This window comes from Glaciimonas immobilis (genome assembly GCF_011947285.1).
GTDB classification, from domain to species: domain Bacteria; phylum Pseudomonadota; class Gammaproteobacteria; order Burkholderiales; family Burkholderiaceae_D; genus Glaciimonas; species Glaciimonas immobilis.
This window is the reverse complement of record NZ_JAAOZT010000009.1, coordinates 115,343-173,013: the sequence shown is the minus strand read 5'-3', so window position 1 is coordinate 173,013 and position 57,671 is coordinate 115,343. Positions and strand designations below refer to the sequence as shown.

General features: G+C 50.5%; 55 protein-coding genes and 1 pseudogene (1 of these 56 cut by a window edge). 13 read left to right on the top strand and 43 right to left on the bottom strand.

What is annotated here, in order from left to right; translation table 11 throughout:
• Positions 1 to 23: 23 nt before the first annotated feature.
• Together HAV38_RS15105 and HAV38_RS15100 are read left to right on the top strand one after the other, a co-directional pair.
• Complete coding sequence (locus HAV38_RS15105; RefSeq protein WP_245182386.1) at positions 24 to 1,052, top strand: ImmA/IrrE family metallo-endopeptidase; 1,029 nt, start codon at positions 24 to 26, stop codon at positions 1,050 to 1,052.
• On the top strand, positions 1,039 to 1,515 hold the full coding sequence (locus tag HAV38_RS15100; RefSeq protein WP_168056209.1) for a DUF4411 family protein: 477 nt from the start codon (positions 1,039 to 1,041) through the stop codon (positions 1,513 to 1,515). The genes HAV38_RS15105 and HAV38_RS15100 overlap by 14 nt, the downstream gene beginning before the upstream one ends.
• Before the next feature lie 315 nt (positions 1,516 to 1,830).
• On the opposite strand, the pseudogene HAV38_RS15095 reads toward HAV38_RS15100, so the two are convergent.
• Positions 1,831 to 2,235: pseudogene (locus tag HAV38_RS15095) on the bottom strand (tyrosine-type recombinase/integrase); the annotation flags it as partial.
• A 203-nt stretch (positions 2,236 to 2,438) separates the two neighbouring features.
• Here HAV38_RS15095 and HAV38_RS15090 point away from each other — a divergent pair.
• The gene (locus HAV38_RS15090; protein ID WP_168056208.1) at positions 2,439 to 2,843 is read left to right on the top strand and encodes an HNH endonuclease; all 405 of its coding nucleotides are present in this window, start codon (positions 2,439 to 2,441) and stop codon (positions 2,841 to 2,843) included.
• Positions 2,844 to 2,933: 90 nt separating this feature from the next.
• Positions 2,934 to 3,827, top strand: coding sequence for a hypothetical protein (locus HAV38_RS15085; protein WP_168056207.1), 894 nt, complete (start codon positions 2,934 to 2,936; stop codon positions 3,825 to 3,827).
• 566 nt (positions 3,828 to 4,393) lie between these two features.
• Here the strand turns inward: HAV38_RS15085 and gyrB are convergent.
• From gyrB to dnaA, 3 genes are all read right to left on the bottom strand, one after another.
• A complete protein-coding gene (gene gyrB / locus HAV38_RS15080) occupies positions 4,394 to 6,877 on the bottom strand; it encodes a DNA topoisomerase (ATP-hydrolyzing) subunit B (RefSeq protein WP_168056206.1) in 2,484 nt (827 codons plus the stop codon).
• Positions 6,878 to 7,148: 271 nt separating this feature from the next.
• A complete protein-coding gene (dnaN, locus tag HAV38_RS15075; RefSeq protein WP_168056205.1) occupies positions 7,149 to 8,255 on the bottom strand; it encodes a DNA polymerase III subunit beta in 1,107 nt (368 codons plus the stop codon).
• Positions 8,256 to 8,675: 420 nt separating this feature from the next.
• The gene (gene dnaA / locus HAV38_RS15070; protein WP_168056204.1) at positions 8,676 to 10,112 is read right to left on the bottom strand and encodes a chromosomal replication initiator protein DnaA; all 1,437 of its coding nucleotides are present in this window, start codon (positions 10,110 to 10,112) and stop codon (positions 8,676 to 8,678) included.
• Positions 10,113 to 10,741: 629 nt separating this feature from the next.
• Here dnaA and rpmH point away from each other — a divergent pair.
• The 5 genes from rpmH to mnmE all read left to right on the top strand — a co-directional run bounded on the left by rpmH (position 10,742) and on the right by mnmE (position 15,014).
• Positions 10,742 to 10,876: a 50S ribosomal protein L34 gene (gene rpmH / locus HAV38_RS15065; protein ID WP_061535510.1), complete on the top strand. Its 135-nt coding sequence runs from the start codon at positions 10,742 to 10,744 to the stop codon at positions 10,874 to 10,876.
• Between the two features lie 49 nt (positions 10,877 to 10,925).
• Positions 10,926 to 11,339, top strand: coding sequence for a ribonuclease P protein component (locus HAV38_RS15060; RefSeq protein WP_375791665.1), 414 nt, complete (start codon positions 10,926 to 10,928; stop codon positions 11,337 to 11,339).
• A gap of 133 nt (positions 11,340 to 11,472) precedes the next feature.
• Entirely contained in the window at positions 11,473 to 11,754 is a 282-nt protein-coding gene (gene yidD / locus HAV38_RS15055; protein ID WP_168056203.1) for a membrane protein insertion efficiency factor YidD, read from the top strand.
• Between the two features lie 27 nt (positions 11,755 to 11,781).
• Positions 11,782 to 13,485 (top strand): membrane protein insertase YidC, encoded by a 1,704-nt coding sequence (gene yidC, locus HAV38_RS15050; protein ID WP_168056202.1) that lies wholly within the window; start codon positions 11,782 to 11,784, stop codon positions 13,483 to 13,485.
• Positions 13,486 to 13,616: 131 nt separating this feature from the next.
• Positions 13,617 to 15,014, top strand: a complete 1,398-nt coding sequence (gene mnmE, locus HAV38_RS15045; protein WP_168056201.1) for a tRNA uridine-5-carboxymethylaminomethyl(34) synthesis GTPase MnmE — start codon at positions 13,617 to 13,619, stop codon at positions 15,012 to 15,014.
• Positions 15,015 to 15,054: 40 nt separating this feature from the next.
• On the opposite strand, the gene HAV38_RS15040 is transcribed toward mnmE, so the two are convergent.
• The 10 genes from HAV38_RS15040 to HAV38_RS14995 form a co-directional block, all read right to left on the bottom strand.
• Positions 15,055 to 15,597, bottom strand: a complete 543-nt coding sequence (locus tag HAV38_RS15040) for a HutD/Ves family protein (RefSeq protein ID WP_168056200.1) — start codon at positions 15,595 to 15,597, stop codon at positions 15,055 to 15,057.
• 131 nt (positions 15,598 to 15,728) lie between these two features.
• The gene (hutG, locus tag HAV38_RS15035) at positions 15,729 to 16,661 is read right to left on the bottom strand and encodes a formimidoylglutamase (protein ID WP_168056466.1); all 933 of its coding nucleotides are present in this window, start codon (positions 16,659 to 16,661) and stop codon (positions 15,729 to 15,731) included.
• A complete protein-coding gene (locus HAV38_RS15030) occupies positions 16,661 to 17,434 on the bottom strand; it encodes an amino acid ABC transporter ATP-binding protein (RefSeq protein ID WP_168056199.1) in 774 nt (257 codons plus the stop codon). The genes hutG and HAV38_RS15030 overlap by 1 nt, the downstream gene beginning before the upstream one ends.
• A complete protein-coding gene (locus tag HAV38_RS15025; RefSeq protein ID WP_168056198.1) occupies positions 17,434 to 18,099 on the bottom strand; it encodes an amino acid ABC transporter permease in 666 nt (221 codons plus the stop codon). Before HAV38_RS15025 ends, HAV38_RS15030 begins: the two co-directional genes overlap by 1 nt.
• A gap of 56 nt (positions 18,100 to 18,155) precedes the next feature.
• On the bottom strand, positions 18,156 to 18,905 hold the full coding sequence (locus HAV38_RS15020) for a transporter substrate-binding domain-containing protein (RefSeq protein ID WP_168056197.1): 750 nt from the start codon (positions 18,903 to 18,905) through the stop codon (positions 18,156 to 18,158).
• Positions 18,906 to 18,928: 23 nt separating this feature from the next.
• The gene (locus HAV38_RS15015; RefSeq protein WP_168056196.1) at positions 18,929 to 19,711 is read right to left on the bottom strand and encodes an IclR family transcriptional regulator; all 783 of its coding nucleotides are present in this window, start codon (positions 19,709 to 19,711) and stop codon (positions 18,929 to 18,931) included.
• A gap of 246 nt (positions 19,712 to 19,957) precedes the next feature.
• Complete coding sequence (locus tag HAV38_RS15010) at positions 19,958 to 20,395, bottom strand: hypothetical protein (RefSeq protein WP_168056195.1); 438 nt, start codon at positions 20,393 to 20,395, stop codon at positions 19,958 to 19,960.
• Positions 20,374 to 21,156: a spermidine synthase gene (locus tag HAV38_RS15005; protein ID WP_168056194.1), complete on the bottom strand. Its 783-nt coding sequence runs from the start codon at positions 21,154 to 21,156 to the stop codon at positions 20,374 to 20,376. Before HAV38_RS15005 ends, HAV38_RS15010 begins: the two co-directional genes overlap by 22 nt.
• A complete protein-coding gene (locus HAV38_RS15000; protein WP_168056193.1) occupies positions 21,144 to 21,458 on the bottom strand; it encodes a hypothetical protein in 315 nt (104 codons plus the stop codon). Before HAV38_RS15000 ends, HAV38_RS15005 begins: the two co-directional genes overlap by 13 nt.
• Positions 21,459 to 21,470: 12 nt before the next feature.
• Positions 21,471 to 21,659, bottom strand: a complete 189-nt coding sequence (locus tag HAV38_RS14995) for a hypothetical protein (RefSeq protein ID WP_168056192.1) — start codon at positions 21,657 to 21,659, stop codon at positions 21,471 to 21,473.
• Positions 21,660 to 22,061: 402 nt separating this feature from the next.
• Here HAV38_RS14995 and HAV38_RS14990 point away from each other — a divergent pair, with 402 nt between their 5' ends.
• On the top strand, positions 22,062 to 22,724 hold the full coding sequence (locus HAV38_RS14990) for a hypothetical protein (RefSeq protein ID WP_168056191.1): 663 nt from the start codon (positions 22,062 to 22,064) through the stop codon (positions 22,722 to 22,724).
• A 320-nt stretch (positions 22,725 to 23,044) separates the two neighbouring features.
• Here HAV38_RS14990 and HAV38_RS14985 read toward each other — a convergent pair whose 3' ends face one another.
• The 6 genes from HAV38_RS14985 to HAV38_RS14960 all read right to left on the bottom strand — a co-directional run bounded on the left by HAV38_RS14985 (position 23,045) and on the right by HAV38_RS14960 (position 31,502).
• Positions 23,045 to 23,404 (bottom strand): hypothetical protein, encoded by a 360-nt coding sequence (locus HAV38_RS14985; protein WP_168056190.1) that lies wholly within the window; start codon positions 23,402 to 23,404, stop codon positions 23,045 to 23,047.
• A 291-nt stretch (positions 23,405 to 23,695) separates the two neighbouring features.
• Positions 23,696 to 24,595, bottom strand: coding sequence for a class I SAM-dependent methyltransferase (locus tag HAV38_RS14980; protein WP_168056189.1), 900 nt, complete (start codon positions 24,593 to 24,595; stop codon positions 23,696 to 23,698).
• A 349-nt stretch (positions 24,596 to 24,944) separates the two neighbouring features.
• On the bottom strand, positions 24,945 to 25,613 hold the full coding sequence (locus tag HAV38_RS14975; RefSeq protein WP_168056188.1) for a LuxR C-terminal-related transcriptional regulator: 669 nt from the start codon (positions 25,611 to 25,613) through the stop codon (positions 24,945 to 24,947).
• Between the two features lie 436 nt (positions 25,614 to 26,049).
• Positions 26,050 to 28,089 carry a primosomal protein N' gene (locus HAV38_RS14970; RefSeq protein ID WP_168056187.1) on the bottom strand — a complete coding sequence of 680 codons (2,040 nt, stop codon included), beginning with the start codon at positions 28,087 to 28,089 and terminating at the stop codon, positions 26,050 to 26,052.
• Between the two features lie 864 nt (positions 28,090 to 28,953).
• Positions 28,954 to 30,030, bottom strand: a complete 1,077-nt coding sequence (gene hemE, locus HAV38_RS14965) for a uroporphyrinogen decarboxylase (protein WP_168056465.1) — start codon at positions 30,028 to 30,030, stop codon at positions 28,954 to 28,956.
• Positions 30,031 to 30,332: 302 nt separating this feature from the next.
• A complete protein-coding gene (locus HAV38_RS14960; protein WP_168056464.1) occupies positions 30,333 to 31,502 on the bottom strand; it encodes an MFS transporter in 1,170 nt (389 codons plus the stop codon).
• A gap of 503 nt (positions 31,503 to 32,005) precedes the next feature.
• Between HAV38_RS14960 and HAV38_RS14955 the strand changes: the two genes are divergently transcribed.
• The gene (locus tag HAV38_RS14955; protein WP_280730155.1) at positions 32,006 to 33,676 is read left to right on the top strand and encodes a carbamoyltransferase family protein; all 1,671 of its coding nucleotides are present in this window, start codon (positions 32,006 to 32,008) and stop codon (positions 33,674 to 33,676) included.
• A gap of 73 nt (positions 33,677 to 33,749) precedes the next feature.
• Entirely contained in the window at positions 33,750 to 34,343 is a 594-nt protein-coding gene (locus HAV38_RS14950; protein WP_168056186.1) for a LysE family translocator, read from the top strand.
• Positions 34,344 to 34,700: 357 nt separating this feature from the next.
• Here the strand turns inward: HAV38_RS14950 and gabD are convergent, their stop codons facing one another.
• The 7 genes from gabD to HAV38_RS14915 form a co-directional block, all read right to left on the bottom strand.
• Positions 34,701 to 36,155 carry an NADP-dependent succinate-semialdehyde dehydrogenase gene (gabD, locus tag HAV38_RS14945; protein WP_168056185.1) on the bottom strand — a complete coding sequence of 485 codons (1,455 nt, stop codon included), beginning with the start codon at positions 36,153 to 36,155 and terminating at the stop codon, positions 34,701 to 34,703.
• 1,015 nt (positions 36,156 to 37,170) lie between these two features.
• A complete protein-coding gene (locus HAV38_RS14940) occupies positions 37,171 to 38,118 on the bottom strand; it encodes a PfkB family carbohydrate kinase (RefSeq protein ID WP_168056184.1) in 948 nt (315 codons plus the stop codon).
• A 255-nt stretch (positions 38,119 to 38,373) separates the two neighbouring features.
• Positions 38,374 to 39,627 (bottom strand): ROK family transcriptional regulator, encoded by a 1,254-nt coding sequence (locus tag HAV38_RS14935; RefSeq protein WP_168056183.1) that lies wholly within the window; start codon positions 39,625 to 39,627, stop codon positions 38,374 to 38,376.
• Positions 39,628 to 40,040: 413 nt separating this feature from the next.
• Positions 40,041 to 40,481: an RbsD/FucU family protein gene (locus HAV38_RS14930; RefSeq protein WP_168056182.1), complete on the bottom strand. Its 441-nt coding sequence runs from the start codon at positions 40,479 to 40,481 to the stop codon at positions 40,041 to 40,043.
• On the bottom strand, positions 40,474 to 41,268 hold the full coding sequence (locus HAV38_RS14925) for an ATP-binding cassette domain-containing protein (protein WP_168056181.1): 795 nt from the start codon (positions 41,266 to 41,268) through the stop codon (positions 40,474 to 40,476). Before HAV38_RS14925 ends, HAV38_RS14930 begins: the two co-directional genes overlap by 8 nt.
• A gap of 2 nt (positions 41,269 to 41,270) precedes the next feature.
• Positions 41,271 to 42,227, bottom strand: coding sequence for an ABC transporter permease (locus HAV38_RS14920; protein ID WP_168056180.1), 957 nt, complete (start codon positions 42,225 to 42,227; stop codon positions 41,271 to 41,273).
• Positions 42,228 to 42,332: 105 nt separating this feature from the next.
• On the bottom strand, positions 42,333 to 43,283 hold the full coding sequence (locus HAV38_RS14915) for a sugar ABC transporter substrate-binding protein (RefSeq protein ID WP_245182398.1): 951 nt from the start codon (positions 43,281 to 43,283) through the stop codon (positions 42,333 to 42,335).
• Between the two features lie 463 nt (positions 43,284 to 43,746).
• On the opposite strand from HAV38_RS14915, the gene HAV38_RS14910 reads away from it, so the two are divergent.
• Complete coding sequence (locus tag HAV38_RS14910) at positions 43,747 to 44,544, top strand: transporter substrate-binding domain-containing protein (protein WP_168056178.1); 798 nt, start codon at positions 43,747 to 43,749, stop codon at positions 44,542 to 44,544.
• A 58-nt stretch (positions 44,545 to 44,602) separates the two neighbouring features.
• On the opposite strand, the gene HAV38_RS14905 is transcribed toward HAV38_RS14910, so the two are convergent.
• From HAV38_RS14905 to rsmG, 16 genes are all read right to left on the bottom strand, one after another.
• On the bottom strand, positions 44,603 to 45,409 hold the full coding sequence (locus tag HAV38_RS14905) for a PPK2 family polyphosphate kinase (RefSeq protein WP_168056177.1): 807 nt from the start codon (positions 45,407 to 45,409) through the stop codon (positions 44,603 to 44,605).
• A 171-nt stretch (positions 45,410 to 45,580) separates the two neighbouring features.
• Positions 45,581 to 46,018 carry a CoA-binding protein gene (locus HAV38_RS14900; protein ID WP_168056176.1) on the bottom strand — a complete coding sequence of 146 codons (438 nt, stop codon included), beginning with the start codon at positions 46,016 to 46,018 and terminating at the stop codon, positions 45,581 to 45,583.
• Positions 46,019 to 46,394: 376 nt separating this feature from the next.
• Positions 46,395 to 46,820 carry a F0F1 ATP synthase subunit epsilon gene (locus HAV38_RS14895; protein ID WP_168056175.1) on the bottom strand — a complete coding sequence of 142 codons (426 nt, stop codon included), beginning with the start codon at positions 46,818 to 46,820 and terminating at the stop codon, positions 46,395 to 46,397.
• A gap of 218 nt (positions 46,821 to 47,038) precedes the next feature.
• Positions 47,039 to 48,439, bottom strand: a complete 1,401-nt coding sequence (gene atpD / locus HAV38_RS14890; protein ID WP_168056174.1) for a F0F1 ATP synthase subunit beta — start codon at positions 48,437 to 48,439, stop codon at positions 47,039 to 47,041.
• Positions 48,440 to 48,656: 217 nt separating this feature from the next.
• A complete protein-coding gene (gene atpG, locus HAV38_RS14885; protein WP_168056173.1) occupies positions 48,657 to 49,529 on the bottom strand; it encodes a F0F1 ATP synthase subunit gamma in 873 nt (290 codons plus the stop codon).
• A gap of 29 nt (positions 49,530 to 49,558) precedes the next feature.
• Positions 49,559 to 51,100, bottom strand: coding sequence for a F0F1 ATP synthase subunit alpha (gene atpA, locus HAV38_RS14880; protein ID WP_168056172.1), 1,542 nt, complete (start codon positions 51,098 to 51,100; stop codon positions 49,559 to 49,561).
• 133 nt (positions 51,101 to 51,233) lie between these two features.
• Positions 51,234 to 51,767, bottom strand: a complete 534-nt coding sequence (locus HAV38_RS14875; protein ID WP_168056171.1) for a F0F1 ATP synthase subunit delta — start codon at positions 51,765 to 51,767, stop codon at positions 51,234 to 51,236.
• Between the two features lie 2 nt (positions 51,768 to 51,769).
• The gene (locus tag HAV38_RS14870; protein ID WP_168056170.1) at positions 51,770 to 52,240 is read right to left on the bottom strand and encodes a F0F1 ATP synthase subunit B; all 471 of its coding nucleotides are present in this window, start codon (positions 52,238 to 52,240) and stop codon (positions 51,770 to 51,772) included.
• 72 nt (positions 52,241 to 52,312) lie between these two features.
• Positions 52,313 to 52,558, bottom strand: coding sequence for a F0F1 ATP synthase subunit C (gene atpE / locus HAV38_RS14865; protein ID WP_038494309.1), 246 nt, complete (start codon positions 52,556 to 52,558; stop codon positions 52,313 to 52,315).
• 139 nt (positions 52,559 to 52,697) lie between these two features.
• Entirely contained in the window at positions 52,698 to 53,525 is an 828-nt protein-coding gene (gene atpB / locus HAV38_RS14860) for a F0F1 ATP synthase subunit A (protein WP_168056169.1), read from the bottom strand.
• Positions 53,522 to 53,866, bottom strand: coding sequence for an ATP synthase subunit I (locus tag HAV38_RS14855; RefSeq protein WP_168056463.1), 345 nt, complete (start codon positions 53,864 to 53,866; stop codon positions 53,522 to 53,524). The genes atpB and HAV38_RS14855 overlap by 4 nt, the downstream gene beginning before the upstream one ends.
• Before the next feature lie 366 nt (positions 53,867 to 54,232).
• A complete protein-coding gene (locus HAV38_RS14850; RefSeq protein ID WP_168056168.1) occupies positions 54,233 to 55,132 on the bottom strand; it encodes a ParB/RepB/Spo0J family partition protein in 900 nt (299 codons plus the stop codon).
• A 34-nt stretch (positions 55,133 to 55,166) separates the two neighbouring features.
• On the bottom strand, positions 55,167 to 55,937 hold the full coding sequence (locus HAV38_RS14845; protein WP_168056167.1) for a ParA family protein: 771 nt from the start codon (positions 55,935 to 55,937) through the stop codon (positions 55,167 to 55,169).
• 156 nt (positions 55,938 to 56,093) lie between these two features.
• Positions 56,094 to 56,762, bottom strand: coding sequence for a leucine efflux protein LeuE (gene leuE / locus HAV38_RS14840; protein ID WP_168056166.1), 669 nt, complete (start codon positions 56,760 to 56,762; stop codon positions 56,094 to 56,096).
• 7 nt (positions 56,763 to 56,769) lie between these two features.
• Positions 56,770 to 57,273, bottom strand: coding sequence for a lipocalin family protein (locus HAV38_RS14835; RefSeq protein WP_311734833.1), 504 nt, complete (start codon positions 57,271 to 57,273; stop codon positions 56,770 to 56,772).
• Positions 57,274 to 57,382: 109 nt separating this feature from the next.
• Positions 57,383 to 57,671 carry the 3' end of a 16S rRNA (guanine(527)-N(7))-methyltransferase RsmG gene (rsmG, locus tag HAV38_RS14830; protein WP_168056165.1) on the bottom strand. It continues 383 nt past the right edge of the window, so 289 of the gene's 672 nt are visible here — the last part of the coding sequence; its start codon lies off the right edge, out of view; the stop codon is at positions 57,383 to 57,385.

Below are 57,671 nucleotides of genomic sequence, written 5' to 3'. Positions count from 1 at the left end.
CTCCTGCCAGCCTGGAACACGCAATGGAAGGCAAGCCCGGAATAACTTTCAATCAGTTGGCAAAAGTAGCTGAGCACTTCGGTCGTGGCGTATTGTTCTTTCTGGAAAGTGAACCGGTGCAGCCGGAGCGCATCCACACACCTGCGTTCAGAACCTTGGCCAATCAGAAACCCGAATTGTCGATCAAAGTAAAAAGTTTGATTGAGCGGGTAGAGAAACAACGGACCGTTTATTTAGCACTGCGCGATGAACTTGAAAATCCGGATTTAACTGAATTTTCACCACCGGATTTACCGCAAAATGCTCCTCAGGCCGCTGCCGACATCGCTCGAGTATGGCTGGGACTGAATGACGTCAACGACTTTGAAACGTATAGAAGCGCGGTTGAGGCGCAAGGTATTCTGGTTTTTCGCAGCAACGGCTATAACGGCAAATGGCAGATCGCAAAAGAGAGTCCGATTCTTGGATTTACTTTGTATGCCGAGGATTGCCCTGTTATTGTTATAAAAAAACAACAATCGGAGGCAAGGCAGTCCTTTACTCTCATGCATGAACTCGGTCATTTACTGCTGCATAGAATCAGTTCGATTGATGACGAAAATGACATGCATTCGCGGCTAGGTTATGAGCGCGAGGCAAATGAATTCGCCGGTCTGATGTTGGTACCGGATACATTTCTTCAAAAAATTGACGATACTGCGCGTCCGCGTCATGTTGACCAATATGACGATTGGCTTAAAGGGTGTCGAAGGGATTGGGGAGTGAGTACAGAAGTCATTTTGCGACGATTACTGGACAGCGGTCGATTATCTCAACAACAATACGCGGCCTATCGAAGGTGGCATGCCGGACTTCAGGTGCCGCAACTCGATGGGGGATCGCGAGCATACAGGAGTCGTGAGCCTATCCATATCTTCGGAGATACGTTTGTTCGTGCGGTACTTGGCGCACTTAGTCGACGCCGTATTACACTTTCTAAGGCCAGCAATTACCTTGACGGCTTGAAGATCAATGATCTTCATCAGCTAGAAAAGCACTATGCTGGTCTTTGATGCGTCGTCTATCATTTATGCGTGGGATAACTATCCTGTCGAGCAATTTCCCGGACTATGGGATTGGATCGGCGATCAAATTGATCGTAATCTTATCCAGATACCGTCGGTTGCGTACACTGAAATTGCACACCCGTCTCCGGACTGCGCTGCGTGGCTTGAAACCAGAAGTCTGATCCGTATTGCAATGACCAACAACATTCTTTTAGATGCGCTTCGCATCAAAATACTACTCCATATTGTTGATGATAAATATGGCGCTGGCGTGGGTGAAAACGACTTGTTCATCATTGCCACTGCACGGGCGCATAGGGCCATTCTGGTGTCGGACGAGCGAATGCAACCTGACTTGCCGAAGCTGATGCCGAACTATAAAATCCCGGCTGTTTGCAAGATGGAAGGCGTCAATGTTGAATGCATCAATTTTCTGGAATTTATTAAACGGTCAGGGGCTGTATTCTGAGGGCTGAGGACGTTCTCGTGGAGCTCAATAACGAAGAACAAAGTATGCCGTTTGACTTGAACGAACTGTGTTCGTTGTCCGGTAAAGACTGGGTGCGGTCATTGGGCTTTGATGAGAGATCAGCCAGTTCTATGCAAATGCGTTTTTTATCTGGATTGGAACGAATGGCAGCTTAGGTAAGTGGAACGGCCGTTGACGGAGATTTTTTACGAATGGCCTGTTTGAAAGCATGGCAGGCTGGTCTTGACCCAAAGCGGACGATCAACGCGCCCCAAAGCGGACGGTAGGCCAACATGCGCATGCTACGTGAGATTTAATCCACCATCCGTATTGCCGCGTTGAAACATGGGGTGACTTTGCAAGGCGGCTCGGAAATAGGTAGTGATCCGGCCTAAGATTCGCTTTATCGATTCAGGCTAAGACTGCCTGTCTGGTTGGTTCCGTTAATTCGAATTGCACCGGGCGTTTGGTCTTGCGCTGCACGACGATCGTTCTGTTTAGCATTTGGTTGCCGTGCATAACATCCCGAACATATAAATTAACGAGATCGCAGCCCCGCAACTTGCTGTCAATGGCAAGGTTGAACATCGCCAAATCTCGAATGTGCTGGTTATTTTGAAGGTGGATTCGAATTGCCCAAATGTCCTTTGGTTTAAGTGGTGGCTTTTGTCCAATCAGTTTGCCTTTATTCCATGGCTCCCGAGGGTGAGTTGATCGCATGTCAGACTCCTTCGTGGTTGATCGAAGTCTGATTGTGCTACTTGCAGCATAGTCTTCCGCCCCTAGGGCGCAAACCGTTGGAGCGCCGCTTTCTGGATTTATACCGAATGTGTACAATCGGCCAGAAGCCGTCGTTCGCATTGTTTAACCTTTTTACCCTACGCGCTTAACAGTGCCGCTCACTCAAATATGGAACTAATGCATTGAAGTCTTCTGAAACATGCTATTTGTGCGAGAAGCTGTTCAACTCGATTGACGTCGTGAAGCACGAGGAACACATAATCCAAAACGCAATCGGCGGCAAGCTGCGTTCTGACTCCATACTGTGCGAGAAATGCGGCGAAACGCTCGGTGGAACCGTCGATGCGCCGTTCGTGAATGCAGTATCTTCTTTATCAGGAATTATTGCCGAGCTCGCGCGTGATCGGGGCGACCCGCAACCCGCGCTTGCCGAGCTGCAAACGAGCCAACGCCTATTGAACTGCTCCGGCGTCACGTTCCGGCTTAACAACAGCTTTGAACTCGTACCATCCAAGCCGATATATATTCAGGATGAGGCGAAAAAGGAAGCTACAGTATTCGCGGCAACCGGCAAGCTCGCTAAGTAGTTCTGCGCGAGCCAAAAGATTCGCGAGTTGCGAGAGGACGGATACTCCGTCGTCTCCAAAACGAATATTGCGGAACACGCCGAGAGGATCTTGCTGCGGATAGAGACCGAGACACCGGATCTGCTAAGGGGCATCCTTAAGATCGCGATTGAATACGCGATCAGCAAAGGGATCGCTCCTTCCCTGCTGAAGCCGCTGATGCCGCAAGGTACGGTCGTCGCTGTGCCTGAAACACTTCGCGCCCACGTCAAGCAATACTACCCGACCAGCGACGAAGAAAAGCTGTACGAAGCGTACAAGTTCGAGCACGAGAACGGATATCCGAACCACCAGCTCTACCTTTTCAATATCGGGTATAGCCTGTACTGTTACGCGGAACTTTTCGGAACGATCCAAAAGTACGTACTGTTGAGCTCCGATTATCGTGGCGAGCCCATTCGCGAGAAATACCTTCAAAGGTGCACCAGATGGAATTTCGACGAGAAGCAATGGATTTGCAGGTCGACAAGCGACCTCGCTGTCGTTGCAAGTGAACTGAACGTGGATGTTCGAGGGAAGATGGGGAATGTTATACAGAAGGAAATCTTAGATGCCGCGCGATCCAGGGACTACTTAATTGATCCCGATGAGCAAATCGAAAAAGTGAAAATGCTTGTGCTCAACCTAGCGCAATACAAGCTTGTGAAAATCAAGGGGTATCCGGCAGTTGATCAGATGATGAAAAAAGCGGAGGCGGCCAAACTTAATTTCACGTTCGAGCTCGCCGACAGGCTGCACGACAATCCCCTTAAAGCGCTCTCTTTGCTCCGCCACGACTTCAATGATTTTCGCATTACCAATGAGGGGAAAAGCTGCCCCGATGCTGCCGATGAAATTGCCGCTACCTCCAAGCAGGCGTACGCGTCGTACAAGCTGTTCGAGTTCCTCGTGGCACTGGACAAGCAGCACATTCTGGAATTCAAGGCCATCGAGGATGCCGTCTGACCGAGGGCAAGAAGGTTCTTCGCGACAACATCGCTCCCATCGGTTGTCCAGGCCTACCTCTCAAAAAAAGACCTGCAATAAACAGACCAGCTGCTTCTACGTTGAGGGTCCGCTTACAGGAAATTTGACAGACCGCTGTGGGTCGGCTGCGGTCTTACAGGGGGCGGAGACCAGCCGTTCAAAAAGCATTTTTGGGTAGCATCTTCTTAATTGGCGAATGGCTGTAATGCGCAGTTGAGCGGGCTCCCAAAATCCTATCAAAGGAAGCCGAATACAGGAGGCGACAATGACAGCCTCATTGATAGCCAATGGCTGCATCCGCTGCAAAGCCGCCGCCCAGTGCGCTTCGGCGAATCCGTAAATTAGGCCAGTCGGAAGTAAAAAAGCTCGCGCACCGCTAAGCGGATGCACGAGCTTTAAAAATAGTAGACGAAATATCGATCAACGCTTTTAGCCTACCAGACAGAGCGACAAATACCACCGACCGGGGTCGGGCGGTTTTCTCATACTAACTTTGCCAGTTTACCCTTCCCAAACTGCCAATTTATGGGTACGGCTGCACACCATCAAACATCAATATTCCCAGCCTGCAGCGCATTCAACTCAATAAACGCCCGACGTGGTTCGACGTCATCGCCCATCAACGTCATAAAAATCTGATCCGCAGCAATCGCGTCGTCGATCTGTACCTTCAACAGGCGGCGCACGGTTGGGTCCATTGTGGTTTCCCATAGTTGGCTTGGGTTCATCTCGCCCAGTCCTTTGTAGCGCTGTTTGCTGACGCCGCGTTCGGCTTCGTCGCGTAGCCATGCCATCGCTTGATGGAAGTCGGCGATGGCGAACTCTTTTATTTTTTCACCGGTGCCGCGACGGACCATTGCACCGGGGGCGATGAGGCCTTTGAAGGTGGCGGCAGCGTTGCACAGGACTTTGTAGTCTGAGCTGGCGGCGAAGTCGCTGTCGATGATGCTGGCTTTGACGTTGCCGTGATACATCCGCTGGATACGTAGCTGATGTTTGTCGGTGAGTTCGTCAGATTTGACGATGACGGTAACCGCAGGGTCGCCAATTTCTTTGGTGAGTGCCTTAGCCGAAATCTCGGCGTTTTCTGCATTGTCGAGTTGGAGCGTGACACCGGTCATGATAGCGGTCAACGCTGCGCCGTCAATTGCTCGGGTAAGGCGCGTGATGATGGCGTTGGCGGTGTTGTATTGGCGGACCAGTTCTGTCAGCGCCGGGCCGCTGATTGGATCGGCACCTTGGCTTGGGATCAGCGAGGCGTCGTTCAAAGCGACTTGCATCATGTACTGGACTTCTTCGACGTCATCTTTAAGGTAGCGCTCGTCCTTGCCGTGCTTGACCTTGTACAGCGGCGGTTGGGCGATGTAGATGTGGCCGCGCTCGACCAGTTGCGGCATCTGGCGGTAGAACAATGTCAGCAATAAAGTACGGATATGGGCGCCATCGACGTCAGCATCGGTCATGATGATGATGCGGTGGTAGCGCAGTTTGTCGGCGTTGAATTCATCCGGGCCGATACTGGTGCCTAGCGTCGCGATCAAGGTGGTGATCTGTTCGGACGAGAGCATCTTTTCGAAGCGGGCTTTTTCGACGTTAAGCACTTTACCGCGCAGTGGCAGAATTGCCTGAAATTTACGGTCGCGGCCTTGCTTGGCCGAACCACCCGCAGAGTCACCCTCGACGATGTAGAGTTCGCATAGCGCTGGATCTTTTTCCTGGCAATCGGCAAGTTTGGAGGACAAGCCGAGGCCGTCCATCACGCCCTTGCGACGCGTCAGTTCACGGGCTTTGCGTGCTGCATCGCGGGCGCGGGCGGCTTCGACGATTTTGCCGCAGATGATTTTGGCGTCGTTTGGTTTTTCTTGCAGGTAGTCGTTGAGGGTTCTGGCGACGATTTCTTCCACCGGCAAACGGACTTCACTGGAGACCAGTTTGTCTTTGGTTTGCGAGCTGAATTTTGGCTCGGGTACTTTGACCGACAAGACGCAGGTAAGTCCTTCGCGCATGTCGTCGCCACTGGTTTCGACCTTGGCGCGTTTGGCGAAATCGTGTTCTTCAATGTACTTGTTGAGCACCCGGGTCATCGCTGCACGCAGGCCGGTCAGGTGAGTGCCGCCGTCACGTTGCGGAATGTTATTGGTGAAGCATAATACTTGCTCGTTATAGGCGTCGTTCCATTGCATGGATACGTCGACTGTGACGCCTTCTTTTTCACCGGTTGCCTGGAAAATAGTCGGGTGTAAAACGCTCTTGTTTTTGTTGATGTATTCAACAAAACCGCGGGTGCCGCCTTCGAACGCAAACAGCTCTTCTTTGCCGGTGCGCTGATCGGTCAGTTTGATGCGCACACCGTTGTTGAGGAAAGATAGCTCGCGAATACGCTTGGCGAGAATTTCGTAATGGAATTCAACGTGGGTGAAGATTTCTTCGTCGGCCCAGAAGTGGACTTCGGTGCCGCGCTTGTCGGTGTCGCCGATGACTTTGATTGGCGATACGATCATGCCGTTGATGGTTTCAATCTCACGATTTTGTGGCACACCGCGGACAAACTCCATGTAGTGGACTTTGCCGTCGCGACGAATCGTGAGCTTCAATAATTTGGACAAACCATTGACGCAAGAGACGCCGACGCCATGCAAGCCGCCGGATACTTTGTATGAGTTTTGATCGAACTTACCGCCCGCGTGCAACTCAGTCATGACGATTTCTGCCGCGCTGCGCTTAGGCTCGTGCTTGTCGTCGAACTTAATGCCAGTCGGCACGCCGCGGCCGTTGTCGGTCACGGAAATAGAATTATCGGAATGAATCGTGACGTTGATTTCGGTGCAATGACCAGCTAACGATTCATCGATGGAGTTGTCCAGTACTTCAAACACGAGATGGTGCAAACCGGTGCCGTCTGAAGTGTCGCCGATGTACATCCCCGGACGTTTTCGTACTGCTTCCAGACCTTCCAGAATCTGGATTGAGGACGCGCCGTACGTATCTGCTGGCGGCTGATTAGTGTTGTCTTGAGGGATTGATGACATGGCTACCTTCTGAATAGACTGCTACAAAAACATGAATCCAAGCGGAAATCCGCAACGTGCAGATTTCTTAAATGTGGCAAAGGGGCCGAAGCCCCTACGTCACGATGCATTACTGGCGACTCGATGTTGCTTGAATGTTGCGCGATTATTGCTCGGTATTACTTAATATTTGCTGATTGCTGCCTGATATTGATTCGTTCAATTTCGCGTCGTTTTGAGTGACATCATGTGATATCACGCTACATGATGTCATCAAAAATGACACAAAAATCTATATCCGCATCGGCATCACGACATATTTAAAGTCAACATTTTCTGGTACGGTAATCAGTGCCGAGGAATTGGCATCGCCGAGGGCGATATTGACGTTGTCGCCTTTCAGGTTGTTGAGTACATCAAGCAGATAAGTGACGTTGAAGCCGATATCAACGCTGTCGCCGCCGTAGTCGATTTCAAGCTCTTCGATCGCCTCTTCCTGATCGGCGTTGGTCGAGCTGATCTTGAGGCTGCCTGGCGTAACGACCCAACGGACGCCCTTAAATTTGTCACTGGTCATAATCGCAGCCCGTTGCAACGAGCGTAGCAAACGATCCCGACCAATGGTGAAATCGTTCTTGTAACCCTTAGGCACGACACGCGTGTAGTCCGGGAACTTGCCTTCGACTAACTTGGATATCAATTCGATATCGGCAAAGGTCAGTTTGACCTGACTATTGGCGATTTCTAACTGCACCGGATCGTCGGTTTCATCCAGCAAACGTTGTAATTCGATGATGGTTTTGCGCGGAATGATGACTTCCTGACGCGCAAACTCTTGCTCGGTAGCGACCTGGCAAAATGCCAGACGATGTCCATCGGTCGCAACCGCGATCACGTTGTTGCCGTCCAAAACTAGTAGCAGTCCGTTAAGGTAGTAACGGATGTCCTGTTGCGCCATCGAAAAGTGGACCATGTTAAACAAATGCTTCAGGGTCTTTTGCGGCAGTGTAACCGTGGCGTTGAAATGCTCCGCTTGTGCAACAGTTGGAAACTCTTCAGCAGCCAGGGTTTGCAGCGCGAAACGCGATTTACCGGATTGCACGGTCATGCGCTTATTGCTTAACGTTAGCGAAACTTCTCCAGATTCCGGCAATGCGCGCAGAATATCAAGGAGCTTACGTGCCGCGACGGTCGTAGCGATCACTTCGGACCCGGTGCCGACGTTGGCATTGGTCGTAATTTGCACTTCGATGTCGGTAGACAAAAAAGAGACTTTCTCGCCGTCCTTGCGAATGAGGATATTGGCCAGAATCGGCAATGTGTGCCGACGCTCGACAATACCGCTCACGATCTGCAGTGGCCGGAGAAGAGTATCTCGGTTAGTTTTGACCAATTGCATAGCTATATCCTTATTATCAAAATTTCAACACACATTGCTTCATTTTAACCATTCTGGCTGGTCTCAAACCCAACCTGTAAATGTAACTTAATTCGGCTACTTAAGAATGACATCAGTAACAAATGTATAGGCAAATATGCGTTCCTGATCGTTTATTTGCGCAGCTTTAAGTTTGAAGCGCGCAACTCCGTCAAGTTGGTCCCACTTTCGCACTTATAACCTGCGCCGCTGATGCGGTTCTTTGCTTGCACGCAACGCGCTCCGTATTTTACACTGCCAAAAAACCACACTGCGATGAGCGCTGCGGAGACATGGTTTCAACAGTTATCCACAGGCCGCAAGGCATTTTGCGCACATCGCGGAAGAAACGCGAGATTGCTCGGTCACCGCGTCCGTACCTCGCCCGTATCTTTAAAACGCTTAACCTTTTAAAGTCTGCTCGAGCACATGCAGTTCGTGGTTACATTCTGGGTTTTTGGTGCGGTCACCGGCAATTTTTCGCACGGCATGCAGCACCGTCGTGTGATCTCTACCTCCGAACAACTCGCCGATCTCTGGCAAGCTCTTCTGGGTCAGCTCCTTAGCCAGATACATCGCAATTTGCCGCGGTCTTGCGATATTCGCAGGACGCTTTTTGGAGTACATGTCTGCGACTTTGATATTGAAAAAATCGGCGACCGTCTTTTGGATATTCTCCACCGAAATCTGGCGGTTTTGTACTGACAACAGGTCTTTCAGTGCATCTTTGACAATGTCAATCGTGATATCTTTGCCATGAAAACGCGAATATGCCAAAATTTTACGCAACGCGCCTTCGAGTTCACGGACGTTAGAGCGTAAATGTTTTGCAACAAAAAACGCTACATCATCGGAGAAGGTGACGCCTTCAGAGGCAGCTTTTTTAAGCAAAATCGCAACCCGCATTTCTAGTTCCGGTGGTTCTATCGCAACCGTGAGCCCGGAGTCGAAGCGCGAAATCAGACGATCATCCATGCCAGTAATTTCTTTAGGATAAGTATCGCTGGTGATGATAATTTGTTTCTTGGCCGCAATCAATGCTTCGAACGCATAGAAGAACTCTTCTTGCGTGCGGCTCTTGCCGCCGAAGAATTGAATATCATCAATTAGCAATAAATCAAGCGAATGGTAATAGCGCTTGAAATCGTCAAACCCCTTACGTTGGTAAGCGGTCACTACGTCGCGAACGTACTGTTCAGCATGAATGTAGCGAATCTTGGAAGACGGATTGTCGGCCAATAACTGATTGCCAATGGCATGAATCAAATGGGTCTTCCCCAAGCCAACACCACCATACAAGAACAATGGATTGTAGGAAACCCCGGGGTTATTGGCCACTTGAATCGCTGCGGCGCGGGCCAGTTGATTGGCTTTTCCGGTAACAAAACTGTCAAAACTTAACTCGGTATTGATCCGTGACTGGTCGCGACGCGCGATGACGGCACTCGACTCTGCCTGCGCTTCGGGCATGCGATCAAAGTGATTGGTGCCACTATGCCCACCTTGGCCACTCTGCGGAAACGATGGGGAGGAGTTGGGGTGCGGGTGATCCAACGCCACCGGCATGGTCGAAACATTTGGCTTGCGTGCGACGTTGGTGCGCGGGTCGAGCATAAACTGAACGTCTACCGGCGCCTCCCAGAATTCTGCCGCCAGCGCTGTGATACGGCTGGCGAATTGCGTTTTAACCCAATCGAGCTTAAACCGATTAGGTGCCGCAATACGTAACCGCCCGTCCTCAAAATCGATGGGGGACAACGGTTTTATCCACGCGCTAAATTGTTGAGGCGTCAACTCCTGCTCCAACTGAGCGGAGCAACTTTGCCAGAAATTTTCCATGAATCGTCTAAGTGAAAGGATGTGGAAGGAAGATCAATGCGCTCCCCGCCGGGCGTTTTAGAATTTGTTCACCATCCTCTCGGATCGTGAACGCCTTTTAAGAACGGGGTCCAGGTGCCGGCTTAAAATAACTGAGCAACCAAGTTCGGGACTCCTGTGCTGTGCGAACCCAACTTTACGTGAATAAAACTGGACTCCTTAGGCGCTTTTTGCCTCGTCAGAGGCTAGCTAAGCTAACCGCATATAGAGACTAGCGCAGGCTGGCTTCAGGCCCTTACGGTCTTGAATGATCGTTTTAACGAGAGCGCATGCCACAACAAGACGCTATTCTACCCTTGGTGACGAAAGTTATCCACAGGTGCGGCGTTTACTTTCCGAGTTATCGGCTGAGACAGTTATCTATCGAATTTACGCTAAGTGATTGACAAACAAGCAGAAAATGCGTTCTAATCCAAGGTTCACCGCACGTTGAATTGCGAGATTGCAAACTTAACTGCTTGAATTGACTGCTCCGACACTGCGTTAACATAGTAATTCGACACAGTAATTCGGTTCGGACCGGCTCGAACAGCTTGCAACGCGCGAAGTGTGAACGATCCTATTTATTTCTGCTGATTAGCGAGACCATAATGAAACGTACTTACCAACCATCCGTCGTCCGTCGTAAACGTACACACGGCTTCCGCGCACGTATGGCAACCCGTGGCGGTCGCGCTGTGCTGAACGCACGTCGCGCCAAAGGCCGTAAGCGTCTGGCAGCTTAAGTCATTTGTTTAAGTCATTTGCTTAATACATACGCTCGGCGCAGCTTGCGTGACAGGTGACCGTTCAGAGAGCCCTTCACCGGGTTCTATAGTGGGCTTTCCCCGTGACCGACGCATCGTTAAAACGGATGAATTTTCATCCGTTTTTCGTTTGCGCCCAGTCTATCGGACTGCCCATTTCGTTTTGTACACGCGCCTCAACCCTTTGCCTGATGCCAAGGCGAGATTAGGCGTGGTTGCAGCAAAACGACTGGCACCGCGGGCTGTCACGCGTAACACCGTCAAACGGGTTACGCGTGAATTGTTTCGCCTGACATCTTTGCCGCCCGTCGACTGCATTGTGCGTTTATCAAAACCGGTAAACACCAAAGCAGGTCCTGCCACGACTGCCAGTCTGAAGCGAGAACTGCGCGGCGAACTAATCAAATTGTTCGCTTCACAAGTGGTCGTGTCGAAGGTGTAATGCAAAGTGTTATGCAAGCTGTAATACGATAAGCGATGACGATAGACCATGACGATGGACGATGGGCACGTGTTGCGCATCTTCAACGCCAAAGTAACAAAATTAAGATGCCGAAAGAGATGCGGAAGCGACCATGAAAGCGACTTTACTGTTCCTGTTGCGATGTTACAAATTAGGAATAAGCCCGTTTTTGGGTCAGAACTGTCGTTTTTATCCTAGCTGCTCCGATTATGCTGCCGAAGCGATCAGGTCACATGGTGCCTTAAAGGGCAGCATTCTGGCCGTCTGTCGCCTTGGAAAATGCCATCCGTGGCATGCCGGTGGAGTTGATCCGGTGCCACCATCCCCGTCTGCCTCCTCTGCAAAACCCCCTGCAATTTCCGCTGAACGACCATGCGGTTGCAGCCATTCCTGAATTCCTGAATCATAGAGAACTACTCTTATGGATATCAAACGTACCGTCCTGTGGGTTGTATTTTCCCTGTCGCTGCTATTCCTTTGGGATAACTGGCAACGACATAACGGCAACGCGTCAATGTTTTTCCCAAGCGCGAACCCGACTGCGCCTGCTGTTGGTACAGCCGGATCTTCTGGCGCTGCCTCAGCTACAGGTAATACAGGTGCTATCGGTGCAACTGGCAGCGATGTACCACAAGTTGCTGGCGTGGTTGGGGCCACTGGCACTGCAGCTCCGGCTAGTGCGGTACCTGTTGATACAGCGGTTGCTTCCAAAGGCGAAACGATCACCATCACTACCGATGTCGTCAAAGCCGACATCGATACAATTGGCGGTCAGTTAAAACGTCTGGAGTTATTAAACCAGCGCGACACAGTTGACCCAACGAAAAATCTGGTGTTGTTCGACTCTAGTCCTACCCGCACTTATCTAGCCGATACCGGCCTGATCGGCGGCAACTTCCCTAACCATAAGTCTACCTTTGTGGCTATGCCCGGGGCCCGGACACTGGATAACGGCAACCAGGTTCAACTGGTGCTGGAGTCAACTCAGGGCGGCGTCAAACTGACCAAGACTTTCACGTTCAAACGCGGCGACTATGCGATTGACGTCAAACACACGGTCACGAACGAAGGCACCGCGCCCGTCACACCGTCGCTCTATCTGCAACTGGTACGTGACGGCAACAAGCCAGAAGGCGAACAGCGCTTCGTCAACACCTTCACCGGTGCGGCAGTATTTACCGAAGCGAACAAGTTCCAGAAGTTTGCTTTCGAGAAAATCGAAGAGAACAAAGCAGACCACGCTACCAAATCCAACGACGGCTGGTTCGCGATCATGCAGCATTATTTCGTCTCGGCGTTTATTCCTCAGGACAATGCACCGCGTGAAATTTTCACCAAGAAAGTGGCGACCAATTTGTACGCCATCGGCAATGTTCTGCCTTTAGGTACGATCGCTCCCGGCGCCAGTGTGACGATGGACTCCCGGCTGTTTTCCGGTCCTGAAGAGTCGGCAGTGCTTGAAGCAACAGCCCCCGGTCTTGAGCTGGTAAAAGACTATGGCTGGTTAACTATCATTGCCAAACCGATCTTTTGGTTAATGACAAAAATCCATAAAGTCCTTGGTAACTGGGGCTGGACCATCATCGCGCTGACGATCATGATCAAGTTGTTGTTCTTCCCCTTGTCGGCAGCGAGCTATCGCAGCATGGCAAAAATGAAGAAGGTAACGCCTAAAATGACAGCGATTCGCGAGCGTCATAAAGGCGAGCCGCAGAAAATGAATCAAGAAATGATGCAGTTGTACAAAACCGAAAAAATTAATCCTCTCGGCGGTTGTCTTCCTATCGTGATTCAGATTCCGGTCTTCATTTCACTGTATTGGGTCTTGCTGGCCAGCGTCGAAATGCGTAACGCGCCGTGGCTAGGCTGGATCCATGATTTGGCAGCACCTGATCCGTTTTACATTTTGCCGGTTGTGATGGCCATTTCTATGTTCATCCAAACCAAACTGAATCCGAAACCGCCTGATCCAATGCAAGCCAAGGTCATGATGTTCATGCCATTGATTTTCTCGGTCATGTTCTTCTTTTTCCCGTCTGGTCTGGTCCTGTACTGGATCACCAACAACGTGCTATCTATCGCGCAGCAGTGGGTGATTACTAAAAACATGGAAAGCAAAAGCTAACTGTAAAAGTTAACAGTAACTATTTGCTGACTGTCGTAAAAAAGCCCGTGGATCTTGATTCACGGGCTTTTTTGTTTCCATAAATGTACTATTGCGTGCAATTGATCAACTATCAAACGTAAAATCCTTAAATGTCATTTGATTCCTCCCCCATCGCTGCAATTGCTACCGCGCCCGGCCGCGGTGGCATAGGCGTCGTCCGTATTTCGGGCAAAAATCTTGGCCCGGTTATTCAAGCGGTATGCGGTCTCAATGAAGCCGCATTGGTTCCGCGCCACGCCACTTACTTGCCCTTCAAAAATGCTGACGGCGGTCTGATTGACCAAGGCCTCGCGATCTATTTCAAGGGGCCGCACTCGTACACTGGTGAAGACGTACTGGAGTTGCAAGGTCACGGCGGTCCGGTTGTGTTGCAAATGCTGCTGACGCGTTGTCTGGAAGCCGGTCACGATATTTCGCTGCGCCTGGCAGAACCGGGCGAGTTCACCCAGCGTGCCTTCCTCAACGATAAGCTGGACCTGGCGCAGGCAGAAGCAGTCGCCGATCTGATCGAGGCATCCACCGAAGCTGCGGCTAAATCGGCGTCCGAGTCGCTCTCTGGCGCGTTCTCCAAGGTCATCCATAGTCTGGTCGAGCAAGTCATTAACTTGCGCATGCTGGTGGAGGCGACGCTCGACTTCCCGGAGGAAGAAATCGACTTTCTGGAAAAGTCCGACGCACGCGGTCAACTGGAAAGAATCCGCAGCACGCTGGATAACGTTTTTAGTCAGGCGGCGCAAGGTGCATTGCTGCGCGACGGCCTCAATATTGTCCTGGCCGGACAACCGAATGTTGGCAAGTCGTCGCTACTAAATGCATTGGCAGGATCGGATGTAGCAATCGTGACGCCCATCGCCGGCACCACGCGCGACAAGGTAACTGAAACCATCCAACTTGAAGGTATACCGCTCAATATTATCGATACCGCCGGCATCCGGGACGCCGAGGACGCCAACGACGAAGTCGAGCGCATCGGCATCGAGCGCACCTGGGCGGCAGTCGCAAAAGCGGATGTGATTTTACATATGCTGGACGCCAATCATGGTCCTGCGCTGGCAGACGAAAAGATCGCCGCCCGCTTCCCCCACAACGTCCCAGTTATTGCCATATGGAACAAAATCGACGAATCCGGACACCGACCCTCGGTAGACCTGATGGGCGACGCGACCCACATCTACATCTCGGCGACCGATAATCTCGGCATAGATTTGCTGCGCACTGAGCTACTGCGCATCGCTGGCTGGCAGCAAACCGGTGAATCCCGCTACCTGGCACGCGAACGCCACCTGATCGCCCTTAAAGCAGCCCGTGAGCACTTACAGTACGCTGCCGAGCACGCCACTTTGGACAATACAGTCAGTGATCAGTCGCTGGATTTATTTGCGGAAGAGTTACGGTTGGCGCAGGATAAGTTGAATAGCATCACAGGGGTGTTTACGCCGGATGACTTGCTAGGTGTGATATTTTCCCGGTTTTGTATCGGAAAATAATCAACTTTTTAAATGATGATGCCGCGTAGCGGGACAGGCGTCAGGCGTCAAATATATGGACCTCCATGACTTCTGCCTCGATCGCGTAAAGCGTCAGTTGCTGATCGAGGCACGCTATCATGACAGCGTCGCCGGGGACCAATCGTGCGAGCGTTAAATTCGGAAGCATGATGCAGGGTAAGCCTCGGACTACCATCACAACGCAGGTATGACCGGAATGCGGAATGCGCAACGCGCCGGTAATCGCAACACGATTGACTGTATGCGCGTACTGGCGTCGTCGAGTCATCACGTTAAAATCAGTGACAGGTCCGGCGATCAGGAACGAATCCACCGGTTCTTCACCGGCAAATGCGAACACTGGTATCGATGGTGTCAAGGTGAAGTGCCGATCCTTATGACGGATCAAAAGCCCTCCGCCTTCGATCAGGGCCAGCGACCGGTCCACGCCGGAGAAAGTCGAAAACCGGCCGGCATTTCTGACGGTGGCGACGCTGATACGCCATGCGAAGTCATCAAGATTGCTATCCGGCGGAAACCGAATAACCTCCCGCGTAACGCCGCCGCCATTCTTCCAGCGCATTATCGTCTGCGCTGACTTTCGGATCACGCGAGGGGATCTTGTCTTGTTGTCGCTATCGCCAACCAATCGCAATGACGGTGACGATGAAAATGACCAAGGTCGAGAATACACATCAGGCAACAATGTAAATTTCAACTGGTTTGCAGTATCGTGTGCACCAGACGCGCGGCCACCTTTGCGGTGAGGCCATCGCGATCATAGGTTGGATTACATTCTGCAATATCGGCGGCAATCAATTTTCCTGAATCTCTGATCACCTGAATCAGGCGTTCGACCTTTTCTAATTGCATGCCGCAAGCCGCCGGTGCGGAAACGCCAGGTGCCTTTTCGGCAGGTAATACGTCTAAATCAATCGTCAGATAAACGTTACTCACCGTTGCCAGATGCTCTACCAACTCGCGCTCAATCTCAACCATGTTGCCAAGCGCGATTTCACTATCCAGTTTAAAGTGCACGCCGAGTTCTTCTGCGCGCGCAAAGAGGGCAGGCGTATTGCCTAATTGACTAATGCCATAGCAGAGATAATTAAACTTGATACCGGCCTGATGACACCATTCAGCAATTTGTTTAAACGGCGTACCCGAACTGCCCTGATCGGCTTCTCTCAAATCAAAATGCGCATCAAAATTAATAATCAGCAGTTGCCCCGTTCGTATCGCCTCGCCCAAGTGGCCCGCGATGCCGAGAAAGGTGCCGTAAGCGACCTCATGGCCGCCGCCTAACACCATGGGGAACGCCTGTTGCGAGAGGACTTGCTTGACGCGTTCTGCCAGTCGCAGCTGCGCTTGCTCCAGTGCGCCATCGGTACAAGTGATATTTCCAGCGTCGTACAAGCGCCAGATAGAATGTGCGGGCAGATTCGCTAGCATGCGGCGGATCGCGTCCGGCCCTTCCGCTGCGCCGACGCGGCCATGATTACGGCGCACGCCTTCGTCGCTGGCAAACCCGATTAACGTCGGACATCCCGGCGACGCTGCATCGAACGGTAATACCACTTGGTGCAGACGGCGCGTATCGCCGGCACTGTCAACATCTTGCCGACCAGTCCACATAGAGAGATCCATCATGCCCCGTTACTTTGTTGATTGCGCGACAGCACCGCCTGTAAGAAGCTGCGCGTGCGGGCCTCACGCGGATTGACGAAGATTTGATCGGGAGGGCCGGATTCAACGATGCGACCGTGATCCATGACGACGACGACATCCGCAACTTCACGGGCAAACCCCATTTCATGCGTTACTACCAGCATGGTCATACCTTCGGTAGCAAGCGCTTTCATTACCTGCAGCACTTCGCCGACCAGTTCGGGGTCGAGCGCAGAAGTCGGCTCATCAAACAACATGACTTGCGGCTTCATCGCCAACGCACGCGCAATCGCCACCCGCTGCTTTTGTCCGCCCGAAAGCGTCGCGGGCATGGCGTCTGCTTTGTGCGCCAGCCCTACTTTCGCCAGCAACTCGCGGGCGAAAGATTCGGCGCTGTCTTTATCCACGCCTTGGATCTTGCGTGGCCCGACCGTTACGTTGCCCAATACCGATAAATGCGGGAACAGATTAAACGATTGAAACACCATGCCGACCTGTTCGCGGAGATGATTTAATTCGTGATCCGCAAGCATGGTCCCATTGGTCAGAAGCGGTTTGCCACAGATTTCGATATTGCCTTCTTCTGCCACTTCCAAACCGTTGCAGCAACGCAGCAAGGTGCTTTTACCAGAGCCGCTGGGACCGATGATGACAACCACCTCTGATGGATTTACCTCCAGATTAATGCCATGCAAAACGCGATTACCTGAGAACGATTTGCCCAAATCATTTAATTTAATGATGGATTTCATTAGACTGCTCCTCCGGCCCGCAAGTGACGTTCAATTTTTTGCAACGCCATGCTTGTAAGGCTGGTCAGCACCAGATACACCACAGCGATAGCCAGATAAACTTCCAGCGAGCGATACGAAATGCTGATAATTTTTTGGCCTTCGTGCATCAGGTCGGCGATGGTCAACAACGACACCAGCGCAGAGTTTTTAATCAATGCGATGAATTCATTACCTAAAGGTGGAATCATGCGCACGATGGCTTGCGGCAAAATAATCGTGCGCATGGCCGCCCCGTAGGACATGCCGAGCGAACGTGCGGCTTCCATCTGACCCTTTTCAATCGACTGAATCGCTCCGCGAACAATTTCGGAAATATACGCGCCGGAGTAAATCCCCAGACCCAAAATGCCGCAGACAAAGGCGGGTAACAAGATGTTGAGTTCGGGTAATCCAAAAAACAGCAAGAACAATTGCACGAGCAAAGGCGTCCCCCGAATAACGGTGACGTAGGTCGTACAGAGTCCGTAACGGACGCGCTTTTTTGGGTTAAGTCGGCCCATCCCAACCAATAACCCAAGCACGCATCCCATGAGCAGTGACACTGCCGTGATTTCGACAGTAATAAGCGCGCCACGCGCCAGATCAGGCCATCCCTGGAGGACAGGTACAAAGTCAAGACTCAACGTATTTCTCCTGATTCGGCATCATTTTTTTTGCATATTAAATACGATTGTTTACGTTATCTTGCAGAAGAATCGAGCCATTTTTTGACCAGTTTGTCATAGCTGCCATCAAGCTTCGACTTCTGCAATGCGGCATTCAACGCCAGCGTGAGTTCGGGCATGTCCTTGCGGACCGCGAAACCGTATAACTCGACGCTGACTGGCTTGGCGATTACTTTCAGGGTCGGCCGCACTTTGACATATTCAAGCGCGGCTGGCTTGCCCGTCACCGCCGCGTCGGCGCGACCGATTTCTACCAGGTTAAACATTTCCTGATTTTTTTCGACCTCTACACGCTGAATTTGCGGGTAATAATCTTTGAGATAATTCACCGATTTGGTACCGACCTGGACCGCCACTTTCTTGCCTTTCATATCGTCGGCTTTCTGGATGCTGGCATCACTGCTTTTCACCACCATGACCAGACCGCCCGGATAATACGGATCGGTCAGATCGACGACTTTGCGTCGTTCATCGGTGATATAAATCGCCGAGGCTGCCGCGTCGAACCGTTTCGATATCAGCCCCGGAATCAAGCCTTTAAAATCGATGTCGGTCCATTCGATTTTTTTGCCCATTATTTTACCTAGCGTCTCCATCAATTCGATGTCGAACCCGGTTCTTTTTCCGTCCTTAAAAAATTCGAAAGGAGGGAAAGTCGAATCGGTGACTACCCGAATGACATCGGCAGATTGAGCGTTAGCCAGCATCGGTAAGGCACAACTCACTGCAACCAATAGCCCGATAAAAAGACGGCGATGATGCATTTTCTCTCCTCTGAAAATATTGTTCAATATAATTTCAAGCGTTCACTAATGGCGATCGCAGCCTGCACCGTCGAGTCGACCAATTCCGGTTGGCGATCCTCTGCTCTAACGGCCGGTGACATCAATGTAATAGCGCCGACCATGTGGTCCGATTTGCTGAAAATGGGTGCGCTGATACCCCACACTCCCAGATCGACCTCACCTTCACTTACGGCATATCCTTGCATGCGTATCCTCGATAATTCATCGTGCAGGCGCTGCGCTTCCTTGGGCTGCGCGGATAGCTGAGCGGCAATCACACCATCAGCGATTGGCTGAGGCAAATGCGCCAGCAGCGCTTTTGCGGAAGCACCGCGCAATAACGGTTGGGAGCGTCCTTTAGAAAATGAACAGCGCAGGGGTTGCTGGCTTTCTACCATATCCAGACACATCACCCGATTGTTAACGGCGACCATTAATCCCACGCTTTCGCCACATCGCGTCACCAGTCTCTCCATTTCGGCACGTGCATTGGTGACGAGATAAGAGGTGTGATCAAAGCCCCACGCGAGTTGCACGCTGAGTGGACCGGGCGCATATCGGTTGTCCTGTTCCTGTACCAGTCCCCATTTTTTTAAGGGGAGCAAAAGTCGGTAAAGCGTACTTTGAGGTAAATTTGTCGCCTCTTTCAGCTCTTTTGCCGTTATCGGCTTTCCGTGCCGCGCGATGACTGAGAGCACCAACAATGGGCGCTCACTATTGGGCGTTGCTTTCAGGTCGACCGCGGGAAGGGAATTCTCAGGTGCTTCAGTTGATTTCTCGTTCATGCGCTAATCATTCACCATATTTCTCATACTGCAAAATATAATTCTCGAAATTCGGGAGTGATGTTGCTATTTTTTAGAATATTTGATGCAAAGCGCGCTTTAACCTGCTTTGTAAAAGTAATCAGCCAAAATCGGCGGCAGCAAGGCGGGGAACCGGAGCATGAGTCAGCAGGTGATTTTTAACCCGTTGCGCGGATGCGTTGTTGGTCCTTCTGTCCTTGTCCCCTCGCGTTAATTCCTTCCTTTTCAGTCGTTCTGCGCTGATTGTTCGACATTAATCGATCCCTCTTTTTGCGCCGCACGCAAAACCTTGAGATTAATTTCCGAGGATCGATCCTGCGAATTGGCATTGGCCTTTGGCGTGTTGTACTCCAGCTTCAAGTTGTTATCGGTAGAAATCCATTGCCGACCATTAGCGCCAAAACGTTGCAACAACCGGTCTATTTGCGCTGGCGACAACAACAGGTCAGCGGCGATCTCGGTAAAATTTCGCCCAGCTAACGCGTGCACCGCCTGCATGTCTACCGATGTGTCGAGTGCAGACATGAGCGCGGGCGAGGCGTGCGCCCGTGCCGCATCGTTGGTGGCGATCAAGATGCCCTGCCCGCCCACGACGTATAACGACACATAAGCAAATTCGGCACGGAGTGTGGCAATAATGGTTAACAAATCGGAGGTCGCCATGTGATGCATCTGAACCCATTGCTGCAATACGCCGTGGGCTGTAATCTTGATCGTGCCAGTTGGTAGAACTCCTGATTGTAGAGCGATGCCGCACCGGCGAACCAGATGGACGTAATCTCAATACTGATCAAGTCATACTTCCTCGGCGTCAGCAGTAACAGGTTGCGGCCATCGGTGATGTGGGTCTGCACACGCGGCAGATGGGACACACCGTCATTGATATCCGAGAAATAGGTATTGGCCATTGCCACGACATCGCGGCTGAGTTCGGCGATATCGATATGCGCAAATCCTGCATCATGTAAAACCCGACTGGTAGCACCCGTGCCGTAACCGATAACAAGGGCATTTTCTCGGATATTTTGGTGCAATAGCGGCAATGCGGCAAAGCCAATCTGCGCCTGCACTTCGCCATTTTTGGCATCGTTTCCCTGAAATTTTCCGTTGGTCAAGAGCGTGGTCACGACGCCATTCTGGTTTTCTCTACGCGTTACCATGGTGAGACCGCCATCAATGCTTTCAGCATGATCAATCACGGTGCCCCAGTTTTGGGCCTTGAAGTACACACTCGCGCCTTTGCTCAGGGTGTCGTAATCCGGCTGCTTAGGGCTGAAAATTACACATGCTGCGCTAACGACCAACCCTGCGCCCAGACGCCAGCGGGTCGCGCGGGAGGCAACGGACGCGATAACCGTCGCCGCGATGAATAATGCGCATCCGGCCACGATCTTGCTCGCCGCCAGACCGCCTATCCATGGCAATAAAACGAAGCCAAATAACTGGTTACTAAGGCACCTAACGCTGCGCCGCCCGTATTGCAGGCGTACAGCCATGCGATAGCCTTGCCTAAACGATCACTGAATGGATTTAGCGCCTGGGCTATCAACGGCAGCGTAATGCCCATTAATATAGTCGGGACTAGCAATACGCTGGCTCCTAGTGCCACGCGTAGCACCAGCAAACCCGGTGCAGCTGGTGACAGATTGGCTGCAAGCGTTACATACACCGATTGAATCAATGTAAAAAGCGTCGGCGTTGCGACGCAATATGCCCCGATTGCCAACTCCACCATCGCTTACACAAAAACCGGCCGCGTCACGCGTGCGGCAACGGTGCCGCCGATCAACGATCCAATCGCCATGCCGCCCAGAAAAGTTGCCAACACCGTAAATGCCGCCGCGGCAGTGCTGCCGAACACCAGGGTTAGTTCTTTGGCAAAAAGTACCTGATACACCAGTGCTGCAGCGCCGGAGGTAAAAAACATCAAACCCATCCAGCGCGAAAGACGCACCCTCAAGTTGCCGGTTATGGATAATTATGTTTCCTTATAAAATATAGTCGCAGTGGAAGTTAGCGCTCGCCGCAGTCAATGGAAGATGCAGCGGGACGCACAACGGATAGCGGATCGAAAAATCGAGTGTGCCACATAGCAACATATTTTCTCTAATTCAATTGCACTCGGGAGCAATAGAATGTAGTGCGCTAGCGTTATCAGCTCGCATTAGTCTGGATGTTCGCTAAATTTTACCCGTGTAAAATCGTGTACCGAACGCTATCCAAGCACAATGTTATCCTACGGAAACACCATAAATTTTGAGATCGATCCGAATTCCTATCAATGACATCAATGCGTCATTGCAGAATAACTGACTTATTAAGGCAGAAAATGAAAAAACTTCTTGCAACGTGTTTTGCAGTATTGCTCTTGGCTGGATGTGCTACCCGGGATGAGTGGCAGCCAGACACCGGTAACATGATTTTTAAAGTCCAGGCACGCTCTTACGATGACGTCTGGACTGCGGCAATCAGGACCATCTCGCGTAACCTGACGATCAGGGACACCAACAAGGCACAAGGCCGCATTCTTGCCGAAACCAGCGCCGGCATGGTGACGAGCTCAGAAGTTATCACCGTCGTCATATCGCCTGCCAACCGCAATGCATCGTCTTATACAATAGACATCCAAAATAGGAAGCGCTCCATGGGCCTGATCAGCGGCCCGGATCAAATCCGCAATATTGTGGCAGGGATCAAGGCCGAGCTAGGTTCCATGGCAAGCACCGGCCCGGTGTCCCTGAAAGATTCACTCAGCCCTTCGGAAGAAGTCATAACGGTGCCACTGGCCGACCCAGCGCCTCAAGCGCCTGCGGTCACCGGGGAGTTAACCGTTCAAGTAGAACAGTTAGCGCGACAAAGTGGCTGCCAGCCAACTTCAGCGGCACGCTTAATCGCCAAAACTACGGGAGTTGAGACGTACCAGACTTCGTGTCAAAATGGACAACAAGCGCTATTCAAATGCGAAATGCGTCAATGTCGGCGCTTAGACTAATTATCCAAACGTTAAAATTTCACCTGCCGGGGCGAACTGCTTATGAAGGCGATGTTGACTATGTTAATGGTGTGCTCGCTGTTGGCTGGTTGTTCTGCGGCTCATTTCCGATGCGATGATCCGGATGCACGGCCCGCGTCATGTGGCTAGGCTTTGCATAACCGGAGGGATAAAATATTTCGCTAGGTTTCGTGCGGCAGAATTCCCTTGATCCGCCACGGTGCGGCGGAATCTGGGTGATTTTTTTCGGGGACATCTGGTGGACGTCGGGGCCACATCTTTCAATGGCTGGAATTATCCGCAAGCATGGAGCCGCGAGGTTAATTGCCCTTTAATTGCGGCCAGATACGCGGACCACCGTCGCCATGACGATCGTCGAAACGTCTTAACACCGCTTCACGCACCGAATTTGACAGATTCGGATATTTGTCGCCCTGCTCAATCGCGGCGTACTCTTCACCGGCTTTAGAGGGGTCATCCGAAATGTGAAAACTGGCAACGAAGTCCTGCTCCCATTGTTGTGTCACTTTTTGTATCAACGCCACGCGTCCCGGGTGACTTAACTGTCCGAACTCGTTAGCGCCTGCGTTAATTTCTCGAACTGTCTTTGTTAATCCTTCTGCTGTTAATGGTGCCTTCGTAAACTCATTTACTGCGTGTGAACCACTTGATTTCGTCATTTCACTCTCCTTAAAGGGCTAGTGCGGGGTACAACGGTGAAAATATGTTTACTACTTAAAATTGATATTTTGACATGCGCTTTAATAGCGGTGTATTTTAAAATCGGCCCTGAGCGCGCCAGGCCTTCGCTACGATCACCAGAAGTGACAAATGCTGAATTCTGGACGCATGCCACAAGTCTATCGCTTAATTAAGCAATTACGATGCCGCATTTTGACGCGGCCTCCGGAGCCTTCGTACCCGATCAACTAACAGCATACTTACAGCTAATTGCGCAACGGACACCCAACTTAGGCTTCTGCTTGTCCGACAGACGGTGCAAAAAAACGTTCCTGCATTTCCTCCAACCCTAGAGTATGTAACAGCTCTTGCAACCGTTGCAAGGGGCGCTGACGTGGCAAATTTTTGTAAGTAGCGATGATTAATTCATTTTTCATAGAGTGTTCCCAACCTACTAACTCCGTCACGCTGACTTGATAACCATGTGCCTCCAATTGCAGGCAACGTAAGACGTTGGTGACCTGACTGCCGAACTCCCGGGTGTGTAAAGGATGGCGCCAGATTTCTGTCAGGGCTTCCTTCGTGGTCGACTTACCTTTATTTTTTTTCAGTACAGAGGCGATTTCAGCTTGGCAACAAGGTACCAGCACCATGAAGCGCGCCTTCTTTTTTAAGCCAAACTGGATCGCGTCGTCGGTGGCGGTATTACATGCATGTAATGCAGTAACGACATCTACGCGTGGTGGAAGCAATGCCGACCCGGTCGAATCTGCCACTGACAGATTAAGAAAAGACATGCCGGGGAATGCGAGTTTTTTCGCCAATTCTTGTGATTTTATGACAAGTTCTTCGCGTGTCTCAATCCCATAAATGTGCGAGCTATCGGTCAGTGTCTTAAAAAACAAATCATATAAAATAAATCCCAGGTAGGATTTGCCAGCGCCATGATCTACCAATTGAACGCTTGCATGCTCATTCTGGATTTCTTGCAACAGGGGTTCGATAAATTGATAAAGATGATATACCTGTTTGAGCTTGCGGCGACTATCCTGATTCAACTTGCCGTCTTGCGTCAGAATGTGGAGCTCCTTTAACAGCTCAATCGATTGACCGGGGCGGATTTCGTGTTTGGGGACTTGCTGGGTACTCTGGGTACTCACTACGGGGCCTTGTTGTCTGGTGCTATTCATCTAGTTCTGGTTCCTGGCTAACTGCTGCGACGATTGTAGGTTAATGGTTACAAGTATAGCCAATTCAGGCGCAGGGAGAACCAGTTTGCAGCGGTAAACGTCATCCTAAACAGACGAGCGCAACGCCGTGCCGCAATAATCGGCACGGTTACCAAACAGTGATGGAACCGGCCTTGATGAAACGCAAACACAAAAGCCAACCGAAACGCCAACCCTAACAGCGGGTTGCTTAGTTGGTTAATTGATTAGTCTGAGCCCGAGGAGCCTATCGAACTTGGCGCAACATCGCCGATACAACTGCCCCGAACATTCGGTTTGATCGTGAGGACCTGCCAACTACGAAAGGTTCCTAGTACTTTGATGTAGGAAAATTCTTCTCATCAGGCCGCACGTGTCCACGCGTATATCGACCAAGTTCTACGTCGTTACGCAGGCCCACCTTGCGCATCGCAGACATTTTCTGCAATGCGATTGTTTTAACGCTTTTATGCAGACGTGTGGCGATTTCCTGCATTGACTGGCCTTCCGCATACATTCTCAACACTTCCGTTTCGCGTTTGGTCGGCATGATGCCTACGGGGCCGCTACGTAAAATGTTGCGTACCGTTTTGCCGATGTAACGCGTGTTACTTTCCGCGCTGTCAATCGCCTCGCGGATGGTGACCAGCTCATCATTCATATGCAGCGCGGCATTCACTCCGCATTTTATGATCTGGTACATCACCGCGGGCATGTTGTTAAGGGTCAGAACAATGAGGCACAATTTTGGATAATGGCGCCTGACGTACGAGAGTAGTGTGAACCCGTCGTTCATGTTCTCGATAGCGATCGAAAATTCGGTGATCAAAATGTCACAAGGCGTATCTTTTAACCTCGCTAATATCTGATCGGACGTAGTGGCCGTCGCTGCCACAGAAAGATCTGGACAGCGGTCAATATAGCCACGTACGCCAGCAATAATGACGGGGCGATCGTCAGCCAGAATTATTTGTTGTTGTCGTGATCGCAGATTCTGCATACCGTCTCCTGTAAATCCCGCATTGAAAATCAAGGTGGTCCTGACTTTCCAAGTTAATATCAAAAAGGCATGCCTTTCATTTGGCATGGATTCTGAAAAAGCTCTAAAGGATGAAGGTAAGCTAAAGTTACCAACAGGAAATCTAAGATAATTCTATATTCGAGGGTAACTTTTCTGGTATTAGGGGCACATACCTTATATAGGAGACTTTTCTGTAGGCTTTAGGGACAAAAATTTCTACGCGCTTCTTAAAAAGGTTTTAATTATTGTATTTTGTACAACTAAAGACAAACCCTGGTCGGGCATGCGGATTAATTAAAATTTATTATAAGTGGTGAAATAATAAGCTTTTGTCTCTGTTATTGCAGCTTTGATAATCTCCGAATCGATAACCCTTCTTCATTGACCATTGACCAATAACACCTAGTATTAACAACTAAATATCAACAGGATCCACTTCCAACGACCATTTGGCACGTGTTTTAATCGTCCGCAATACCGCCATCCAGTCTGTGAGAAACGCCTGCAGTCCCGGACGCGATGGACACTCGATTAATAATTGTGCGCGATCAACGTTGGCGACCCGCGTCATGGTCATCGGAATAGGGTCGTTCATCGTGATGCCGCCGTGCTCCAGACAAGTCGCCGCCTGTTGCAAAAACGCGATGGCGGTCTCCAGCTCTTTAGCTTCAGCACGTAATAATGCCTGATATATATACGGCGGCAAGTGCGCTTGTTGTCGCTCGGCTAACAGGGCGCTGGCAAAATGATCGTAGTCATGGGCGATCACTGCTGAATACAAAGGATGCTGCGGATAACGGGTCTGAATCAACACCTCGCTGACGCTACCGCCCTCTTTTTGCGCCGCCCGTCCCGCGCGGCCGGCTACTTGCATCAATTGCGCAAACAAACGCTCGCTGGCGCGGTAATCGTGCGAAAACAGCGCCGTGTCCGGGTTAAGTATCCCAACTAACGTTAAATTTTTAAAATCATGTCCTTTGGCGACCATCTGCGTACCGATCAATATATCGACCTCACCGCGATGAACGCTATCAAAGGCAAGCTGAGCGCTGCCTTTGCGCCGCGTGGAATCTGCATCAATGCGTAGAACCCGCGCTTCCGGAAACATTGCCTGCAAGCCCTCCTCCAAGCGCTGCGTACCCCGCCCCAGCGGCTGCAAATCAACATTTCCGCAAGTCGGGCATGAGCCTGGAATGCGCAGTTCCAGACTGCAATGATGACAGCGCAAACGATGTTCCGGTTTATGCAACACCATAAACGCAGTGCAACGCGTACAGTTACTCACCCAACCGCAGGCATCACAGGCAATCACAGGCGCATAACCGCGCCGATTCAGGAATAGCAACGACTGCTCGCCGCGCGCAAGGCGCAACTTCAGCGCACTTATCAACGTCGAGGTCAGTCCTTCCCTCGGTTTGTCATGCTCCATATTCACCAGCCGCACCGTGGGCAATACCGCATTGGTGACCGCCCGTTGGCGTAGCTCCAGTTTGCGATAGCGACCGGATTGTGCGTGGTGCCAGGTTTCTAGCGATGGCGTGGCCGAACCAAGGACGATAGGGATATTCAGTTGACGCGCACGCCATACCGCCAGATCGCGCGCAGAGTAGCGCAGACCTTCTTGCTGCTTGTAAGACGGATCGTGCTCTTCATCGATAACGATAAGCTGCAAGTGGGGCAATGAGGCCAGCACTGCAAGGCGGGTTCCCAGTATGATCCGCGCCTGCCCCAGATGCGCTGCCAGCCAGTGGCGCATGCGCTCACCTTCGGCCAGTCCACTATGCAAAGTAGCCACCATGACGTTGGGAAAGCGTGCACGAATATTGCCCTCTAATTGCGGTGTCAGATTGATTTCCGGGACCAAAATTAAAATTTGCGCGGGATTATGTTCACCGTCGTTGTGGGCAAGTATTTTTTCTGCAGCCTGCAAATAGACTTCTGTTTTGCCGCTACCGGTAACACCATACAATAGCGTCGGTGCAAAGCCAGTCGCACTGGCGATGGCGTCCGCCGCATCTTGTTGCGCAGGATTCAACTGTGGAACATCGACGGGCGAGGCGTCATGCGGATCATTCATTTGCCGCAACTTTTTTAAGCCGCGATCGAGCGCAACGGTCGTTAAAGCCCGCAAATTTTTGGGCAAACCGGGCAATGCCACTTCGCCTAATGGTCTTTGATAATACTGCGCAGCGAAACCGCACAAATTCAGCCATTGCGTTGACAGAGGCGGCAACTGGTAGCGGACCCCCTGCACGTCTTTCAACTTTGCTTCGGAGATGTTGCTGTGGGAAGTCACTCCGACGATCAGTCCGACTACCTCGCGACGACCGAAGGAGAGTCGCACAAGTTGCCCGATGTGCGGAATAAGCTCGTCATCGTTAGTAGTCTGCCATCGATAGTCAAAGCTACTGTCAAGGGGGGTGTCGAGAACAACTTGTAGGATGCATTGTTTCACAAAGTTAAAGTGAATCCTGAGGAAAGAAGCTAACTGTCGGTTTCATAAGCGCTTTTATAACTAATCCACAGACTCTGTGGATAACTTTGTGGATAACATCCCCGCATCAGCCGCAAACCGCCTGTCTACGCCGAACTCGGTGAAATGCGCATTCCGAAAGCAAAAAAAATATTGTTTAAAATCAATGACTTAGAAAACCACAAAAGGACAAGAAATCATTTTTTATATTTTTATAGGGCGCGTCGGTTACAAAACAAATTTGTGAACAAGTCAAATAATGTCAACCAAAAAAATAGATTGAAAGAAAAAATCGAAAGCTAAATACCGAAGATTGATATCTCGTGCAAAACAAACAAATGTTGAAGCCTAAATCCGTAGCAAATAAGTAATTTTCTTAAATGCAACTTATCTTCACAAAGAACATGAAGAAATCACCTAAGTGCAGGTTTCATAAGCACTTTTTGAAATCCGTCCGGTCCTGTGGATAACTTTGTGGGTAACCTAGCCCAAAAACCCCGGAGCGCCATATGGGACGCCAGTTTGCTGATATTTTAAAAAGTAAAGATGAAAAAAATATCTATATAAATCAATGACTTACAGTTTCTACGCCGAAACAATATATTAATAGCTGCCTGTAAACATCTCGCATCGCAACAAATATTTATTGTGCATAACTATCGTAACGTCAAACAAAATATGTGTTAGATGGAATTATTTTTATGCCCAACGCTTGATCAATGCTAGCGCAAATCGGAAGTCGGGCAGTGTACCGCGACTTATTGTTGGCCGCTAGAAAATATCCTCAGGAGGGTGCCCTGTGCCTTTTGATTGAGGCATTGATGCGGTTCGATGTAGAAAAGTGCGTCAGCGCATCTTGCGACTAATATCGTGCACGGCCTCAACCATCGCAGCAACCGATTCTGGAGGCGTAAATTGAGAGATTCCGTGCCCAAGGTTAAAGACATGGCCATGACCTTCGGAAGGCGCGCCATAAACCGACAGCAGACGCCCAACTTCCGCACGAATCTGCTCCGGGTTGGAGAACAGCACAACAGGATCAAGATTGCCTTGCAACGCGACTTTATGGCCCACGCGGGCGCGCGCTTCGCCCAGATTGACAGTCCAGTCCAGTCCGACCGCATCAGCACCAATATCGGCGATCTGCTCCAGCCATAGACCGCCGCCTTTAGTGAACACGATGGCCGGAATCGGAACGCCGTCCTTCTCCCGCTTCAGCTGGCGCATGACCTGACGCATGTAATCGAGCGAAAAGGCCTGATACGCGCCATCTGCCAACGCACCACCCCAGGTATCGAAAATCATCACTGCCTGCGCGCCAGCATCGATTTGGGCGTTCAGATACGTGGCAACGGCCGCCGCGTTGATCGCCAGAATGTGGTGCATCAGGTCTGGACGGTTGTACAACATGGTCTTCACCGTGCGGAAATCGTCTGATCCACCGCCCTCAACCATGTAACAGGCCAACGTCCACGGACTGCCGGAAAAGCCAATAAGTGGCACTTTGCCGTCCAGTTCAGTGCGAATTTGCGTGACGGCGTTGAAGACGTAGTCGAGACTGCCCATGTCCGGCGCTGCCAAAGCCATAATGGCCCTCTCATCCCGCAAGGGACGCGCAAACTTCGGTCCCTCGCCATCGGCAAAGAATAACCCAAGGCCCATCGCGTCCGGCACGGTCAAAATATCTGAGAACAGAATCGCTGCATCGAGCGGAAACCGCTCCAGTGGTTGCATTGTGACTTCCGTTGCATAGTCCGGATTCTTGGCCAATCCGAGAAAAGACCCTGCGCGCGCCCGTGTTGCACGGTATTCTGGCAAGTAACGGCCAGCCTGACGCATTAACCACAAAGGCGTGTAGTCGGTCGGCTGACGCAGCAATGCGCGTAAAAAGGTGTCGTTCTTGAGAGGAGCAAATTGGGGCATCGAAATCAACCTGAGGCATTTGGGATGCGACATTATCTCATTCTAATCAGCGGCTGCGGCATTGATACACGTCGAACTGCGAAATGTACGGTAAAACGGCGTCTTAGTTCTGGCGTACACCCTCAGACGTTAGCAGCGGGGTAACAGCAGGTCATGCCGACGCGCAGCAAGCGAATGGTCGAATCTGCAGTTAACTTAACGGCGGCGGCTCATTGCATCAGATGAAACCGAATTGCGTCGAACAGAAAGGTCAACACGTTAACGCTGGCGGTTGGCGCAATTCGCAATCCAATGCTGCGCGCTTAGTCGCTAGCGGTCATGGCCAAACCACTAGCGCGCCCCACCGACGCCGACCATAGCGTCAGGCCCAACGCCAACAACACCATCAACACGCCGACATAGGGCAGTACGGTTAACTGAAAACCCGCACCAATCGCAAGACCGCCAAACCACGCACCTGTGGCGTTGCCGAGATTAAATGCACCCTGATTAAGCGTTGCTGCCAGATTGGGAGCTTCGCTGGCGCGATCGACAACCAATACCTGTAGCGGTGGTACGATGGCAAAGGCCAGCACGCCCCACACGAAAATCGTTACCACTGCCGCAACCGGCGTGTGCATGGTGACCGAAAACACCGTCAATACAATCGCCAGCGCAATCAAAAATGCGATCAGCGACGGTAGCAATCGCCAGTCTGCCAATTTGCCACCAAGCGCGCTACCGACGGTTAGCCCGACGCCAAAGATCAGCAACACCAACGTTACCGCATGCGGCGTTAATCCGGTGACGTCTTCCAAAATTGGCGTAATGTAAGTGAACACCGAAAATAAACTCGCAGATGCCAGCGCGCTGATTGCCAGCACCATTAACACCTGCCGATCCGCAAGCACCTTAAACTCTTGCAGCAAACTGCTTTTTTGCATAACGATCTGTTTAGGCAACCACGCTGCCAGCGCGATCACCGCCAACACGCCGATAACCGTAACCGCCCAGAACGTTGAGCGCCAACCCAGCAACTGGCCCAGTGCGGTGCCGAACGGCACGCCTAACACGTTTGCCAGTGTCAGCCCGGCGAACATCAACGCAATCGCCTGTGCGCGCCGGTTCGGGGCGACCAGACCGGCAGCCACGACCGACCCAATCCCGAAGAACGCACCATGACAAAATGCCGTCACCACGCGCGCGACCATTAACACCGTGTAGTTAGGCGACAGCGCACACAAGATATTGCCAACGATGAACAGTCCCATCAGGCTTAACAGCGCCGTGCGACGCGGCATGTTAGCGGTAACAATCGCGACAATGGGAGCGCCGATAGTGACCCCCAGAGCGTATCCGGTAACCAGCATCCCGGCGGCCGGAATCGACACCCCCAGATCCCGCGCCACATTGGGCAACAAACCCATAATGACGAACTCGGTAGTACCGATGCCAAAAGCGGCAACGGCCAGGGCAAATAAAGGCAAGGACATCATGTGGGGATCACTCTGGAAATGGGGTCACGACGGTGAGTAACTTAGTGGGCAACCCTACAAGAAACCGCGCTCGCAACCGCCGAAGGCACATCAGAAAAATGGTGTAAGACGCGATTATAACAACGCAAAAAAATTTATGCTGAGCTTGGAAATAACCGGCTGGAAGCATTAACAAATCAGAGCGAATTCCACCGACAAAAAAAGCGGTCCGATAAGTCGATTCCACTAAAGCGTATTTTTTGACCGTTTTATGAAAGCCAAAATTTCCGATCTTAAGCATTATGACAATTAGTCAGATTTACTAAAGACTCATTTTTTACCGATCTGGCCGATGTGTAGACAACAGAAGCTATGAGCGCATAAACTCAAAAAATGGGATGTTCATCCCTTCCATGTATCGTTATTCAAATTACATTGTGGGTCAAACATTAGTCGGTACCATCAGGTATATATTGGACTAACAACAAAAATTATTGGAGCAGGCAGTGAATTAAAAAAATATTTATCTCGGCGTCAACCTCTTACATGACACATCTGCTGCAATTTTATGTGATGGCGTATTAATAGCAGCCGTCGAGCAGGAACGATTCGACGGATGTCGGCATTCAACCAATTTTCCACATGAGGCAATTGCTTATTGCCTTCATGAAGTTGGCGCTAAAATTGAGGATATAAAAGGCGTCGGAATAACATTCGATTATTCCTCGTTCATCATGAATGGTCGCCCGTTTGAACAAAATACAGTGAGGCATGATGATATTACACATGCAGGACGTCAAATACAAAATGCACGAAACCTTGAAACGTACAGGAACGCCATGCAGAGCATGCGTGATAGTGGCCTTAGCCAGTTTATAAGTATTTGCCATCACCTCTGCCACGCTGCGGGTACGTTTTTCTCGAGCGGATTTAAGTCATCCAACATCTTAGTCGTAGATGGAAGAGGCGAGGATGAATCCACGTCACTGTATTTGGGCGACGATATGACAATTACAAAACTCTATAACTATGACGTTAAGAACTCACTTGGTCATCTCTATACATATGTGACGAGCTTATGTGGACTTTATTCACATATCGGTCAAGAAGGCAAGACCATGGGCTTGGCATCCTATGGGACTGGGAAAATTTCCATCATCGACAGCGTACTTAAATTTAATTCGAATTCGTATTTTGTTGATCGCGAAGCGATGCGCGCTCTGAAGGATATCGCGGATAAAGGAATTTTTTCTGAAAATTCCAAGGAACTGGCCTACGCGGTACAGAAGGCACTTGAGCGGGCATTTGTTTTTCTAGCTGACGATCTCCATAAAAGGACAGGCAATCCGAACTTCTGTTTTGCTGGCGGTGTAACGCTTAACTGTAATGCCAACGGAAAAGTTTCAGAACTCGATTTCGTGAAGAAATTATATATTCAACCTGGAGCTAACGATGCCGGCGCCGCAGTCGGCGCAGCTATGATTCTTCACATAGGAGATGTAGGTACTCGCCCGGTCGTTAAAGAGCAAGTATACCTTGGACCGTCTTTCAAACCTCAAGATGTTGAAACCTATCTGGTCCAAGAAAGTATCGCTTTTACAAAGGTGAACAATCCCGAATTGGAAGCAGCCAAGTTAATAAATAATGGAAAAATAATCGGTTGGTGTCAGGGTGCTATGGAGTTTGGTCCTCGGGCGTTGGGAAACCGTTCCATTTTAGCCGCGCCGACTAGCGCCTCTATCCGCGACAAAGTCAATGTCATTAAGCAACGTGAAAGCTGGCGACCACTTGCACCGTCTGTTTTAGCGGAACAATCCAGCACATGGTTTACCTCGGATACAGAATCCCCTTTCATGCTACTCACGATGACCGTCCGTCCGGAATTCCGCGCCAGAGTTCCGGCCATTACCCACGTCGATGGAACGGCCAGGGTTCAGACCGTGACGGAAAGTTTTAATAAGCCGTATTACTCATTGATTAAGGAATACTTTAAGCTTTCCGGCGTGCCGATGGTACTCAACACATCCTTGAATACCAAAGGCAAACCGATTGTGAGCAGCATCAAAGATTGCATTGAGTGCTTGTATGAAAGCGGCCTAGATGCCATCTTCATCGGGAATGTCCTAATCCGCAACGCCCTGTTGAGCAAGGAAACCGTCGACTTACGCGAAGAAATGGAAGCGTTAAGTTAATTAAAATGGGCAATCCGACTTAAAGCGGTTTGCCCTGTTTTTGCCCTATTATTAGGGCGCAATTAAGGTCCATATGGTACTTGATGCCTGGTTTCTCTTCTGCATATCTGCGTTCTTTTCTGCGATCTCCCCGGGGCCGAGTGTCGTTCATGCTATACGGCTTTCTGGTTCCCGTGGGTTTAAAGTGGCGACCGCCTCTATTCTTGGAAATATCTTCACGATAATCGTAGTTTGCGTGATCGCGTCTATCGGTCTTTCATTTTTGAAAAACAGCTTAGCGTTTAACGTATTACGGATCGGTGGCGCCTTGTATTTGATATATGTCGGCGTAAAGATATTTCTCGAGAAAAGCACGTATGAAGAGTCTGTTGCCCCTTCACAGAAAAGCTACTTCTCTTTTTTCACCGAAGCGGTTTTTATTTCCATTACCAATCCCAAGATATTTATTTTTATAGCGGCATTCTTCCCGCAATTTCTCACTCACGGGGGCAACAGAATGCTTCAACTTTCTATCATGACCATGACGTTTGTATTTTTTACATCAGCTATTCTCGTCATGTATTCTGCTCTTTCATCTGTTCTTTATAAGAGAAAAGTTGTCCGTGATTACATTAATAGGTGTTCCGGCATTACCTTGGTTCTGTTCGGACTGTACACCCTCATTTAAACAAATAGTGACGGGTAACCAAAAGCGTACGTACGTTAAGGTAAGGCGCTGAATGCGGTAGCGGGTGGCGCTGTATAGACACCGAAATAATTTCGAATCCCGATTACAACACTCATTACAACCCTAGAACTAGTACGGGATTCAAGAAGTCCTCCGAGGCGAGGAAGATGGGTACACCGCCGCAACGAAATAATCTTTGGAGCGGCGTCCGGAATTTTTTATGCTGAAAAGACTGCTCCACAGTCCTTTCAGTTTGCGGGCATTTAGCGGATTTATTTTAATCTTCCAAAAAATAATCATGGACGACCGTCAAATTTTTCGTACTCGCCTTTGATGAGAGGTTCCGGACACCGGCACTTAAATCCCGCCCATGCACAAATATTTGATTACCTGATAATCTTCGATCCCGTATTTAGAACCTTCGCGTCCCAGACCGGATTGCTTGACCCCGCCAAATGGCGCGACCTCGGTAGAAATCAAACCGGTGTTAATCCCAACTATACCGCTCTCCAGCGCTTCTGCCACGCGCCAGATACGACCGATATCACGTGAATAAAAATAGCTGGCTAGTCCGAATTCGGTATCGTTAGCCATGGCCACTACTTCATCGTCGGTCGTAAAGCGGAACAACGGTGCCATCGGGCCGAAAGTTTCTTCACGTGCCACCACCATATCGGACGTCACATCGGCCAAAATCGTCGGCTCAAAAAAACTATGCCCCAACGCATGGCGTTTGCCACCAGAAAGGATACGCGCGCCTTTGCTTAATGCATCGGCAATGTGCTGCTCAACCTTTTCGACCGCTTTTTGGTCAATCAATGGCCCTTGCGTAACGCCCTCTTGCTGGCCGTCGCCGACCTTTAGTTTAGCCACTGCAGCCACCAGTTTTGCGGCGAACGCGTCATACACACCGGCTTGCACATAGAGACGGTTTGCACAAACGCAGGTTTGACCGGCATTGCGATATTTGGAGGCCATTGCACCTTCAACGGCGGCATCCAGATCGGCATCATCAAAGACGATAAACGGTGCGTTCCCGCCCAATTCAAGTGACAGCTTCTTGATGGTCGGGGCGCATTGCTCCATCAGCAAACGGCCGACGCCGGTGGAACCAGTGAACGTCACTTTGCGCACAATCGGGTTGCTGGTCATTTCTGCACCGATGACGCGGGCTGCACCGGTGACGACGCTGAAGACGCCCACCGGAACGCCAGCACGCTCTGCCAGTACTGCCAGCGCCAAGGCAGAAAAGGGCGTCGATTCGGCCGGTTTTAGTACCATTGGGCATCCCGCGGCAAGGGCAGGACCGACTTTGCGGGTAATCATCGCCGCAGGAAAATTCCATGGCGTGATCGCAGCGCATACACCTATCGGCTCTTTGATCACGACAATGCGATTATTGGGCGAGGTCGATGGAATGGTATCGCCCCCAGCCCGCTTGCCTTCTTCGGCAAACCATTCAATAAACGACGCTGCGTAGGTGATTTCACCCCTGGATTCGGCTAGCGGTTTACCCTGCTCCAAGGTCATGATCAATGCCAGATCATCGGCATTGGCGAGCATCAAATCATTCCATTTGCGCAAAACTGCACCGCGCTCTTTGGCGGTTTTACTGCGCCAGGCTTTCCAGGCATCGTTAGCGGCGACAATCGCGCGTCGGGTTTCGGTCGTGCCCATCAGCGGCACAGTGCCGAGTATTTCGCCGGTGGCGGGGTTGGTTACCGGGAGAGTCTCGCCGGTATCCGCGTCGGACCAGATTCCGTTGATATACGCTTGCTGCCGAAATAAAGAGGGGTCTTTTAATTGCATCATAAGAAATCCTTAAGAGAAACCGAGAAATTGCAGGGATGGCTGTCAGTCAGAGCTACGCATCAAATCTTCAATTCAAATCAGAGATCCAAATCATCGATTCACGTCATTGGCTATCGCAGTGAGGCACGCCATTAAGTCCGTAAATAAACAGCGACGACAAGAGTAACCCGCTAGCGTTCAGGACGGCAGAAGATTTCACCCACTAACCACTACGCATATTATTTAACCATAATATGGTGCCATGCTGTCATGGATTACAGGCTACGCGTTCCGCATTGCAACGCTAGAATAATCCAACACTTCCTTCATCGCAGCGTAAGGCATCGTCAGTGCACAGTGAAAGCGAAAAACGTTTGCGGACTTTAACAATAATAGGCCTTTTTTAAGTAAATCGGCCAGGACGCGATTGCGCAACTGGATGGGGCACCGCAGATGCCCATCCAGTAAAGGTGAGCGCTAATGGCTGGTCGGGAGTACCGAGATCAGCAATCTCGGAAGCCTTACGTGGAGGCTTCAGAGCGATCCGGGCGCTTTTGCTGAGGAAATTGACGCCCTCCCACATCTGATCTTCGTCGGGTACTTTCCCCGCACCCGCAGCGATCCGAAGCGGGCAAAAAGGACAAAACGCAATAAATTGTCAGAGCAATATGACTTGTACTTTGCTAATTCGTGGATTTGTATATAGGAAAAATTTATGACTTCGCGTTGCAGGAAATGTTTGTCCAGTAATACAAGGCGCATTCCTCGAAAATTCTGGATGCGCGTTATGGGCTTTAGCTTATACATCTACTGCTTAGAATGTAAGAAGCGTAGCCTTAAGTTCTTTAAGTATTGATCTAAGAACCTGATTTGATGCGAGTGGTGCTCGAAATCTTCAGGTTCTCAATCACGTCGGTCACGCCGGTCACGCCGCGCCTTTATCACCAATTGCCGCCCGCTTAGTGCAGGTCTTCACGGGTTCTCAGTAAGCTGACGCCAATAATCAAGATTTTTGAATGACGCCTGACCCTGCCCTTCAGGACGCCGCGATAAACTGCCGGGTTTCTTCCCAAGTTGCAGGATTGCATCCCACCCGCAAGATATTAAGGCTGGCGGCAGCTATTGCATGTTGCAATGCATCGTGCATGAATGTCCGATCAAGTTGGTCTAATACATGTACCGATGCCAGTTTGCCGGAGCGCGCCAAAAACGCGATTAATCCCGCGTGGAAACAATCGCCTGCGCCGACTGTATCAACCACTGCGATCGTACCCGGAATCGGGAGTTCGAGCTGATGCGCACGCGTCAGCAATGCTGCACCTTTAGCACCACGCGTAAAAGCGATCAGTTGCAAAGATGACCCTTCGAATAAAATGGTGGCCAGTTCTGTCAGCGAGGGAGCGTCGATACCCAGAACATCGAGATCTTCGTCACTGACTTTAACGATATGCGCCTGTGCAATCGCGCGCTTTACGCCTTCGATATAGTCGCCGCGATTTGCCACCGCCATTGGTCGCAAATTGGCATCAATGGAGATAATCGCCCCGCGCTTTTTTGCCTCGGCTATGGTAACGAGGATTTTTTCCAAATCGTCCGGAACCAGCGCCAGACCGCCCGTGTGCAACAATTCGAGATTGTCAGGGAAGCGCGCAATCAGCAATTCCGCGCTGATATCCCGATCCGCCACCGCTTCACGGTGAAAAGCATACGTCGGCGAACCATGCGCATCCAGGCTGACTACGGCAAGCGAAGTTGGTCGCCCGCTTATGGCGTGAGCGCCCAGCGTGACGCCGTTGTCGGAAAGAAGAGAATAAAACTTTTGCCCAAACTTATCCTCCGAAAGTGAATTAAGGTAAGTTGTAGCGAGACCCTGCCGCGCCAATCCCAACGTTAAATTACATACCGACCCGCCGAGGCAGGCCGCAAAACGTCCATCCGGTTGTTCAATCAAATCCACCAATGCTTCACCAATTGTCGCTATCATGATATTTTCACTTTTTATAATTATGTTGGGTATGCTGAACAGGCTCGCCTGATATGCGCACCGAAGTGCGCACTAACCAAGGTATGGCCGGTGTGTTTTCCGTAACGGAAACACATAATTGGCCACTTACTAGCCCAAGCGGGTGATTATTTATTTGTTATTTTTAACTTTTTTAAGCGCGCATTAATGTTTAGTTGCGCAACTTGGGAACAGGATCGCGATTAGTTACGCAACTTCATTCGTTACGCAATTTCATTAGTTACTCAACTTCAAAAACAGATCGCGATCAGGTGCGAAGTTGGCGTAAAGGGGTAACAGCGCGCCGCCGATCGCCCGAGCGTCCGAGCCGATCGTGCCGGTGAGTATCTCTGGACGCGTAACGCCTTCCCAGTTGTAATAACCTAGCGCTTTCTCTACTTCTTCCAGTAGCTTTTCTAGCAACGTGCGGTCGCAAGAGCCGTCAATAATAATCTTGTCCAAATCCAGCAGGCAAGTTGCGCTATTGATTGCAAGTGCAATCGCCCGGGCGGCATCGTCCAGCCACGCACTTGTGTGCGTCGCCCAGGGCGCTTGCAACGCGCGCGCGTCGAAAGACGCCGCCTCGTCCAATCCTGCAGCACTAAACAACTGTTCCAGCTTGAACAACGAGGCGTCGCTTAACAATTGTTCTGGTGCTGTTTTGCTATCACTTTTTGCAAGCCCTAACGGAATCGATGCAAGCGCGCCCGCATTTCCATGTAGCCCGCTGCGTAAATGGCTGTCGATGACCAGCCCGCCGCCAATAAAGGTATCGACAAATACATAAAGATAACTTTTGATGCTTCTGCCTCTGCCAGCGACCAGTTCGGCTACGCAAGCCGCCGCGGTGTCTTTGGCAAATTCTACCGGCAGATTGGTCATGGCTTGCACACGCTCGCGGATATCAATGCGCTTCCACTTTTGGGCCTGATCGGCAGGCATGCCGAGTACGGTTTGCCACCCGCCCAAAGCCAGCGGAGCAGCAATACCGATACCGCTAAGCCGCTGTGCACGCCGGGGTCCGAGTAGCTTCACCATCTGCTTCAAATGCTGTTCGATTTCGCTAAATAACACCTCCGAATCCGGATAAGCGTACGCCAACGAAGACCGCTCGCGCGCGTGGCCCACAAAGTCCACCAGCAACACATCCAGACTGCGGCGACCAATTTTGATACCAATAGAAAACGCGCCATCCGGGTCAAGAGCGATCGGCACCGAGGGTTGACCAACCTTGCCGCGCAGTGGTGCCAGCTTGATTACCAGGCCCTCCTCAAGCAGACGGTTAATGATAAGTGATACCGTTTGCGTGCTGAGCTTAGTAAGTCGGGCCAGATCGGCCTTTGGCATGCTGCCGTGAAAGCGTATCGCCTGCAGAACTACGCGCTCGTTAAACTGGCTCATGCCAACCTGATTTGAGCCGCGTGGACTAAGCCATTTGCTGTCGTCTTCGATCGGTTCCGTCAACGATGGATCCGTGTGTTCATTTTTCATTTTCTTAGAAGCAGAGCTAACCGCTTCCTTTCTTAGGTAAGAGTATGAATTTCTCGCGAATTATCGTAAATATGTTCTTCTTATAATAAACATCAACGGCATAATTACACACTTTCCTGCTGCGTATCCGGACAACGGTATTCCACTCGGCGGAACCTCGCGGACCGGTAAAAAACCGGCGTCGGTTGACACGAAAGAGTGTAATTTTCAGCACGCAGCGGCCTTAGACGCGCATCTTACTGTTTCTTGACTGGCGAGAACCTGTCGTTAATCTGTATTTGATTTTCATAGTTAAATTTTGGTAATTGGATTAGTTACCAAACTTGGTGACTAAGTTTGGTAACTAATCCTAATTGCTAAGCCTGGTTGCTAAACTGGATTAGTAACCAAACTTTTAATACTTAATGTTGTAGTTAATTAATGACGCCTTTTTTGAAAATAAAATTTGCGTACGATTGCATTTCACCTGTTTGCACGATTGCGTAAGCTTGCTTGACCCGCTCATAAAACTTGAATCGCTCAATCGCTTCGCATTGTTCTGGCTGGGCCAAACCGGTAGTCTGCAGGAATACAACCACCGATAGCTGAACCGTTGACGTGTACCCGGCCGGGGCGTCGGACACCTGCATATAGCCGACCGGATACTCGACTGCCGCATCGAGCGGAAAAACCGATAGCACGGCCTCACAGGCCCGATATAAATCGCTTCCTGGCAATCGAACTATCGGCTTGCCTCGCCCCAGCGACTCGGACGTGAAGTTGGCGTCCACTACCGCCAATTCGTCGCCATGGCCCATTTCGCAGAGTATTTTCAACAATTCCGGCGACAACAGCGTATCGATACCTTTAAGCATGGGCTTCTTTCGGTAAATCTTCAGGGTTCTTAGCACCGGTCATGACCGCAACGGTGTCTGACATGCTGATGTGTTTGGGATCGACCACTGCCACGCGCTTGCCCAGTCGCTGAATGTGAATCCGGTCCGCTATCTCGAACACGTGCGGCATATTGTGGCTAATTAAGATGACCGACAGACCCCGGTCCCGTACCCGCCGGATCAGTTCGAGCACCATATTGCCCTCTTTAACGCCTAACGCTGCGGTCGGCTCATCCAGAATCACGACATGCTTTGCAAACGCTGTGCTGCGTGCAACCGCAACGCCTTGGCGCTGGCCGCCCGACAAGGTTTCTACTGCCTGATTCATCGAACGAATACCGATTTTTAGATCCTGCATATGCTTGATCGCTTCTGCCAGCATTTTCTTCTTGTCGATAACTTTCAGAAATTTGCCCAGAAAACCTGATCGTAATATCTCGCGCCCGAGAAATAAATTTTCGGCAATGGTCATCGCTGGCGCGACGGCCAAATCCTGATAGACCGTCTCAATACCGTAACGACGCGCATCAATCGGCGACTTGAAGTGAACCGCTTGACCGTCCAGCAGCATCTCGCCAGAATCGGGCACTAGCGCGCCGGAAAGGGCTTTAATCAAACTCGATTTGCCAGCACCGTTATCGCCAATTACCGCAAGGATTTCACCTGCTCGAAGATCAAAATCAACGCCGTCAAGTGCCGTCACATGGCCGTACCGTTTAGTGATGCCACGCGCCTGAAAAATGGTAGCCCTAGTAGTGGTCGTCATTTTCAACCTTTCTTGTGCGTAAACTGGTCGGTGGCGACTGCCAGAATAACGAGAATGCCTGTGACCATCACCTGAAACACGGATGGCACGCCCATCAGCGTCAATCCGTTCCGGAACACGCCCACAATCATGACCCCGATCAGCGTGCCGCCTATCATGCCGCGCCCACCGAACAGACTGGTACCGCCTAAGACCACCGCCGTGATGCTGTCCAGATTATCGGTCTGCCCGGCCTGCGGGTCACCTACACCCATGCGGGCGACAGATAGCAGAGCGGCAATACCGTACAACAATCCAGCCAGCATATACACGTTCATCAGCACGCGATCCGTGGCAATGCCGGTCAGACGTGCCGCTTCACGATTATTGCCGACGGCATAAATATGGCGTCCGGGCGCGGTGTCGCGCAGATAAAACCATGTCAACAGGTATAGCCCCAACATTAGTACCGTGCCATAGGTGATATTGGTCTGACCGACCTGAAAAGTATTACCGAAAAAGAGTAGTGCGTCCGGCAGGTTGGTGACGGTTTGCGCACCGGAATATACCTGAGTGATGGCAAACACGATATTCATGGTCCCGAGGGTCACGATAAATGCCGGTAACCGCACTTTGGTCACCAACGCGCCATTCAGGTAACCGACCAAAGTGCAGGCCAACAAACCGCACATCACCGCAAGATAAGGATGTACGCCATGATCTGTGGCAAATTTGGTCATCACAACCGAGCCTAAAGCCATTGCCATGCCGCAAGACAGGTCAATCCCGGCCGTTAAAATAATCAGCGTTTGACCGATGGCGATCACGCCCACCACCATTACTTGTTGCAGAATCAGAGAAAAATTTTGTCCGCTCAAAAACCGGTCGGATTGCGTTGAAAAAAACAGGCAGGCCACAAGTAATGCAATACACGGCCCCAGCGATGATAGCGGGGGCAGGTGATCTAAATAGCGCTTCATAAATTAAGGTCCTAGTTGGTTGAGGAAAGGAGCTGGCGATGATGGAATCCTCAATCGAATCTTTGAATCGACTCTTCAAATCGGAGCATTAGCCCCAAGTTCACATTATTTCTTTCCCCAACAGGCGCTCAAACCAAAGGCGCTATCCTTGCTGTCGATATTTTTCTGCTTTTTATCGGTGATCAGCGTGACGCCTGTATCGACGTAACCGCTGACCTTTTTACCGGTTTTAATATAATCGACACCCGCGTCCACACCGAGAGATGCCATCCGTAACGGATACTGCTGCGACGTCGCGGTAATCACACCAGCCTTCACATTGCGTACACCGTCGCATCCACCGTCAATAGAGACGATCATCACGTTTTTCTCTTTTCCTGCGGCCTTTAAGGCCTTGTAAGCACCCGCTGCGGCTGGTTCGTTAATGGTGTAGACCAGGTTGATCTCGGGGTTCTTTTGCAGGCAATTTTCCATAGCGGTCTGGCCTTTTGCCTGATCGCCGAAACTATCTTGCATGCAGACGATGCTCGGATCGCCTTTTTTGACGCCAAAACCTTGCAGAAAACCATCGTGGCGCTGGATGCCCACAGGGTGTCCAGGAAATAAATCCAGCGTCGCGATCTTGGCTGGTTTGTCACCAAAGGCTGCCTTGGCATATTGGCCGACCAGCACACCAGCCTTAAAATTATCGGTTGCGAACAACGCATCTGCCGCGGTCTGCGGATCAGTCGGACTATCCAGAGTGATCACCATCACGCCTTGGTCACGCGCCTTTTTCAGCGCAGGAACGATCGCCTTCGCGTCGCTCGGGGTGATCAAAATGACCTTTGCACCTGCCGCCATCATGTTCTCAATCGCAGCAATCTGACCGGCATTGTCGCCATCGGATTTGCCTGAGGCGGTCAGCAATTTGGCCCCTCTGGACCGGGCGGCTTCTTGTGCGCCTTCTTTCATTTTTACAAAATATGGATTGGTGTCGGTTTTGGTAATCAACCCAATGATGGGTTGATCGGCTGCAGCGGTCACGCCTGTGACGGTGGTCAGGGTCGTCAACATAGCTAGCGCGATGCAATTTTTTAATTTCATTTTTGTCTCCTCCGGTCTGCACAATGAGATGGAAAGCCATAATTAGTCACGTTATTTCAAAATAGTACGGGATACCTGCATAAGTACTTTTATGACTTTCCTTGCCGTAATATATGCCCATTTAATTAATAAATCTACTGTCTTTATTAATTATTTTTCGCTTTTTCGTCTATAGCAACGCGATTAGATCGCAGAAGTTTTTATTAACTTGCAAATTACGTAAGTCATCCTGCCCGTTGTTGAGTGGTATTTTTTGAGAAATCCGAGGTAAGGGAAACCTTGCCACGCTAGGGCGACATAGCGCATTAGGTCACTGGAGCGATTTCGCGCAGGTCTTAGGGAGGACCGACTGAGGGCCTGATAATAGAAGTCGCGCTTTATCTGGCTGACTAACGCATAATCGCCAGCACCCAACAACGCTTTCGGAGATTTTATGAAAAAGTCGCTTTTCGTCGCACGCGCCGCATTAGTTGCCATCGGTATGCTGGCGCTCAGTCCCGCTAGCGGGCTGGCCGGCACCGAAGCGCTGGCATCGCGTCTGGATCAGCTCATCCAATCCGGTAACCTGCGCGTTTGCATGACCGGCGACTACCGGCCATTTACGTTTTATAAAACCGATCAGTCGTTTGAAGGAATCGACGTAGATCTGGCCCGATCATTAGCCAAAACGATAGGGGTCCAGGCGCTGTTCGTCAAAACCAGTTGGCCCACCCTGACCAATGATTTTCTGGAAAAATGCGATATCGCGATGGGCGGTGTGTCGGTCACGTTTGATCGACTAAAAAAAGTCTCGTTCTCCACCTCGCATATGGTGGATGGCAAATCAGCCATCGCACGTTGCGCCGATGTCGCCAAATTTCAATCCCTCGCGGCGATTGACGTGCCAGGCACGCGCGCGATCGTCAATCCCGGCGGCACCAACGAGCGCTTCGCCAAGGCGCATTTCAAACAAGCCCAATTGATTGCGTATCCCGACAACGTGACGATCTTCGATCAAATCATTAAGGGCAAAGCCGACATTATGGTGACCGACGGCAGTGAGACTTTATGGCAATCGAAGTTACACCCTGAACTGTGTCCGATTAACCCCGGCAAGCCGCTCCAGTTTGCGGAAAAAGCCTTCATGTTGCCACGCGGCGACGTACCCTTTAAAGAGTTCGTCGATACTTGGATGCACCAGTTAAAAGCGACCGGCGAGTACGATCAGATAGTGGACCACTGGCTTAAATAAGCACAATAGAAGCAGAAGACGCCCGCTCGTTGCTGCGCCGTCTCCCTGAATAAACACATTAGACGATTTTGAGTCCGGCCAATGCAGGATTGGCGGGCGGCGGTTTGAGCTTCAACGCCTGTAGCGTCTCCAGTACCACACTCGCTATCGCCAGATTGCGGTGGGTCTTGGAGTCGGCCGGAATGACATACCATGGCGCGTGATCGGCATCGGTTGCCTGAATCGCGCTGGCAAATAGCTCCTGATACGCGTCCCAGCTTTGTCGCTCTTCAAGGTCCTGAGGATCGAATTTCCAGTTTTTTTCGGGATCATTGATGCGCTCTTGTAAGCGCCTCGCTTGCTCATCCTTAGAGATGTGCAACAAAAATTTGATGATGGTGGTTCCGGTTTCTGCCAGCATCCGTTCAAAATCGCAGATGTGCGCGTAACGTCGCTCGCACTCTCCGGAATCAATCCAGTTATGGACCCTCGTCACCAGAACGTCCTCGTAGTGACTGCGATTAAACACCGTAATTTCGCCTGCTATCGGCACTTGCTGATGGATGCGCCAGAGATAGTCATGGGCCTTTTCAATTGTGCTTGGCGCCTTGAAGCCAACAATACTGATACCTTGTGGATTGATGCTGTTGAATACGCCTTTAACGGTGCCATCTTTTCCGCTAGTATCAGTTCCTTGTAATACTACCAACAATTTGTGGTGCTGCCCCGCATACAGCATCTCTTGTTGCAGGCCAATTTCGCTCGCCAGTGCGAGCGTCTGCTGTTTGTCTTTTTCTTTGTCGCCACTGGACAACGGCTTTTTACCGGCATCAACGTCTTTAATTTTGGTTTTTTTGCTGGCGCGAAATTCAGTTTGAGCGGACATTGAAAACTCCCTGGACTTGATTGCGTGTTTTGATGGCCGGTCTTTCAGACCAGGAAAAAGTTGGGGAACGAGCGCTAATGTACCAAGGCACGGTTTGACAACTGCCACTGAACCTAATCAACAGGCCACAAGCCAAGGTGCAAAAATTGCGTTGTAAGGGGACGGAAAAACTTACAACACGCCGTAATAGTTACCTTTCGCATGTTCGATCTTGATGCATCGATCCATCACGACGGTTAATCCGGCTTTAATGGCTTTATCGGCAGCATCCTGATTAATGATCCCTAGCTGCATCCAGATAGTGCTGGCGCCGACCATGATCGCCTCCCCCACAATAGGTGGAATATCCCCTGCTTTACGAAAACAATTAACAATATCGATTTTCAAACCTTCTTGAGCGAGTCCACGGGCCGCATCGTAAAGATCCTTGTAGCAGTGCTCACCAAGAATGTGAGTGCTCACACGCATAGGATTTACCGGGATGATGCGGTAACCATGCTCTTGCATGTAACGAGCGACGCCAAAGCTGGGTCGGTCTGGTCGATTGGATAAGCCGACAATGGCAATGATCGGTTGAGAAGACTGCAATGATCCTTCTGTGTCAGACATGACGATTTCCTCTGCGGTAAAGGCGCTAGATTGGAGCTGGTCATGGCTTCTTCGAAACCCGGGACTTCGCTGGCATACCCAATTTCGGTACGCCCCCTAAAAACGTCCGGGCAGGAGGAGAGCCATACTCTTCTGGCGGATACGTGATGAAGCTATCTTACTTGAGTCTGTTGAGTTTTTGTATCAGTGTCAATATCGGTCGTATTTGGCCCTCAAGGGAATACTGTTTTCTGCGCTGCCTGCGGCTAACTTTTTACTGTGTTTATAACCATGCATAACGGAGATAACATAAAATTAATAGACAACAAAAAAGCAGCCGAAGCTGCTTGTTTGATGCCATCTTCACAACTCGGACAATCGCTGTCCGACCGCTAAATCAACGGCCTTTTGAACGCAATCTATGGATCGCTGCCAACTGTGCAATTGCTGTCGTCAACTCTGACTGCGCTTTTGCATAATCGATTTTTGATTCCTGATTGGTCAACGCTTCTTCTGCCAGACGCTTGGCTTCAGTTGCTTTTGCTTCATCCAGATCGGCACCGCGAATCGCAGTGTCGGCCAGAATAGTGACGGTATCTGGCTGCACTTCCAGCAAGCCCCCAGCAACGAAAACAAATTCATCTTCTGCCTGACCTGGTACTTTAATACGTACCGCACCTGGCCGGATGCGCGTGATCAGCGGCGTGTGACGAGGATAAATCCCCAACTCGCCCGCTTCACCCGGCAACGCGACAAATTCAGCCTCGCCGGAGAAGATAAGCTCTTCCGCAGAAACCACGTCAACGTGAATAGTGTTTGCCATGTTAGACCCTTAATTATAGGACTTACGCAAAATCGCCCCAGCGGCGTTGTGCTTGCCTTGCCGCCAACGTGGCCCGGCACTCACATGCTGTGTTCGTCGGCAGGGTTGGCAACCCGTTGCTGCGACGCTTTTGCGTAAGTCCTAATTTATCCAGTCAATCAAATCGCCATAAAAATGCCAGCTACGTGTTTAAAAAGCGTAGCCGACATCGTTATGGATTAGCCGATTTTCTTGGCTTTCTCGATTGCTTCTTCGATTGTACCAACCATGTAGAACGCTTGTTCCGGCAGGTGATCGAGTTCGCCGCTAGCGATCATTTTGAAGCCCTTGATCGTATCTTTTAGCGAAACGTATTTACCTGGTGCACCGGTAAATACTTCAGCAACGTGGAACGGCTGCGACAGGAAACGTTGCATTTTACGTGCACGCGCTACCAACAGCTTGTCTTCCGGTGCCAACTCATCCATACCCAGAATCGCGATAATGTCGCGCAATTCTTTGTAGCGTTGCAGAATACCTTGAACAGCGCGGGCTGTATCGTAGTGTTCCTGACCAACGACGAGCGGATCCAACTGGCGTGAAGTAGAATCCAACGGATCAACCGCAGGATAAATACCCAACGAAGCGATGTCACGGGACAACACAACAGTGGAATCCAAGTGAGCAAAGGTGGTAGCTGGTGATGGATCGGTCAAGTCATCGGCAGGAACATAAACCGCTTGAATTGATGTAATCGAACCAGTCTTGGTTGAAGTAATACGCTCTTGCAAACGGCCCATTTCTTCAGCCAATGTAGGTTGATAACCCACAGCAGAAGGCATACGACCTAGCAACGCAGATACTTCAGTACCGGCCAATGTGTAACGATAGATGTTATCGACGAAGAACAACACGTCTTTACCTTCATCACGGAAGCCTTCAGCGATCGTCAGACCGGTCAACGCAACGCGCAAACGGTTACCTGGCGGCTCATTCATCTGACCGTAAACCATCGCAACTTTGGAGTTCTCTGGATTTTCCAGATCAACCACTTTTGCGTCAGCCATTTCGTGATAAAAGTCATTACCTTCACGGGTACGCTCACCAACACCTGCAAACACGGACAAACCACTGTGCGCTTTAGCGATGTTGTTAATCAGTTCCATCATGTTGACGGTCTTACCAACACCAGCACCGCCGAACAGACCAACTTTACCACCCTTGGCAAACGGGCAAACCAGGTCAATAACCTTGATACCTGTTTCCAACAGCTCTTGCGATGGCGACAAATCGTCATACGCAGGTGCTTTACGGTGAATAGAAGCAGTAGTCGCGTGGCTTACCGGACCGCATTCATCAATAGGATTACCTAGTACGTCCATGATGCGACCAAGTGTTGCCTTACCGGTAGGAACCATGATTGGCTTACCGGTATTCTTGATCATCATGCCGCGGCGCAGACCGTCTGAAGTACCCAATGCAATAGTACGAACGATACCGTCGCCTAATTGCTGTTGTACTTCAAGCGTCAGTTCCGAGCCTTCCATCTTCAAGGCATCGTAAATCTTAGGCATCGCGTCACGTGGAAATTCAACGTCCACAACAGCGCCGATACACTGAACGATTTTGCCATCAGCCATTTTCGTTCCTTCAATATATAAAATTAAATTCAGTTGAACGCTTGCGCGTTATGGTCGTTGCGTGCGGCGACCCCAAAAAACCTGTTACACGAACCAATTTAAAACTTGCGACGCACACCGTACCCATTGCGGCTTCCGGAGTTGCGACATCGCCCGTTAAGCGCTGGCTCGTTCACTAAGGCTTTTTGAGGAGCCCTTAAAATCACACCCTGTGAGACTAAACAGCCGCCGCACCGGAAACGATTTCCGACAATTCCTTGGTAATCGCAGCCTGACGAGTTTTGTTGTAAACCAACTTCAACTCACCAATCACGTTACCGGCATTGTCGCTTGCCGACTTCATTGCGACCATCCGCGCTGATTGTTCAGATGCCATGTTTTCTGCAACCGCCTGGTAAATCAGCGTTTCAACGTAGCGCAGCAGCAAATCGTCAATCACACTTTGTACGTCCGGTTCATAGATGTAATCCCACGCGTGGGCACCATCGTTATCGGACGTAAGACGCTCGCTGGACAAGGGCAGCAATTGCTCCAGTCTCGGTTCCTGTCTCATCGTGTTAATGAATTTGGTGTACACCAGGTACACCGCATCCAGACGACCTTCTTCGTAAGCATCCAGCAATACCTTGACCGGGCCAATTAATTTGTCCAGATGTGGGGTATCACCCAGTTGCACCACGTGCGATACGACTTTTGCGCCGACCCGATTCAGAAAACCCAGGCCTTTATTACCAATGGCGACTGCTTGAATCTGATTACCCGCAGTTTCCAGTTCACGCATTTTGGCAGTGACCAGACGCAAGGAGTTGGTGTTCATACCACCGCACAAACCTTTATCGGTTGTGACAACGATAAAACCAACCGTCTTGGCAGTGTCCTGCTTAGACATGAACGGATGCGTGTATTCCGGATTCGCTTGCGACAAGTTAGAAGCAATATTACGAATCTTCTCACTGTAGGGACGCGCCGCCAGCATCCGTTCCTGCGCTTTACGCATTTTGGACGCCGCGACCATTTCCATCGCCTTGGTAATCTTCTTCGTATTTTCTACGCTCTTGATCTTGCCGCGTATCTCTTTGCCTGTAGCCATGAGTTATTACTCCTTATAGCCCCAGAGAATTAATACGCGTCGGATTTTTTGAAATCAGCAACTGCAGCAGACAACGCAGCTTCAGCATCTTTGTCGAGTTGCTTGGTTTCTTCGATCTTTTGCAACAATGGTGCGTGGCTGGTTTTCATGAAGTCATGCAAAGCCGATTCAAATGGCAGCAATTTCTTCACTTCAATATCATCCATGAAACCTTTGTTGACCGCGAACAACGTTACTGCCATCAGTGAAATCGGCAGTGGCGAGTATTGCGCTTGCTTCAACAGTTCAGTCACACGTGCACCGCGATCAAGTTGCTTGCGGGTTGCCGCATCCAGATCAGAAGCAAACTGCGCAAACGCAGCCAACTCACGATACTGTGCCAAGTCGGTACGAATACCACCGGACAAGTTCTTGATAACTTTAGTCTGTGCAGCACCACCAACGCGCGATACCGAAATACCAGCGTTAATTGCAGGACGAATACCAGCGTTGAACAACGACGTTTCCAGGAAAATCTGGCCGTCAGTGATCGAAATAACGTTGGTTGGAACGAATGCAGAAACGTCACCAGCTTGTGTTTCAATGATCGGCAAAGCAGTCAATGAACCAGTTTTGCCCTTGACTTCACCTTTGGTGAAAGCTTCGACATATGCTGGGTTCACGCGTGCTGCGCGCTCTAACAAACGGCTGTGGAGGTAAAACACATCGCCGGGATACGCTTCACGACCTGGTGGACGACGCAGCAGCAACGATACCTGACGGTACGCGACAGCTTGCTTGGACAAATCGTCATAAACGATCAGTGCATCTTCGCCACGGTCACGGAAGTATTCGCCCATCGCGCAACCGGAGTAAGGCGAGACGAATTGCATCGCGGCCGACTCAGAAGCTGATGCGGCGACAACGATCGTGTATTCCATCGCGCCGTGTGTTTCTAATGAACGTACGATGTTTTTGATCGAAGACGCTTTTTGACCAATCGCCACATAGATACATGTAACGTTTTGACCCTTTTGATTGATGATGGCATCAATCGCGACGGCAGTCTTACCAGTTTGACGATCACCAATGATCAGTTCACGTTGACCGCGACCAATCGGGACCATCGAGTCAATTGACTTGATACCGGTTTGCATCGGCTCGGAAACAGATTGACGGGCAATAACGCCTGGCGCAATTTTTTCGATCGGTGCTGTCAACTTGGCGTTGACCGGGCCTTTGCCGTCAATTGGCTGACCCAGCGCATTGACCACACGGCCACGTAGTTCAGGACCGATCGGGACTTCCAGAATACGACCCGTACATTTAACGATGTCGCCTTCGGAAATGTGCTCGAAGTCGCCCAGAATAACGGCGCCGACAGAGTCACGTTCCAGATTCAATGCCAGACCAAATGTATTGCCTGGGAATTCCAGCATCTCACCTTGCATCACGTCAGACAGACCATGAATGCGGCAGATACCGTCGGACACGGAGATAACCGTGCCTTGATTTCGAATCTCAGCGGTGTCGCCAAGGCCTTGAATCCGGCTCTTGATCAGTTCGCTGATTTCAGACGCGTTGAGTTGCATACTAACTCCTAAAATTTTTCTCTTTGGCTTACGCTAAGGACTCGGGCCACTCAGTTCGACGCAATGAATGCACTGACTATTTGTAGCCGTGCAGTTGCTATAGTTTAGCTGTCGCGGTTGTTACCGCAATGTCTTACGCCGCTATCGCGACATGCAACTGTTGCAGCTTGGCGCGTACCGATGTGTCCAGCACTTCGTCGCCAACTATCACGCGCACTCCACCAATTAGCGTACTGTCCACAGTGACAGCAGGGTTGAGCTTGCGACCGAATTTCTTTTCCAACGTGACCAGCAGTTCTTGCACTTGTGCTGCAGATAGTTCAAAAGCACTGGTGATTTCAACATCGGCGGCACCTTCCTCGGCATTTTTCAGCACGTGGAATTGCTCAGCGATTTCTGGCAATGCTATCAAACGACCGTTGGCAACCAATGTGGTGACAAAGTTTTTGGCTTCGGCAGTCAGTGGTGACTTCAACAACGCTAGAAAGATGTCAGTAACTTGCTGATGTGACACCGCAGGATTACGCGCCAGGGCCTGAACATCCGGATGCGCGGCAACTTGCGCCATCTCAATGATCAAACCAGACCATGCAGCCAAATCTTGTGATTTGGCTACTCGGAACAGCGCATCTGCGTAAGGGCGGGCAATCGTTGCGATTTCAGCCATGATTACAGCTCTGTTTTCAGTTGATTCAACAAATCGGCATGTGCCGCTGCGTTGACTTCGCGCTTCAGGATCTGTTCTGCGCCTTTAACAGCCAGCGTAGCAACTTCATTGCGCAAACCTTCACGCGCTTTAGTTACTTGCTGATCTGCATCTGCCTTAGCATTAATAACAATGCGCGCTGCTTCTTCCGAAGCCGTTTTTTTGGCTTCCTCAATAATCAACTGAGCACGTTTTTCAGCTTCGCCAATACGCTTCTGACCTTCGTCGCGCGCAGTGGCCAGTTCTGCCTGTACCCGCTTTTCAGAGGCTGCCAGATCTGCCTTGCCGCGATCAGCGGCTGCGAGGCCGTCCGCAATCTTCTTGGTACGCTCATCGAGCGCTTTCATCAACGGCGGCCACACGAATTTCATCGTGAAGCCGGCGAGGATAAAGAAGACCACGAACTGCGCAAACAATGTTGCATTTAAGTTCACGGTAATTTCCTTCTCAGAATAACGTGTGCTGAAATATTTTCAGCAAAATGAGAATCGGCTATGGTGCCCGAATTACTTAGGTACGAATGGATTTGCGAAAGCGAACAACATAGCGATACCAACACCGATCAGGAATGCAGCGTCGATCAAACCAGCCAGCAAGAACATTTTGGTTTGCAAAGTGTTCATCAGCTCTGGTTGGCGTGCGGATGCCTCAAGGTATTTACCGCCCATGATAGCGATACCGATACAAGCACCGATTGCGCCCAAACCAATTATCAAACCACAAGCCAAAGCAACAAAAGAGAGATCCGTCATGACAATTCCTTCAAAGTTAAAGTTAATACAAAAGGCAAATCAAAAAAACAAATACTACGAAACCTACCAGAACCGATGTGGGAGGTCGCCTGTTGCGCCCGAATCCGGAGGTTTCCGGTGGACGCAAACGACCCAAATCTTAATGTTTTTCGTGCGCCTGGCCGATGTAGACCAGCGTCAGCATCATAAAAATAAATGCTTGCAACAACACGATCAAGATATGGAAAATCGCCCAGATCGAACCGGCAATTACGTGTCCGACGAAACCGAAAGTGGTCGCGGCCGAACCCAGCAATGCAATCAACAGGAACAACAATTCGCCGGCGTACATATTGCCGAACAGTCGCATCCCCAGAGATACGGTTTTTGCAGCGAATTCAATCAGGTTTAACAGCAGGTTGAAAGGGGCGAGCCAGATACCGAACGGTGCCGCCAGCAATTCATGCACAAAGCCACCAATGCCCTTGATTTTGACACTGTAGTACAGCATCAGTACCAGTACGCCCAGGGCGATTCCCATGGTGCCGTTCAAATCGGCAGTTGGCACAGCACGATGGTGTGAAATGATGCCATCCAGGCCAACCAGCTGGAAGAAACTGGAAAACATATCGACTGGCAGGAAATCGAGGGAGTTCATCAACGCAACCCAGACGAAGACGGTCAACGCGAGCGGCGCGATAAAGCTGCGATCGCCGTGAACGATCTCTTTCGACTGGTTCTCAACCATCTCGACCATCATTTCGACGAAAGCCTGAAAACGTCCCGGCACACCAGCAGTTGCGCTACGTGCTGCGATAAACATTAACAGGCAACCAATTACACCGGCAAAAACCGACCAGAAAACGGTATCAATATTGATGATTGAAAAATCAACAATTTTACTTTGGTGGCCTGTTGAAAGATGTCCGAGGTGATGGACAATATATTCTGAGGGGGTGAGTGGTCCGTCGATTCCAGCTGCAGTCATAATTGGCGTCTAAATAGTAAGATAAAGTAACTTTTCAGCACCACGATGAAGCTGACGACAAATGCCAGCCAGTTAACACCGTGATACAACCAAACAACTGCGCCCAAGAGCGCAACCGTCGTAGCAATTTTGATAAACTCGCCGATAAAAAAAGATATCGGATTAGCGCCGCCAGGTTTTCTTGCGCTGAAAAAAAGGCGTAATGCAAATAAACCGTTTGGCACAGCGCAACATAACCCACCAAGCAGCGCAGAAATAAATCCCGGCATACCACCCAATAATGCTGCCACGCCAGCCACAACCACGGTGACGATAAATTGCAGAAGAACAATACGCAACATATCGATCCCCAGTTGTGCGATACCTAGTGCAATACCGTGCGTCACAAAGGTGCGCTTACGGCAATTTTAGAAACCCGCGGATTATACGATCAGGCTGTTGTTTTCGTCAAACTTTTGCAACAAAATCATAAGCTTATATATTGTTTTACAACACTCAAAAGCCTTCCGCAATGCAGCATAAATTCTTCGATGCACCATTTCTGGGAATTAATCGCCAACGCTGCCTCACCAAAGATTGCTGTACATCATCTACAGTGTATCAATCCCACCTTACAAATAGCTGATCTTTTTATGCGATTTGCCAGTTCACACAAAATTTTAGGTGCATTCTTTACATGACCATTATTCGCAGATCTTTTTTAGCCATTATTCCGGATCACGCAATCTGGCGATCAGGCCATCCAGCGTATCCAGGTCGGAAAAATCGATAATAAGCTGTCCCCGATTTTTTGCGCCAGTTTTGATCGTGACCAGTGTCGCCAACATATCCGACAACTCTTCCTCTAAGCGCGTAATGTCACGGGACTTTTCCTTTCCCTTGCCGTGAGGGCGCGTGATCGAATTTTGTTCCGTGGTGGTCCGCGTAACCAGCTTTTCTGCGTCGCGTACCGACATCCGTTTTGCTACCACCTGATTTGCCAGAGTGATTTGCGTGGCCGCATCCACTGCCAATAACGCGCGCGCATGACCCATATCGATATCACCTGCCATCAACATGGTTTGAACCGGCTTGGCAAGATTCAGCAGGCGCAACAGATTGGAAACGGCACTGCGGGAGCGCCCTACCGCCAAAGCCGCTTTTTCGTGCGTAAAATCGAAATCGGTGATCAGACGATGAATTCCTTGCGCCTCTTCCAGCGGATTCAAATCCTCGCGCTGGATATTCTCAATCAGCGCCATCGCAGCGGTAGTCTGGTCGTCGACATCCTTGACCAACACCGGTACTTCGCTCAGGCCCGCAATTTGCGCCGCTCTAAAACGGCGTTCACCAGCGATAATTTCGTAGTGTTGAGCACCATTGCGCAAGGCAATTGGCCGCACCAAAATCGGCTGGAGCAAGCCCTGCTCTCTTATTGATGCTGCAAGCTCGCTTAACGCACCTTCGTCCATGCGGGTGCGCGGCTGATACTTACCCGCTTGCATCACGATCACCGGCAACACCGATGGCGCTCCGGCGACAACAGGCACCGCTTCGGTAATGTCTGTTGAACCGCCTAACAACGCATCCAGCCCGCGCCCCAAACCTTTTGATTTTTTCGTAACCATAATGTATTTACCTTGCCAATTACACTGTCTTCAATCACATCGACTTGATGCGCTCAACCATCTCGGCACCAAACGCGATATAGGCTTGTGCACCTTTGGAGGCGGGATCAAAGCACACCCCCGGCATTCCGTACGATGGCGCTTCGGCCAGGCGCACGTTGCGAGGAATGACCGTCTTGAAAACCTTATCGCCAAAGTGTTGTTCGAGTTCTGCTGACACCTGTTGCGACAACGTCATACGCGGGTCGAACATGACGCGCAATAAACCGATTATTTTTAGGTCGGTATTCAAATTGGCGTGTACTTTTTTGATGGTGTTGACCAAGTCCGATAAACCTTCGAGCGCGTAATATTCGCACTGCATCGGGATGATCACGCCATTGGCTGCGCACAGCCCATTGAGTGTCAGTAACGACAGCGCTGGGGGACAATCAATCAGGATAAAATCGTATTCGTCCGCGATACTCGCCATTGCATTCTTAAGACGCTTTTCACGGTTCTCAAGATCGACCATTTCTACTTCGGCACCCGCTAGTTCGCGGTTGGCCGGGAGTACATCGAAGTTGCCGGTTTCGGACACCACGCGAACGCTTTTGATATCCGACATCCCGAGTAAAACCTCGTAGATAGTTTCCTTCAAGGTTGCCTTATTGATGCCAGCACCCATCGTCGCATTACCTTGTGGATCCAGATCAGCCAACAAGACGCGTTGGTTTAACTGGGCCAAACCAGCCGCCAGATTGACAGCGGTAGTGGTCTTGCCGACTCCGCCTTTTTGATTGGCGACGCAGAAAATTTTTGCCATATGGTGAGTTTTAGTTTATTTAATGTATTCGGGCTTAGGCAAAATAGTTCCCTTACAGCCCTTGTCGTGACCAACCGCTATACAGTCGAAAGTAATATCCGACTTTACAACGGATGGTTGCGCAGGAGCGATTTTGTATAAGTCCGGGATGTTCATTTAACTGGTCGTCAGCTTGATACCAAAACCGATCAGAAAAATCCCTGCGGCCTTGGAGGCAAGCTGGGCGAGAAGACGATGGCGTGCCATATGTTTAGCCACTGCATTTCCAGCCAGCACAAGAAGACTACCGTAAATCAAGGTGCAACTGGAAATGATTACACCCATCGTCAAAAAAGTAATACTGCCACGCTGCGTAACGGGATCAATAAACAACGGAAAAAAAGCCATATAAAAAATGATGGCCTTGGGATTAATCAATGTCACAAAAAATCCCCGACGCCAATCTACCAATGTAGATGATACTGCGCGCACACCGCCGCTATTGTTGACATTGATGCTGGCGCTGGCGCCTTCGCCCTTCCCTTTGGCGCGAAATAATTTGTATCCAAGCCAGGCCAGATAAACAGCGCCAATATATTGCAAGCCTTTGAACAAAACCAGATTCGCGTGCAATAGCGCGGCGACTCCTATCGCGGCCAAAAACATCAGTACCGCATCGCCCATCATTACGCCGATCACAGACGATAATCCACCTCTTAAGCCATGTCTGCTGGCGCTAGTCAATATGCAAAAAGTGCCGGGGCCGGGCAATATTAAAAAGATCGCCGTCGCGACAATTAGATTCCCCGCTGACGCGATACCGAGTGGATAAAAAAATGCATTCATCAGAGACTCACTCTTGTGGTGTTTTCACTAGTTTACTGACGTCGAAACCTTGCGCAGCGACCTTCGCCAACGCTGCCCGATAAGTAGAATCTGTTAGCTTAGGGGTCCGTGAAAGCACCCATAAATATTTGCGTCCGGGTTCGCCGACGACAGCGTATGAATAATCGGGAGCCAGATCGAGGACCCAATAATCACCCCAGACTAAGGGTAACCACGACAGCCACTCGGGCGCAAACCGGACTTTTAATCTGGAATTGGTAGCGCTACCCGAGTCATTGCTAACCCTGGCCAGGCCGACCGCTTCATCTACCGATCCGTCATTTTTTTTGCAGCGATTAATGACATCGATCTTGCCATCCGCCCGGCTGCGATATTGCGCAGTGACGTTTCCTGTGCATGCCTTCTGGAAGCTATTTGGAAAGCGCGCGATCTCGTACCACTTACCGACATAGCGCGACAGATCAACCGATGGGACAGCGGTAACTTCTTGCGCCATGGAGATGGATGGCACGATTATTGTCAATAGTGCCAAAAAGGCAACGTAAGTTTTTACGTTTCGATTTACGTTCGTTGTCACGCCTTTCCCTCCGCTTTATTTACATAAATGCTTACATAGGCGCTCACGCCAAAGCTCGCTTAATGTAGATTAAATGGCGCTCTGCATCCAGACCGGGAACCCTGATCGGACGCACCTCCGCCACAACCCATCCGTCCGGTAAGCGCTCCATCTCAGCATCTGGATGCACACCCTTCAGGGCGATAAACTGACCGTCTTCCGCCAGCAAATGTGCCGACCAGTTAATAAAGTCGGATAGCTCCGCAAAGGCGCGGGAGGTAATCACGTCAAATTTCTGCGGCACCTGCAACTCTTCTACCCGCGCTGTATAGACGCGCACATTCCGCAGTCCA

Coding starts and splice junctions, on each gene's coding strand:
- atpB (WP_168056169.1), bottom strand. CDS start 53,525: ATGACTGCAGCTGGAATCGACGGACCACTCACCCCCTCAGAATATATT.
- HAV38_RS14990 (WP_168056191.1), top strand. CDS start 22,062: ATGAAAAAACTTCTTGCAACGTGTTTTGCAGTATTGCTCTTGGCTGGA.
- HAV38_RS15030 (WP_168056199.1), bottom strand. CDS start 17,434: ATGAAATCCATCATTAAATTAAATGATTTGGGCAAATCGTTCTCAGGT.
- HAV38_RS14855 (WP_168056463.1), bottom strand. CDS start 53,866: ATGTTGCGTATTGTTCTTCTGCAATTTATCGTCACCGTGGTTGTGGCT.
- HAV38_RS14960 (WP_168056464.1), bottom strand. CDS start 31,502: ATGTCCTTGCCTTTATTTGCCCTGGCCGTTGCCGCTTTTGGCATCGGT.
- HAV38_RS14925 (WP_168056181.1), bottom strand. CDS start 41,268: ATGACGACCACTACTAGGGCTACCATTTTTCAGGCGCGTGGCATCACT.
- HAV38_RS14975 (WP_168056188.1), bottom strand. CDS start 25,613: ATGCAGAATCTGCGATCACGACAACAACAAATAATTCTGGCTGACGAT.
- HAV38_RS14845 (WP_168056167.1), bottom strand. CDS start 55,937: ATGGCAAAAATTTTCTGCGTCGCCAATCAAAAAGGCGGAGTCGGCAAG.
- leuE (WP_168056166.1), bottom strand. CDS start 56,762: ATGAATGCATTTTTTTATCCACTCGGTATCGCGTCAGCGGGGAATCTA.
- yidD (WP_168056203.1), top strand. CDS start 11,473: ATGAAAGCGACTTTACTGTTCCTGTTGCGATGTTACAAATTAGGAATA.
- HAV38_RS15105 (WP_245182386.1), top strand. CDS start 24: ATGGAAGGCAAGCCCGGAATAACTTTCAATCAGTTGGCAAAAGTAGCT.
- dnaA (WP_168056204.1), bottom strand. CDS start 10,112: ATGGAAAATTTCTGGCAAAGTTGCTCCGCTCAGTTGGAGCAGGAGTTG.
- yidC (WP_168056202.1), top strand. CDS start 11,782: ATGGATATCAAACGTACCGTCCTGTGGGTTGTATTTTCCCTGTCGCTG.
- HAV38_RS14995 (WP_168056192.1), bottom strand. CDS start 21,659: ATGTTTTTTACCTCCGGCGCTGCAGCACTGGTGTATCAGGTACTTTTT.
- HAV38_RS14950 (WP_168056186.1), top strand. CDS start 33,750: ATGGTACTTGATGCCTGGTTTCTCTTCTGCATATCTGCGTTCTTTTCT.
- HAV38_RS14895 (WP_168056175.1), bottom strand. CDS start 46,820: ATGGCAAACACTATTCACGTTGACGTGGTTTCTGCGGAAGAGCTTATC.
- rpmH (WP_061535510.1), top strand. CDS start 10,742: ATGAAACGTACTTACCAACCATCCGTCGTCCGTCGTAAACGTACACAC.
- HAV38_RS14900 (WP_168056176.1), bottom strand. CDS start 46,018: ATGTCTGACACAGAAGGATCATTGCAGTCTTCTCAACCGATCATTGCC.
- gabD (WP_168056185.1), bottom strand. CDS start 36,155: ATGATGCAATTAAAAGACCCCTCTTTATTTCGGCAGCAAGCGTATATC.
- HAV38_RS15100 (WP_168056209.1), top strand. CDS start 1,039: ATGCTGGTCTTTGATGCGTCGTCTATCATTTATGCGTGGGATAACTAT.
- atpA (WP_168056172.1), bottom strand. CDS start 51,100: ATGCAACTCAACGCGTCTGAAATCAGCGAACTGATCAAGAGCCGGATT.
- hutG (WP_168056466.1), bottom strand. CDS start 16,661: ATGGATCTCTCTATGTGGACTGGTCGGCAAGATGTTGACAGTGCCGGC.
- HAV38_RS14915 (WP_245182398.1), bottom strand. CDS start 43,283: ATGTTGACGACCCTGACCACCGTCACAGGCGTGACCGCTGCAGCCGAT.
- HAV38_RS14875 (WP_168056171.1), bottom strand. CDS start 51,767: ATGGCTGAAATCGCAACGATTGCCCGCCCTTACGCAGATGCGCTGTTC.
- gyrB (WP_168056206.1), bottom strand. CDS start 6,877: ATGTCATCAATCCCTCAAGACAACACTAATCAGCCGCCAGCAGATACG.
- atpD (WP_168056174.1), bottom strand. CDS start 48,439: ATGGCTGATGGCAAAATCGTTCAGTGTATCGGCGCTGTTGTGGACGTT.
- HAV38_RS15020 (WP_168056197.1), bottom strand. CDS start 18,905: ATGCATCATCGCCGTCTTTTTATCGGGCTATTGGTTGCAGTGAGTTGT.
- mnmE (WP_168056201.1), top strand. CDS start 13,617: ATGTCATTTGATTCCTCCCCCATCGCTGCAATTGCTACCGCGCCCGGC.
- HAV38_RS14935 (WP_168056183.1), bottom strand. CDS start 39,627: ATGAAAAATGAACACACGGATCCATCGTTGACGGAACCGATCGAAGAC.
- HAV38_RS14905 (WP_168056177.1), bottom strand. CDS start 45,409: ATGTCCGCTCAAACTGAATTTCGCGCCAGCAAAAAAACCAAAATTAAA.
- HAV38_RS14920 (WP_168056180.1), bottom strand. CDS start 42,227: ATGAAGCGCTATTTAGATCACCTGCCCCCGCTATCATCGCTGGGGCCG.
- HAV38_RS14850 (WP_168056168.1), bottom strand. CDS start 55,132: ATGGTTACGAAAAAATCAAAAGGTTTGGGGCGCGGGCTGGATGCGTTG.
- HAV38_RS15015 (WP_168056196.1), bottom strand. CDS start 19,711: ATGAACGAGAAATCAACTGAAGCACCTGAGAATTCCCTTCCCGCGGTC.
- HAV38_RS14910 (WP_168056178.1), top strand. CDS start 43,747: ATGAAAAAGTCGCTTTTCGTCGCACGCGCCGCATTAGTTGCCATCGGT.
- HAV38_RS14980 (WP_168056189.1), bottom strand. CDS start 24,595: ATGAATAGCACCAGACAACAAGGCCCCGTAGTGAGTACCCAGAGTACC.
- HAV38_RS15040 (WP_168056200.1), bottom strand. CDS start 15,597: ATGCGCTGGAAGAATGGCGGCGGCGTTACGCGGGAGGTTATTCGGTTT.
- dnaN (WP_168056205.1), bottom strand. CDS start 8,255: ATGCAATTGGTCAAAACTAACCGAGATACTCTTCTCCGGCCACTGCAG.
- HAV38_RS14985 (WP_168056190.1), bottom strand. CDS start 23,404: ATGACGAAATCAAGTGGTTCACACGCAGTAAATGAGTTTACGAAGGCA.
- atpG (WP_168056173.1), bottom strand. CDS start 49,529: ATGGCTACAGGCAAAGAGATACGCGGCAAGATCAAGAGCGTAGAAAAT.
- atpE (WP_038494309.1), bottom strand. CDS start 52,558: ATGACGGATCTCTCTTTTGTTGCTTTGGCTTGTGGTTTGATAATTGGT.
- hemE (WP_168056465.1), bottom strand. CDS start 30,030: ATGCCCCAATTTGCTCCTCTCAAGAACGACACCTTTTTACGCGCATTG.
- HAV38_RS14930 (WP_168056182.1), bottom strand. CDS start 40,481: ATGCTTAAAGGTATCGATACGCTGTTGTCGCCGGAATTGTTGAAAATA.
- HAV38_RS15010 (WP_168056195.1), bottom strand. CDS start 20,395: ATGGCGACCTCCGATTTGTTAACCATTATTGCCACACTCCGTGCCGAA.
- HAV38_RS14940 (WP_168056184.1), bottom strand. CDS start 38,118: ATGATAGCGACAATTGGTGAAGCATTGGTGGATTTGATTGAACAACCG.